Annotated in this window: 53 protein-coding genes, 1 tRNA gene and 5 pseudogenes (1 of these 59 only partly in view); 45 read left to right on the top strand and 14 right to left on the bottom strand. The window is 71.7% G+C overall.

Annotation, left to right across the window (positions count from 1 at the left end):
* Window positions 1–1179 (bottom strand): annotated as a pseudogene (locus AB0J80_RS34095) (hypothetical protein); the annotation flags it as partial.
* On the opposite strand from AB0J80_RS34095, the gene AB0J80_RS34100 reads away from it, so the two are divergent.
* Together AB0J80_RS34100 and AB0J80_RS34105 are read left to right on the top strand one after the other, a co-directional pair.
* Window positions 1084–2052 carry a Replicase polyprotein 1ab gene (locus AB0J80_RS34100; protein ID WP_364713526.1) on the top strand — a complete coding sequence of 323 codons (969 nt, stop codon included), beginning with the start codon at window positions 1084–1086 and terminating at the stop codon, window positions 2050–2052. The pseudogene AB0J80_RS34095 and the gene AB0J80_RS34100 overlap by 96 nt on opposite strands.
* On the top strand, window positions 2049–3032 hold the full coding sequence (locus tag AB0J80_RS34105) for an HAD-IIA family hydrolase (RefSeq protein ID WP_364713416.1): 984 nt from the start codon (window positions 2049–2051) through the stop codon (window positions 3030–3032). The genes AB0J80_RS34100 and AB0J80_RS34105 overlap by 4 nt, the downstream gene beginning before the upstream one ends.
* 8 nt (window positions 3033–3040) lie before the next feature.
* On the opposite strand, the gene AB0J80_RS34110 is transcribed toward AB0J80_RS34105, so the two are convergent.
* Window positions 3041–3376, bottom strand: a complete 336-nt coding sequence (locus tag AB0J80_RS34110; RefSeq protein ID WP_364713418.1) for an alkyl sulfatase C-terminal domain-containing protein — start codon at window positions 3374–3376, stop codon at window positions 3041–3043.
* Window positions 3377–3506: 130 nt separating this feature from the next.
* Here AB0J80_RS34110 and AB0J80_RS34115 point away from each other — a divergent pair.
* From AB0J80_RS34115 to AB0J80_RS34215, 21 genes and pseudogenes are all read left to right on the top strand, one after another.
* Window positions 3507–3926: pseudogene (locus AB0J80_RS34115) on the top strand (hypothetical protein); the annotation flags it as partial.
* 491 nt (window positions 3927–4417) lie between these two features.
* Window positions 4418–4717: a hypothetical protein gene (locus AB0J80_RS34120; protein ID WP_364713420.1), complete on the top strand. Its 300-nt coding sequence runs from the start codon at window positions 4418–4420 to the stop codon at window positions 4715–4717.
* 31 nt (window positions 4718–4748) lie between these two features.
* Window positions 4749–5609, top strand: coding sequence for a TlyA family RNA methyltransferase (locus AB0J80_RS34125; protein WP_364713422.1), 861 nt, complete (start codon window positions 4749–4751; stop codon window positions 5607–5609).
* Window positions 5606–6493 carry an NAD kinase gene (locus tag AB0J80_RS34130; RefSeq protein ID WP_364713424.1) on the top strand — a complete coding sequence of 296 codons (888 nt, stop codon included), beginning with the start codon at window positions 5606–5608 and terminating at the stop codon, window positions 6491–6493. The genes AB0J80_RS34125 and AB0J80_RS34130 overlap by 4 nt, the downstream gene beginning before the upstream one ends.
* 52 nt (window positions 6494–6545) lie before the next feature.
* A complete protein-coding gene (gene recN, locus AB0J80_RS34135; RefSeq protein ID WP_364713426.1) occupies window positions 6546–8291 on the top strand; it encodes a DNA repair protein RecN in 1746 nt (581 codons plus the stop codon).
* An 89-nt stretch (window positions 8292–8380) separates the two neighbouring features.
* Complete coding sequence (steA, locus tag AB0J80_RS34140; RefSeq protein ID WP_364713428.1) at window positions 8381–9559, top strand: putative cytokinetic ring protein SteA; 1179 nt, start codon at window positions 8381–8383, stop codon at window positions 9557–9559.
* A gap of 15 nt (window positions 9560–9574) precedes the next feature.
* Window positions 9575–10498, top strand: coding sequence for a copper transporter (locus tag AB0J80_RS34145; protein ID WP_364713430.1), 924 nt, complete (start codon window positions 9575–9577; stop codon window positions 10496–10498).
* A gap of 107 nt (window positions 10499–10605) precedes the next feature.
* Window positions 10606–11469, top strand: coding sequence for a hypothetical protein (locus tag AB0J80_RS34150; protein WP_364713432.1), 864 nt, complete (start codon window positions 10606–10608; stop codon window positions 11467–11469).
* Window positions 11466–13040, top strand: a complete 1575-nt coding sequence (locus tag AB0J80_RS34155) for a lipid II flippase MurJ (RefSeq protein ID WP_364713434.1) — start codon at window positions 11466–11468, stop codon at window positions 13038–13040. Before AB0J80_RS34150 ends, AB0J80_RS34155 begins: the two co-directional genes overlap by 4 nt.
* Entirely contained in the window at window positions 13037–14167 is a 1131-nt protein-coding gene (locus tag AB0J80_RS34160; RefSeq protein ID WP_364713436.1) for a glycosyltransferase family 4 protein, read from the top strand. Before AB0J80_RS34155 ends, AB0J80_RS34160 begins: the two co-directional genes overlap by 4 nt.
* Window positions 14168–14181: 14 nt before the next feature.
* Window positions 14182–16458 carry a hypothetical protein gene (locus AB0J80_RS34165; RefSeq protein ID WP_364713438.1) on the top strand — a complete coding sequence of 759 codons (2277 nt, stop codon included), beginning with the start codon at window positions 14182–14184 and terminating at the stop codon, window positions 16456–16458.
* Window positions 16459–16589: 131 nt separating this feature from the next.
* On the top strand, window positions 16590–18311 hold the full coding sequence (locus AB0J80_RS34170; protein ID WP_364713440.1) for a CTP synthase: 1722 nt from the start codon (window positions 16590–16592) through the stop codon (window positions 18309–18311).
* 55 nt (window positions 18312–18366) lie between these two features.
* Window positions 18367–18966 (top strand): NUDIX hydrolase, encoded by a 600-nt coding sequence (locus tag AB0J80_RS34175; protein ID WP_364713442.1) that lies wholly within the window; start codon window positions 18367–18369, stop codon window positions 18964–18966.
* 85 nt (window positions 18967–19051) lie between these two features.
* Window positions 19052–19363: a hypothetical protein gene (locus AB0J80_RS34180; protein WP_364713444.1), complete on the top strand. Its 312-nt coding sequence runs from the start codon at window positions 19052–19054 to the stop codon at window positions 19361–19363.
* A 34-nt stretch (window positions 19364–19397) separates the two neighbouring features.
* Window positions 19398–20279 (top strand): LLM class flavin-dependent oxidoreductase, encoded by an 882-nt coding sequence (locus AB0J80_RS34185; RefSeq protein ID WP_364713446.1) that lies wholly within the window; start codon window positions 19398–19400, stop codon window positions 20277–20279.
* Between the two features lie 148 nt (window positions 20280–20427).
* Entirely contained in the window at window positions 20428–21543 is a 1116-nt protein-coding gene (gene ald, locus AB0J80_RS34190) for an alanine dehydrogenase (protein WP_364713448.1), read from the top strand.
* Window positions 21544–21577: 34 nt separating this feature from the next.
* The gene (gene xerD / locus AB0J80_RS34195) at window positions 21578–22486 is read left to right on the top strand and encodes a site-specific tyrosine recombinase XerD (protein ID WP_364713450.1); all 909 of its coding nucleotides are present in this window, start codon (window positions 21578–21580) and stop codon (window positions 22484–22486) included.
* A gap of 99 nt (window positions 22487–22585) precedes the next feature.
* Window positions 22586–23518, top strand: a complete 933-nt coding sequence (locus AB0J80_RS34200) for an AAA family ATPase (protein WP_071806245.1) — start codon at window positions 22586–22588, stop codon at window positions 23516–23518.
* Window position 23519: 1 nt separating this feature from the next.
* Window positions 23520–24188 (top strand): hypothetical protein, encoded by a 669-nt coding sequence (locus AB0J80_RS34205; RefSeq protein ID WP_364713452.1) that lies wholly within the window; start codon window positions 23520–23522, stop codon window positions 24186–24188.
* Between the two features lie 226 nt (window positions 24189–24414).
* Window positions 24415–24759, top strand: a complete 345-nt coding sequence (locus AB0J80_RS34210; RefSeq protein WP_364713454.1) for a PadR family transcriptional regulator — start codon at window positions 24415–24417, stop codon at window positions 24757–24759.
* Window positions 24756–25757 carry a hypothetical protein gene (locus tag AB0J80_RS34215; protein WP_364713456.1) on the top strand — a complete coding sequence of 334 codons (1002 nt, stop codon included), beginning with the start codon at window positions 24756–24758 and terminating at the stop codon, window positions 25755–25757. The genes AB0J80_RS34210 and AB0J80_RS34215 overlap by 4 nt, the downstream gene beginning before the upstream one ends.
* On the opposite strand, the gene AB0J80_RS34220 is transcribed toward AB0J80_RS34215, so the two are convergent.
* Complete coding sequence (locus AB0J80_RS34220; protein WP_364713458.1) at window positions 25735–26463, bottom strand: class I SAM-dependent methyltransferase; 729 nt, start codon at window positions 26461–26463, stop codon at window positions 25735–25737. The genes AB0J80_RS34215 and AB0J80_RS34220 overlap by 23 nt on opposite strands.
* 2 nt (window positions 26464–26465) lie before the next feature.
* Window positions 26466–27317 (bottom strand): DUF72 domain-containing protein, encoded by an 852-nt coding sequence (locus AB0J80_RS34225; RefSeq protein ID WP_364713460.1) that lies wholly within the window; start codon window positions 27315–27317, stop codon window positions 26466–26468.
* Window positions 27318–27367: 50 nt separating this feature from the next.
* On the opposite strand from AB0J80_RS34225, the gene AB0J80_RS34230 reads away from it, so the two are divergent.
* On the top strand, window positions 27368–27745 hold the full coding sequence (locus AB0J80_RS34230) for a VOC family protein (RefSeq protein WP_364713462.1): 378 nt from the start codon (window positions 27368–27370) through the stop codon (window positions 27743–27745).
* On the opposite strand, the gene AB0J80_RS34235 is transcribed toward AB0J80_RS34230, so the two are convergent.
* Window positions 27740–28645 carry an arginase family protein gene (locus AB0J80_RS34235; RefSeq protein WP_364713464.1) on the bottom strand — a complete coding sequence of 302 codons (906 nt, stop codon included), beginning with the start codon at window positions 28643–28645 and terminating at the stop codon, window positions 27740–27742. The two genes, AB0J80_RS34230 and AB0J80_RS34235, sit on opposite strands and share 6 nt — an antisense overlap.
* A gap of 259 nt (window positions 28646–28904) precedes the next feature.
* Between AB0J80_RS34235 and AB0J80_RS34240 the strand changes: the two genes are divergently transcribed.
* From AB0J80_RS34240 to AB0J80_RS34250, 3 genes are all read left to right on the top strand, one after another.
* Complete coding sequence (locus AB0J80_RS34240) at window positions 28905–29900, top strand: segregation/condensation protein A (RefSeq protein ID WP_364713527.1); 996 nt, start codon at window positions 28905–28907, stop codon at window positions 29898–29900.
* A gap of 395 nt (window positions 29901–30295) precedes the next feature.
* Window positions 30296–31291, top strand: a complete 996-nt coding sequence (gene scpB, locus AB0J80_RS34245; RefSeq protein ID WP_364713529.1) for an SMC-Scp complex subunit ScpB — start codon at window positions 30296–30298, stop codon at window positions 31289–31291.
* The gene (locus tag AB0J80_RS34250; RefSeq protein WP_364713466.1) at window positions 31278–32018 is read left to right on the top strand and encodes a pseudouridine synthase; all 741 of its coding nucleotides are present in this window, start codon (window positions 31278–31280) and stop codon (window positions 32016–32018) included. The genes scpB and AB0J80_RS34250 overlap by 14 nt, the downstream gene beginning before the upstream one ends.
* Here AB0J80_RS34250 and AB0J80_RS34255 read toward each other — a convergent pair.
* From AB0J80_RS34255 to AB0J80_RS34265, 3 genes are all read right to left on the bottom strand, one after another.
* Complete coding sequence (locus AB0J80_RS34255) at window positions 31999–33003, bottom strand: EamA family transporter (protein WP_364713468.1); 1005 nt, start codon at window positions 33001–33003, stop codon at window positions 31999–32001. The genes AB0J80_RS34250 and AB0J80_RS34255 overlap by 20 nt on opposite strands.
* A 131-nt stretch (window positions 33004–33134) precedes the next feature.
* Complete coding sequence (locus AB0J80_RS34260) at window positions 33135–33584, bottom strand: DUF4279 domain-containing protein (protein WP_364713470.1); 450 nt, start codon at window positions 33582–33584, stop codon at window positions 33135–33137.
* 2 nt (window positions 33585–33586) lie between these two features.
* Complete coding sequence (locus AB0J80_RS34265; RefSeq protein WP_364713472.1) at window positions 33587–34360, bottom strand: maleylpyruvate isomerase family mycothiol-dependent enzyme; 774 nt, start codon at window positions 34358–34360, stop codon at window positions 33587–33589.
* Window positions 34361–34446: 86 nt separating this feature from the next.
* On the opposite strand from AB0J80_RS34265, the gene AB0J80_RS34270 reads away from it, so the two are divergent.
* A complete protein-coding gene (locus AB0J80_RS34270; RefSeq protein ID WP_364713474.1) occupies window positions 34447–35187 on the top strand; it encodes an alpha/beta hydrolase in 741 nt (246 codons plus the stop codon).
* A 4-nt stretch (window positions 35188–35191) separates the two neighbouring features.
* On the opposite strand, the gene AB0J80_RS34275 is transcribed toward AB0J80_RS34270, so the two are convergent.
* On the bottom strand, window positions 35192–35869 hold the full coding sequence (locus AB0J80_RS34275; protein ID WP_364713476.1) for a TetR/AcrR family transcriptional regulator: 678 nt from the start codon (window positions 35867–35869) through the stop codon (window positions 35192–35194).
* 84 nt (window positions 35870–35953) lie between these two features.
* Between AB0J80_RS34275 and AB0J80_RS34280 the strand changes: the two genes are divergently transcribed.
* From AB0J80_RS34280 to AB0J80_RS34295, 4 genes are all read left to right on the top strand, one after another.
* Complete coding sequence (locus tag AB0J80_RS34280; RefSeq protein WP_364713478.1) at window positions 35954–36619, top strand: DUF4386 family protein; 666 nt, start codon at window positions 35954–35956, stop codon at window positions 36617–36619.
* A 264-nt stretch (window positions 36620–36883) separates the two neighbouring features.
* Window positions 36884–37564, top strand: coding sequence for a (d)CMP kinase (cmk, locus tag AB0J80_RS34285; protein WP_364713480.1), 681 nt, complete (start codon window positions 36884–36886; stop codon window positions 37562–37564).
* Window positions 37565–37599: 35 nt separating this feature from the next.
* Window positions 37600–38982, top strand: a complete 1383-nt coding sequence (gene der / locus AB0J80_RS34290; RefSeq protein WP_364713530.1) for a ribosome biogenesis GTPase Der — start codon at window positions 37600–37602, stop codon at window positions 38980–38982.
* Window positions 38983–39068: 86 nt separating this feature from the next.
* A tRNA-Pro gene (locus AB0J80_RS34295) sits at window positions 39069–39142 on the top strand.
* A gap of 214 nt (window positions 39143–39356) precedes the next feature.
* Here AB0J80_RS34295 and AB0J80_RS34300 read toward each other — a convergent pair.
* Window positions 39357–39652: pseudogene (locus AB0J80_RS34300) on the bottom strand (oxidoreductase); the annotation flags it as partial.
* 245 nt (window positions 39653–39897) lie between these two features.
* Here AB0J80_RS34300 and AB0J80_RS34305 point away from each other — a divergent pair.
* A pseudogene (locus AB0J80_RS34305) lies at window positions 39898–40017 on the top strand (transposase family protein); the annotation flags it as partial.
* A 445-nt stretch (window positions 40018–40462) separates the two neighbouring features.
* On the opposite strand, the gene AB0J80_RS34310 reads toward AB0J80_RS34305, so the two are convergent.
* Window positions 40463–40684, bottom strand: a complete 222-nt coding sequence (locus AB0J80_RS34310) for a hypothetical protein (protein ID WP_364713532.1) — start codon at window positions 40682–40684, stop codon at window positions 40463–40465.
* 578 nt (window positions 40685–41262) lie between these two features.
* On the opposite strand from AB0J80_RS34310, the gene AB0J80_RS34315 reads away from it, so the two are divergent.
* From AB0J80_RS34315 to AB0J80_RS34335, 5 genes and pseudogenes are all read left to right on the top strand, one after another.
* Window positions 41263–42240, top strand: coding sequence for an AraC family transcriptional regulator (locus tag AB0J80_RS34315; RefSeq protein ID WP_364713482.1), 978 nt, complete (start codon window positions 41263–41265; stop codon window positions 42238–42240).
* Window positions 42241–42254: 14 nt separating this feature from the next.
* Window positions 42255–43220 carry a helix-turn-helix transcriptional regulator gene (locus AB0J80_RS34320; RefSeq protein WP_364713484.1) on the top strand — a complete coding sequence of 322 codons (966 nt, stop codon included), beginning with the start codon at window positions 42255–42257 and terminating at the stop codon, window positions 43218–43220.
* A gap of 436 nt (window positions 43221–43656) precedes the next feature.
* Window positions 43657–44817 (top strand): glutathione-independent formaldehyde dehydrogenase, encoded by a 1161-nt coding sequence (locus AB0J80_RS34325; RefSeq protein WP_364713486.1) that lies wholly within the window; start codon window positions 43657–43659, stop codon window positions 44815–44817.
* Window position 44818: 1 nt separating this feature from the next.
* A pseudogene (locus tag AB0J80_RS34330) lies at window positions 44819–45286 on the top strand (type 1 glutamine amidotransferase domain-containing protein); the annotation flags it as partial.
* Between the two features lie 103 nt (window positions 45287–45389).
* A complete protein-coding gene (locus AB0J80_RS34335; RefSeq protein ID WP_364713488.1) occupies window positions 45390–46613 on the top strand; it encodes a zinc-binding dehydrogenase in 1224 nt (407 codons plus the stop codon).
* Window positions 46614–46663: 50 nt separating this feature from the next.
* Here AB0J80_RS34335 and AB0J80_RS34340 read toward each other — a convergent pair whose 3' ends face one another.
* Window positions 46664–47689 carry a helix-turn-helix transcriptional regulator gene (locus AB0J80_RS34340; RefSeq protein ID WP_364713490.1) on the bottom strand — a complete coding sequence of 342 codons (1026 nt, stop codon included), beginning with the start codon at window positions 47687–47689 and terminating at the stop codon, window positions 46664–46666.
* 228 nt (window positions 47690–47917) lie between these two features.
* On the opposite strand from AB0J80_RS34340, the gene AB0J80_RS34345 reads away from it, so the two are divergent.
* Window positions 47918–48913 carry an SRPBCC family protein gene (locus AB0J80_RS34345; protein ID WP_364713492.1) on the top strand — a complete coding sequence of 332 codons (996 nt, stop codon included), beginning with the start codon at window positions 47918–47920 and terminating at the stop codon, window positions 48911–48913.
* Window positions 48910–50085, top strand: coding sequence for a zinc-dependent alcohol dehydrogenase (locus AB0J80_RS34350; RefSeq protein ID WP_364713494.1), 1176 nt, complete (start codon window positions 48910–48912; stop codon window positions 50083–50085). Before AB0J80_RS34345 ends, AB0J80_RS34350 begins: the two co-directional genes overlap by 4 nt.
* A 123-nt stretch (window positions 50086–50208) precedes the next feature.
* Here AB0J80_RS34350 and AB0J80_RS34355 read toward each other — a convergent pair whose 3' ends face one another.
* Both AB0J80_RS34355 and AB0J80_RS34360 read right to left on the bottom strand, forming a co-directional pair.
* Complete coding sequence (locus AB0J80_RS34355) at window positions 50209–51318, bottom strand: hypothetical protein (protein WP_364713495.1); 1110 nt, start codon at window positions 51316–51318, stop codon at window positions 50209–50211.
* 145 nt (window positions 51319–51463) lie between these two features.
* Window positions 51464–52444, bottom strand: coding sequence for an AraC family transcriptional regulator (locus AB0J80_RS34360; protein ID WP_364713497.1), 981 nt, complete (start codon window positions 52442–52444; stop codon window positions 51464–51466).
* A gap of 492 nt (window positions 52445–52936) precedes the next feature.
* On the opposite strand from AB0J80_RS34360, the gene AB0J80_RS34365 reads away from it, so the two are divergent.
* The 5 genes from AB0J80_RS34365 to AB0J80_RS34385 form a co-directional block, all read left to right on the top strand.
* Window positions 52937–53668 carry a helix-turn-helix domain-containing protein gene (locus AB0J80_RS34365; protein WP_364713499.1) on the top strand — a complete coding sequence of 244 codons (732 nt, stop codon included), beginning with the start codon at window positions 52937–52939 and terminating at the stop codon, window positions 53666–53668.
* A 132-nt stretch (window positions 53669–53800) separates the two neighbouring features.
* Window positions 53801–54634, top strand: a complete 834-nt coding sequence (locus AB0J80_RS34370) for a sugar phosphate isomerase/epimerase (protein WP_364713501.1) — start codon at window positions 53801–53803, stop codon at window positions 54632–54634.
* On the top strand, window positions 54631–55776 hold the full coding sequence (locus tag AB0J80_RS34375; protein ID WP_364713503.1) for a substrate-binding domain-containing protein: 1146 nt from the start codon (window positions 54631–54633) through the stop codon (window positions 55774–55776). The genes AB0J80_RS34370 and AB0J80_RS34375 overlap by 4 nt, the downstream gene beginning before the upstream one ends.
* Window positions 55777–55782: 6 nt before the next feature.
* On the top strand, window positions 55783–57288 hold the full coding sequence (locus AB0J80_RS34380; protein ID WP_364713505.1) for a sugar ABC transporter ATP-binding protein: 1506 nt from the start codon (window positions 55783–55785) through the stop codon (window positions 57286–57288).
* Window positions 57289–57291: 3 nt separating this feature from the next.
* Window positions 57292–57357 carry the 5' end (the start) of an ABC transporter permease gene (locus tag AB0J80_RS34385; protein ID WP_364713507.1) on the top strand. 927 nt of this gene lie beyond the right edge of the window, so only the first 66 of its 993 coding nucleotides appear in the window; it begins with the start codon at window positions 57292–57294; its stop codon lies beyond the right edge, outside the window.

Here is a 57357-nt window from a genome sequence, read left to right on the forward strand (position 1 = left end):
GGTTTCCGTGGCGGGGACCGTGACCGTGGTGGTTACCAGGGTGGCGGCGATCGTGGTGGTTTCCGTGGCGGGGACCGTGACCGTGGTGGTTACCAGGGTGGCGGCGATCGTGGTGGTTTCCGTGGCGGGGACCGTGACCGTGGTGGTTACCAAGGCGGCGGCTCCCGTGGTGGTTACCAGGGTGGCGGGGACCGTGGTGGTTTCCGTGGTGGAGATCGTGACCGTGGTGGTTACCAGGGTGGCGGCGATCGTGGTGGTTTCCGCGGTGGGGACCGTGACCGTGGTGGTTACCAGGGTGGCGGCGATCGTGGTGGTTTCCGCGGTGGGGACCGTGACCGTGGTGGTTACCAGGGTGGCGGCGATCGCGGTGGTTTCCGCGGCGGGGACCGTGACCGTGGCGGCTACCAGAGCGATCGTGGCGGGTATCGCGGAGACCGGGGTGAGGGCGGCCAGCGGAGCAGCTTCCAGGGCGGTTCCGGCGGCTTCCGTGGTGACCGGCCCGGCAATCGCACGGGTGGTTTCCGGGGCGACAGGGATCGGCCCTACGGCGATCGGCCTCAGGGGGACCGGCCTCAGGGCGACCGCGGACCGCGCGATGGTGGCTTCCGGCGTGACGACCGTGGCTTCCGCGATGACCGGGGTCCTCGCGAGGGCGGTGGGTTCCGGCAGGACCGGGGTCCTCGTGACGGCGGTGGGTTCCGGCAGGACCGGGGTCCTCGCGAGGGCGGTGGGTTCCGGCAGGACCGGGGTCCTCGCGAGGGCGGTGGGTTCCGGCAGGACCGGGGTCCTCGTGACGGCGGTGGGTTCCGCAGCGACCAGGGCTCTCGTGACGGCGGTGGGTTCCGGCAGGACCGGGGTCCTCGCGACGGCGGTGGGTTCCGGCAGGACCGGGGTCCTCGTGAGGGTGGCGGGTTCCGTGAGGACCGGGGGCCGCGGGAGGATCGCGGGTTCCGGGAGGATCGGGGACCGCGGGAGGACCGGGGGTCGCAGGACCGGCGGGACGCGCTGCCCGCGTTCCAGGCGCCCGAGATTCCTGAGGACATCGTCGCCGGCGACCTCGACAAGGAGGTTCGTGCCGAGCTGCTGAGCCTGTCGCGGGATACCGCGGACCGGGTCGCCCGGCATCTGGTCGCGGCGGGGACGATCATCGACGAGGATTCCGAGCTGGCGTTGCAGCACGCGATCGCGGCTCGGCGGCTGGCGTCGCGGATCGCCGTGGTGCGGGAGGCCGTGGGGCTGGCCGCGTACGCCGCCGGCGACTGGACGACGGCTATCGCCGAGCTGCGGACGTACCATCGGATGACGGGCCGGCAGACGCACCTGGCCGAGCTGGCCGACTGTGAGCGGGCCCTGGGGCGCCCGGAACGGGCGATCGATCTGTTCCGGGGGGCCGACCGGGAGGCGCTCGACAAGGCCGGCGCAATCGAGTTGCTGATCGTTGCCGCCGGTGCGCGGGGTGACCTCGGGCAGCACGATGCGGCCGTGGCCATGCTGCAGGTCAAGGAGCTCACCACCGACGACGATGCCGACTGGGCGGCGCGGCTTCGGTACGCGTACGCCGACGCTCTGCTCGCCGCGGGCCGGCGGGAGGAGGCGCGGGAGTGGTTCTCGCGGGCCGCTGCCGCCGACGAGGACGACCTGACCGACGCGGCCGAGCGGCTGCTCGAGCTCGACGGCGTCACGATCGAGGGCGACGACGAGGACGAGGACGCGACGGGTGCGGAGGCCGACGACGAAAGTGAGTCGGGTGACCACGGCGAGGCGTTCCTCGACGACGACGCGGACGGCGGCCGGCATGACGACCGGGACGACGAGACCGACGAGGGCGACGGCTACGCCGACGATCACCAGGACGACGAGTATCAGGACGACGACCGGGACGACGTCGATGAGGACGACGATCGGCACGACGTCGACGAGGACGACGACCGGGACGATGAGGATGTCGACGCGTCCGATGACGAGAAAGCCGGCGGTGACGAGTTCAGCGCCGGGCTGGGAGACGGTGCGGACGGCGATCGCGAGCCGCGGGTGACGGGCGGCCCGGCGTGAGCGGTGCTCTGGTCGACGCGTACGACCTTGTCATCTTCGACCTCGACGGCGTCGTCTATCTGATCGACAAGCCGATCGCCGGTGCGGCCGAGGCCGTCGAGCGGTTGCGGGCCGCCGGGACGTCGGTGGCGTACGCGACGAACAATGCGTCGCGGCGCGCGGGTGACGTGGCGGCGCTGCTCACCGGCATGGGTGTTCCGGCCGCCGCCGACGAGGTGCTGACCTCCGCCGGTGCCGCGGCCGCCATGCTCGCCGGTCGCCTGCCCGCCGGGGCCCCGGTGCTGGTCGTGGGGGCGGAGGCGTTGCGGGCCGAGGTTCGCGACGCCGGCCTCACGCCCGTCGAGCGCCTCGACGACGAGCCGGCGGCGGTGGTGCAGGGGTACGGGCCCGAGGTGGGGTGGAAGATCCTCGCCGAGGCCTCGCTCGCGGTACGGGCGGGTGCGCTGTGGATGGCCACGAACACCGACCGGACGCTGCCCAGCCCGCGGGGGCCGCTACCCGGTAACGGCTCGCTCGTGTCGGTGCTGCGGACGGCGCTGAACCGGGAGCCGGACGTGGTGGTCGGCAAGCCGGCTCCGGCGCTCTTCGAGACGGCGGCGACGAAGTCCGGTTCGCAGCGTCCACTGGTCGTCGGCGACCGGCTCGACACCGACATCGAAGGTGCGGTCGGTGCCGGCATGGACAGCCTTCTGGTTCTCACCGGGGTGAGCGGGCCCGCGGACCTTCTCGCCGCCCCGCCGTCGCGGCGGCCGACGTACGTGGCCGCGGACCTGTCGGGGCTCTTCGGTGGGGCGGAGGACGCCCGGGTGGCCGACGGTACGGACGAGGCCGGTGGATGGCGGCTGGCCGACGGGCAGCTCAGCGGCGCCGGTGCTGCCGTCGACGCGCTGCGACTGCTCACCGGCTTCGTGTGGAACGGTGGCAAGCCGCAAGCCGGCTCGGACGAGGCTGCGAAGCTTCTCGAAGAGTGGCTGGGCTGACGTACTCGTCAGAGGAGCTTGCGGAGCTTGAGCAGGTCGAAGGGGTTCGCCTTGACCGACACCTGGCGGGCGGCGATGGCTCGGGTGACGTCGAGCCGGCCGGTCACCAGGGCGACCAGGTCGTCGCTGGTGGCGGTGAGGGCGATCTTCGCCTTGGGGTCGTCGCCGTCGGCGATGTCCACGAGGCGGCCGCCGGTGAGGCGGCCGTGGAAGGCGGTGCCGAGGTCGGGGACCCGGCAGGCGAGGGTGCGGTCCAGGTCCAGCTTGCCGCGGGTCTCCGCGTTCGCGTCCAGCCGGGCCGCTAACCCGTGCAACGCCTGACGGCACTCGTCCACGCTGGCCACTACGGCACTCCTTCCGCGACCCGTCCCAACACACCCGGCGACGTTCCGCACGGTACCCGACGGGCGGGCCGGGTATGCCCGGTAGCGTGACACCAGCACGATCGTGGCGCGAGCGCGAGGGGAGAGGCTCATGCAGGACGCATGGCGGGCGTATCTGGAGATGGCGCTCGGGTTGACGGAGGCACCGCGGAAGAAGGCGCAGAAGGTCGCCGGTGAGCTGCTGAGCAAGGGCGGCGCCACCGCCGGCCAGCTGCAGGGCCTGGTCGAGGACCTGATGTCGACGGGCATGGCCAACCGCGAGGCGCTGACCAACCTGGTGCGCTACGAGGTGGATCGCGCGCTCGGGCTGGTGGGTCTGGCCACCGCTGACGAGGTCTCCGACCTGACCGCGCGGGTTCGTGACCTGGAGAAGCAGCTGCGGGCCGCGGAGGCCCGGGCCGCCACGGGCGGCGAGCCGGCCGCAGACCTGACCATCGCCGAACCCGGCCCCGCGACGGTCGTGCCGCCGGCGAAGAAGGCCGTAGTCAAGAAGGCACTGGCGAAGAAGGCCGTCAAGCCGGCCACCCCGAACGCGATGCCGGCGGCCGCGACGACGGCGACCCCGGCGCGGGCCGCGAAGAAGGTCACGCCGGCGACGACCGGGCCCGCCAAGACGGCTCCGGGGAAGGCCGTGCCGGCCAAGGCCACCAAGGCGGCCAAGGCCGCGCGCAAGTCGACCGGCTCCGCCGCCGGGACCGTCGCGCCGGCTGGTTCCGCCACGACGCCCGCCACGCCGGCCGGGTCTGCGGCGACGACCGCCACGCCGGCCGGCACAGCGGCGGCGCCTACCGCGCCGGTGAAGGCGGCCGCGGCGGAAACCGTGCTGCCGGCGACTGCGAAGAAGGCTCCGGCCAAGAAGGCCGTCGCCAAGAAGGCTCCGGCCGGCGCGGCTCCCGCCAGGAAGGCGGCGAAGAAGACGGCCGCCAGGAAGACCACCCCCGCGAAGAGTGCGCCGGCCGATGACGCGGCCGGTGCGGACGGTTCGACGCCGGAGGTCACCTCGTGACGTACCCCAACCAGCAACCGCCGCGTCCGGGCCCGCCGCCCGGTGGGTTCCGGCCCGGCCCCCCGCCCGGTGGGTTCCGGCCGGGACCGCCGCCCGGGCAGCAGGCCGCGCAGCCGCCGCGGATCGAGGTGACGCCCGGCCTGCTCGACGGCTCCGAGAAGACCGGTCACCCGGCGGTCGACGCCGTGCTGCAGTCGCTGGCGAACGCCGCGGCGCTGGCCCCTGCGGACCAGATCGCCGAGTACGAGGCCGCGCACCAGGTGCTCCAGGAGACCCTGGCGAGCATCGACCGTTGATGAGCCGTACGCCTGAGAAGGTCGTGTCCTGATGGCCCGCCGCGCGCGTCTGGACGCCGAGCTGGTCCGTCGCAAGCTGGCCCGGTCCCGGGATCAGGCCGCCGCGCTCGTCGCGGCCGGCCGGGTCCAGGTCCGGGGCAGCGTGGCGGCCAAGGTCGCCACCATGATCGACCCTGCGGACCCGGTGGTGGTCACCGGCGAGGATCCCGCCGACGAGTACGTCTCGCGCGGCAGTCACAAGCTGAACGGGGCGCTCCGCGCGTTTCCCGAGCTGCTGGTGAGGGGCCGGCGCTGCCTCGACGCGGGCGCCTCCACGGGCGGCTTCACCGACGTGCTGCTGCGCGAGGGCGCCGCTCACGTGTACGCGGTGGATGTCGGCTACGGCCAGCTCGCGTGGCCCCTGCGCAACGACGCTCGCGTGACGGTGATGGAACGCACCAATGTGCGGACCCTGACGCCGGAGATGCTGGGCGGGGCGGTGGCGCTGACCGTGGCGGACCTGTCGTTCATCTCGCTGCGGCTGGTGCTGCCCGCGCTGAGCGCCTGCACCGCCGTGGACGGCGATTTGGCGCTCATGGTGAAACCTCAGTTCGAGGTCGGCAAGGAGCGGGTCGGGTCCGGCGGGGTCGTGCGTGATCCGGCGTTGCGCGCCGAGGCGGTCCTCGACGTCGCGGCCGCCGCCGCCGAGCAGGGGCTCGGGGTCGTGTCGGTGGCGGCGAGCCCGCTGCCGGGTCCCAGTGGCAACGTGGAGTTCTTCGTGTGGTTCCGTCGCGGGGCGTCACCCGTCGACGCCGAACGGGTGCACGCCGTGGTCGCCGCCGGGCCGTCCGGCGCGGTAGCCTCCGGCGGGCCGGCACCGACGCCGGATTCGTCCCCCTTGGAGGAAACATGACGCGGTCCGCGCTGCTGGTGACCCACACCGGCCGGCGGCAGAGCACGCAGCACGCGCAGGCCGTCGCCCGGGACCTCGTCGCCGCCGGTTTCGAGGTGCGGGTGATCGCCGAGGAGGTCGACGACCTGGAGCTGCCGCCCGGGGTCACCCCGGTGCACGGGCTCTCGGCCGCGGAGGGCGTGGAGATCGTCTTCGCGCTCGGCGGGGACGGCACGTTCCTGCGCGCCGCCGAGCTGGCCCGGCCGGCGAAGGCGCCGCTGCTGGGCATCAACCTGGGCAAGGTGGGCTTCCTCGCCGAGGCCGAACTGCAGAACATCGACCAGACCGTGCGGGACATCGTCGACGGTGACTACACCGTGGACGAACGCCTCACCCTGGACGTGCGCGCCGAGTACGACGGCCGGCTCATCGCCGACTCGTGGGCGCTCAACGAGGTCAGCGTCGAGAAGGGGCAGCGGGCGCAGATGCTCGAGCTGCTCGTCGACGTCGACGGGCGGCCGCTGTCGCGCTACGGCTGCGACGGGGTGGTGTGTGCCACGCCGACGGGCTCCACCGCGTACGCGTTCTCCGCCGGCGGGCCCGTGGTGTGGCCCGAGGTGGAGGCGCTGCTGCTCGTGCCGATCAGCGCGCACGCGTTGTTCAGCAAGCCGATCGTCACGGCGCCGACGTCGACCTTCGTGCTGACCGTGGACCCGTACACATCTTTCGCCGTGCTGTGCTGCGACGGGCGCCGGACGTGGGATCTGCCGCCGGGTGCGCAGGTGACGGTCGAGCGCGGTCAGCTGCCGGTCCGGATCGTACGGCTGAAGCCGACGCCGTTCACCGACACTCTCGTGGCGAAGTTCGCCCTGCCGGTGGAAGGCTGGCGCGGTAATCGACGCTGATGAGCGTGGGGTCGGTGGGCAATTGTCGGTGGGCACCGATACTGTTCGCCCTGTGCTGGAGGAACTGCGGATCACCGGGCTGGGCGTCATCGACGACACGACGCTGCGGCTGACCACGGGCATGAACGCCATCACCGGTGAGACCGGCGCGGGCAAGACGATGGTGGTGACCGGGCTCGGTCTGCTCTTCGGCGGCCGGGCCGACGCCGGGCGGGTGCGCGCCGATCCCGGCCGGGCGGTGGTCGAGGGGCGGCTGCGCCTCGGCGGGCCGCTGGCCGACGCGGTGCAGACGCGCATCACCGACGCCGGCGCCGAGGTCGACGACGACGGGTCGGTGCTGCTCAGCCGCACGGTCACGATCGAGGGCCGGTCGCGGGCGCACGTCGGCGGGCGCAGCATGCCGGTGGCGATGCTCAGCGAGGTCGGCGAGCAGGTCGTCGCGGTGCACGGGCAGTCCGACCAGCTGCGCCTGCTGCGCCCGGCCGAGCAGCGCGCCGCGCTGGACCGCTATGCCGGCCCGGAGCACGAGAAGCTGCTGGAGACCTACCGCCAGGCGTGGACGCAGTGGCGGGGCGTGGTCGACGACCTGGCCGACCGCCGGCGCAACGCCCGGGAGCGCAGCCAGGAGGCGGACCTGCTCAAGCTCGGCCTGGACGAGATCAGCCGGGTGGACCCGCAGCCGGGCGAGGACGACGAGCTGCGTACCGAGGTGCAGCGGCTGGAGCACGCCGAGGGGCTGCGCACCGCGGCGGCGCTGGCGGCGCAGGCGCTGGCCGGCGGGGTGGAGGCGGCCGAGGAGACACCGGACGCCACCCAGCTGCTCGGGACGGCCCGGCGCACGCTCGAGGCGCAGGCCGGTGTGGACCCGGCGCTGGGCGAGCTCGCGGCCCGGGTGGAGGAGGCGGCCACGCTGGTGGGCGACGTCTCCGCCGAGCTCTCGGCGTACCTGGACCAGCTCGACGCCGACCCGGCCCGGCTCGAGGCGATCTACGAGCGGCGGGCCGCGCTGCGGGCGCTCACCCGCAAGTATGCGGACGACATCGACGGCGTGATCGCCTGGGCCGAGCACGCCCGCACCCGGCTCGCCGCCCTGGACACCTCCGACGAGCTGCTCGAGGAGCTGGACAAGGAGCGGCTGCGCCTCGCCGGGCAGGTCGCTGAGCTGGCCGGGCGGCTCACCGCGGCCCGCGCCGACGCCGCCGGGCGCTTCGCGGAGCAGGTCAGCGTCGAGCTGGCCGGCCTCGCCATGCCGCACGCGCGGGTGGAGATCGCGGTGCTGCCGCGCAGTGCCGGGCGTGACGAGCCGGTGATCGACGGGCTCGCGGCCGGTCCGGACGGCGCGGACGAGATCGAGCTGCGCCTGATCGCGCACCCGGGGGCGCCGGCGTTGCCGTTGCAGAAGGGCGCCTCGGGCGGTGAGCTGTCGCGCGTCATGCTGGCGATCGAGGTGGTCTTCGCCGGGGCGGGCGGCCCGCCGACGCTGGTCTTCGACGAGGTCGACGCGGGCGTGGGCGGTCAGGCGGCGGTCGAGATCGGGCGGCGGCTGGCCCGGCTGGCGCGTACCCATCAGGTTCTGGTGGTGACCCACCTGCCGCAGGTGGCGGCCTTCGCCGACCGGCATCTGGTGGTCGCGAAGGACACCGGCGGGGCGATCACCACCAGCGGCGTGAAGATCGTCGAGGAGACCGAGCGGGCCCGGGAGCTGGCCCGGATGCTGGCCGGCCTGCCCGACTCCGATCTGGGTATCGCCCACGCGGAGGAGCTGCTCGCGGTGGCCGATCGGGAGAAGCGCGGGTGAGACTTGGTGGGTGAAATGCCCCCTTTTCGGGGGTGACCTTGTGCATGTCGCGTGCGAACCGCTCGATCAGGCGTGTCAGGATGGCCGGGATGCGACTTCCCACCTTGCGCCGGACCCGGAGCGTCGAACCCGGGGCTGTTGCCGGCACCGCTCGTCTCGACCGCCGGACCAAGCGCCTGGTCGGGCGGCTACGTCCCGGTGACATCGCGGTCATCGACCACGTCGACATCGACCGGGTGGCCGCCGACTCGCTGGTCGCGGTCGGGGTCGCCGCCGTGCTCAACGCCAAGCCGTCGATCTCCGGGCGCTATCCCAACCTCGGCCCCGAGGTGCTGGTCCAGGCCGGCATCGTGCTGATCGACAACCTCGGCGAGGAGGTCTTCGACCGGCTCAGCGAGGGCGACGTCGTCAGCCTCGACAACGACACGGTGCTGCGCGACGGCGAGCCGGTGGCCTCCGGCGTGAGGCAGGACGCCGAAACCGTCGCCACCGCCATGGCCGACGCCCGCGAGGGCCTGTCGGTGCAGCTCGAGGCGTTCGCGGCGAACACCATGGACTACCTCAAGCAGGAGCGCGAGCTGCTGCTCGACGGCGTCGGCGTGCCTGACGTCGAGACCCGCATCGCCGGGCGTCACGTGCTCATCGTGGTGCGCGGGTACGACTACAAGGCCGACCTGGACGTGCTGCGCCCGTACATCCGGGAGTTCAAGCCGGTGCTGATCGGGGTCGACGGCGGGGCCGACGCGCTGGTGGAGTCGGGCTACACCCCGGACATGATCATCGGGGACATGGACTCGGTCACCGACGACGTGCTGCGCTGCGGCGCCGAGGTGATCGTGCACGCGTATCCGGACGGGCGGGCGCCCGGACTGGCCCGGGTGCACGGGCTCGGGGTGCAGGCCACCACGTTCCCGGCGGCGGCCACCAGCGAGGACCTCGCCATGCTGCTCGCCGACGAGAAGGGTGCCTCGCTCATCGTCGCCGTCGGCACGCACGCCAACCTCGTCGAGTTCCTCGACAAGGGCCGCGGCGGCATGGCCTCGACCTTCCTCACCCGGCTCAAGGTCGGGGGCAAGCTGGTCGACGCCAAGGGCGTGAGCCGGCTCTACAAGCAGAACATCTCCGGGTCGGCGCTGCTGCTGCTCGTGCTGTCCGCGGTGGCGGCGATGGCCTCCGCCGTGGCGGTGTCGACCGTCGGTCAGGCGTACCTCGCCGTGGTGTCCGAGTGGTGGGACAACCTGGTCTTCCAATTGGGACAGCTCTTCTAGCAGAGGCCTTCAGCCGTGATCAACTTCCGGTACCACGTGGTGTCGCTCACCGCGGTCTTCCTCGCCCTCGCCATCGGGCTGGTGGTGGGCACCGCCGCGCTGAACGGGCCGGTGGTCGACACCCTCAAGGACCGCGTCGACGGGCTGAGCAAGGACAACAGCAACTACCGCGAGCAGGCCAACCAGTATCGCGACGAGCTCAACAAGAACCAGGACTTCGCCACCGAGCTGTCGCCGTCGCTGCTCAACGGCAAGCTCACCGGCCGCAAGCTGGTGGTCGTCGTACTGCCCAGCGGTCAGGAGTCCGCCAAGGGCGTGACCTCGATGCTGGAGGTCGCCGGCGCCACCATCACCGGGCAGGTCACGGTGCAGGAGAAGTTCCTGGACCCGGCGAACGGCATCGAGCTTCTCGGCCTGGCCGAGCGGGCTTCGCGCCCCACCGTGTCCGCCGAGGGCCTGCCGCTGAACAGCGACGGTGTCGAGACCTCCAGTGCCCTGCTGGCGCGGGCCCTGCTCGTGAAGACGCCCGCGGTGGCCGAGCAGGATCTGACGGCGGTGCTCACGGCGTACACGAAGACCGGTTATCTGCAGGTGTCCGACGACCTGGCGCCGGGCGCGGAGGCGACCGTGGTCGTCTCCGGTCTTCCGCCGGTCGACCGGGACGCGGGCCGCAAGAACCAGAACGCGGTGACCCTCACCACCCAGTTCGCCAACGCCAAGCCGGTGGTGGTCGCGGGTAACGGCATCGGTCAGGGCAACCTCGTCTCCGAGGTCCGCGGCGACCCCAAGCTCGCCCAGACGGTGTCCACGGTGGACAACGCCAGCACCGCCTTCGGTCAGCTCGCGACCGCCATGGTCACCGTCGAGAGGGTCGTGGACGGCAGGATCGGCCAGTACGGTCTGCAGGGCTCCTCGCTGGTGCCCAAGGTCGCCGGCTGATCCGGCACGCCCCCGGAGGACGGGTCCGCGCCCGGCGGGCGGCCAACCCCTAGACTCGGCGGTCGGCCGCCGTGGGCGCGGCCCGGGGGAGTCAGGAGAGCACACGCATGGCCAGCAGGGTGAAGTCGTCCGGTCTCGGCGCGCTCGTCGCCCGCGCGGCGCTGGCGTGGATCCGCCAGGACCCGCACTCCGGCGCCCTGCAGCGCACCAACTTCCACGGGCGCACGGTCAGCCTCGCCGGTGGTCCGGCCCTCGCCGCCGGGGCCACGCTCGGCGCCGCGGCGGGCGCGCCGGGAGCGGCCGCCACCGCCGCCGTGGTCGTGGCCGGTGCGACGTCCGGCGCGGTCGGTCTCTACGACGACATCGTCGGCAACCGGCCGGAGCAGAAGGCCGCCAAGGGTTTCCGCGGCCACGTGGGCGCCCTCCGGGAGGGACGGGTCACCAGCGGGCTCGTCAAGATCGCCGGGGTGGGCGCCGCCGGGCTCGCCGCCGCGGCCCTGCTCGCGCGGGATCCCGGGGTGCGTGCCCACCGGCGCCGCCCGGACGCGGGCGTGCTGCGCCGCACCACCGACGTGCTGCTCGGGGCCGGGGTCATCGCGGGCACGGCCAACCTGCTCAACCTGCTCGACCTGCGCCCCGGCCGGGCGATCAAGGCCGCCACGATCATCGGTACGCCGCTGGTCGCCGGCCGTGGCGGCGCCATGACCGCCGGCACGCTCGGCGCGAGCGCGGCGCTGCTGCCCGCCGACCTCGGCGAGGAGATCATGCTCGGTGACGCCGGGGCCAACGCCCTCGGCGCCCTGCTCGGCGTGGCGCTCGCCGCCAGGACCGGGCCTGCCGGACGCGCCCTGACCCTCGCCGTGCTCGCCGGGCTGACCGCCGCGAGCGAGAAGGTCAGCTTCACCAAGGTCATCCAGGACACGCCCGGGCTGCGGGAGCTGGACGCGCTCGGCCGCCGCCCGGCCCCGTGACGACGGCCCGCGCTCGCGCGGGGGTTGCCGGGGCCGCCGCCGTCATCACCGTCCTCACGCTCCTGTCCCGGATCGCCGGCTTCGGGCGCACCTTCGTCTTCCTGCGGACGGTCGGCCACGACGGGCTCGCCAACGTCTACAACGCCGCCAACACCGTCCCGAACATCGTCTTCGAGCTGGTGGCGGGCGGTGCCCTGGCCAGCCTGGTGGTGCCCCTGATCGCCGGCGCGGTCGAGGCCGGTGACCGCGAACGGGTCGGTGCCGTCGCCTCCGCCCTGCTCACGTGGGTGCTGACCCTGATGGTGCCGCTGGCGGTGCTGGTGGCACTGCTCGCCGGTCCGATCGCCGGGTTCTTCGACGTTCCCGAGGCGTCCCACGAGGTCGCGACCCGCATGCTGCGGGTTTTCGCGCCCCAGCTTCCGCTGTACGGCGTGGGCATCGTCCTGACCGGGGTGCTGCAGGCCCACCACCGCTTCGCGTGGCCGGTGATCGCGCCACTGCTGTCCAGTGTCACGGTGATGGCGTCGTACCTGAGCTATGCCCTGGTCGACGGTGCCCGCAGCGACATCGGCGGCCTCAGCGGCACCGGCGAGCTGGTCCTGGCCGGCGGCACCACCTTGGGCGTCGTGGTGCTGGCGCTGTGCCTGCTCATCCCGCTGCGGAGGCTGCGCCTGCGGCTGCGGCCGGCCTACCGCTTCCCCGGCGACGAGGGGCGGCTGGCGGTCCGGCTGGGCTGGGCCGGGACGGTCACCGTGGGCTCCCAGCAGATCCTCGTGCTGGTCGTGCTCAAGCTGGCCACCAAGGGACCGCTGACCGACTACCTCGCCGCGCAGACGGTCTTCCTGCTCCCGTGGGCGGTGCTGGCCGTGCCGCTGGCCACTGCCGTCTATCCGCGGCTGGCCGGCGCGGTCGCCCGGGGCGACGAGCAGGCCTACGCCGACGCGCTGGCGCGAACCGCGCGTTCGGTCGTGCTGCTCGCCTGTCTCGGTGCCGCGGCGCTGGGCGCGCTGGCGTGGCCCGCCGCGCACCTGGTCGGGACCCGCGCCGCCGCACCGGGCATCGTGGCGTTCGCTCCCGGCCTGCTGGGCTATGCGCTGTTCGCGCTGCTCTCGCGAGCTCTGTACGCCCGCGGCGCGACGGTCGCCGCCGCGGTCGCCACCGCCGCCGGCTGGGGGATCGCCGCGCTGTCCGCCGTCATCCTGTCCGCCGCACTCGACTCGCGGCACCAGGTCGCCGGCCTCGGCGCCGCGAACGCCATCGGTATGTCGGCCATCGGACTGCTGCTGGTGCTGGCGATTCGCCGCCACGCCGGTCCACAGGCGCTTACCGGACTGCCGCGGGCGGGCGCCGTGGGTATCGTGGCGGCGGTCGTGGCCGGCTTCGCCGGATGGGCCGTCGCGGAGGGCGTGCGGCACGCGCTCGGTGGCACCCCGGCAGAGTGGGTGAGCATTGTGCAGGGCATGCTGGGCGGGGTCGCGGTCGCGGTCGTTTTCGCCGCGGTGGCCTACCCGCTCGACCGCCGCGATCTCCGATCACTGGTCTCGAGGTTCACCAGGAGGCATCGCCCGTGACCGACGCAGCGCAGGCGGCACCGTGGCAGGGTTCGGTCGCGCTCGTGCTGGGCTCCAGCACCGGCGGGGTCGGCCGGCACGTCTCCTCGCTCGCACGCGGCCTGCTCGCCGCCGGCTGCCGGGTGCTGGTCTGCGGGCCCGCGGCGACCGACGAGCTGTTCGGCTTCACCGCCGCCGGTGCCGAGTTCGCCGCGGTGGAGATCCCCGCCAGCCCGGGTCCGCAGGACTCCAGCGCCATCCGCTCGCTGCGCCGCGCCCTCGCCCGGCATGAGCTCGACGTCGTGCATGCCCACGGCCTGCGGGCCGCGTTCGTCGCCGGCCTCTCCCGGCCGACCGCGCCGCTGGTGGTCACCTGGCACAACGCCGTCCTCGCCCGCGGCCTGCGCGGCAGCGCCTCCGCCCTGGTCGAACGGATCGTCGCCCGCTCGGCGACCCTCACGCTCGGGGCCTCGGAAGACCTGGTCGCGCGCGCGGAGTCGCTCGGCGCCCGCGAAGCCCGTCTCGGAGCCGTGGCCGCACCGGTCGGCGGGGCGCCGAAGCGCACCCGTGCCGCCGTACGGGCCGAGTTCCGCGTCGCCGCCGGCGTGCCGCTGATCCTCTCGGTCGGCCGGCTGCACCCGCAGAAGCGGTACGACGTGCTGCTCGAGGCCTCCGGCCGGTGGCGGGACCTGGACCCGGCGCCGGTGACCGTCGTCGCCGGCTCGGGACCCAGCTACATGCTGCTGGCCCAGCGCGCCTCGGAGCTGCACGCGAAGTTCTACCTGCTCGGGCACCGCACCGACGTGCCGGACCTGCTGGCCGGCGCCGACATCGCCGTGGTCACCAGCGACTGGGAGGCGCGGCAGCTGTTCGCGCAGGAGGCGTTGCGTGCGGGTGTACCGCTGATCGCCACGGCGGTGGGCGGGCTGCCCGGGCTGGTCGGCGACGCCGCGGTGCTCATCCCGCCGGGCGACGTGGACGCCTTGGACCGGGCTGTGCGCGAGTTGCTCGCCGACCCGGCCAGGCGCGCCGACCTGGCCGCGCGTGGCCCGCGCCGGGCCGCCACGTGGCCCACGGAAGAGGACACCGTCGCGGACGTGCTGGCGGCGTACGCGTCGGTGGCGTCCGTCCGGGCAGGCCAGGGGTGAGGTTGCCGGGGCGGTTGCGCGGTCGGTTGCTCGGTGCCGTCCGGCGCGGCCGGCGGCCGGACTCCGCGCCGCCGCTGCGGTCCCGGCGCGGCCGGGCCTGGGTGCCGTACCTGCTGGTCGTGCTGACCGCCGCGGCGAGCCTGGCCGGGCTCGCCGTGCGCCCGGCCACCGGGGTGCCGGGCGACACCGCCGACTACGTCATCCTCGCCGGATCGGCCGGGCTGCGCTGGGACGACCTCGACCCGCAGCGCACGCCGACGTTGTGGCAGGAGGCGACCCGCGGCTCCGTCGGCTGGCTGTCCGTCCGCTCGGCGCACCACGCGACGTGCCCCGCGGACGGCTGGCTCACCCTCGGTGCCGGCAACTACGCAGTGTGGAACCCTCAGCGGGTCAGCGGCCAGTGCCCGGCCCTGGCGCCCGTCGTGGAACAGCCCGACGGCATCGGCGCCAACCTGCCCGAGCTCGGCCGGGTAGTGCGCGCCAACGCCAGCAACGAACCGTACGGGGCGGTGCCGGGCGCGCTCGCCGAGTCGGTGCGCTGCACCGTCGCCGTGGGACCCGGCGCGGCCATCGCCGCGGCACGCCCGTTCGGCCGCGTCGACCGGTACGCCCCCACGCTGCCCGACGACCCGCAGGGCCTGTTCAGCCAGTGCGTCCTGAGCATGGTGGACCTCGGCACGATCACCGGTTCCGGGTCCGCGCGCCGGGACCGGGTGGCTCAGGCCGACGCCGCCCTGGCCCGGGTGCTGGCCGCCCGGCCGCAGCGCTCGCTGGTGATCGTCGCGGGCGTCTCCGACACCGACACGACGTCCCGGCTGCACCTGGCGATCGCCGAAGGCCCCGGCTGGCAGGGCGGCCGGCTGACCTCCGCCGGCACCGGCCGCGAGGGGTACCTGCAGCTGGTGGACCTCGCGCCGACGATCCTGACGGCGCTCGGGCGGCCCGCCCCGGAGAAGCTGTTCATCGGGCGTACGGCGACCATCGTCGCGGGACACCCGGCCTCTCCCGCGGACTCGATGCTGGGCGAGCACGACGCCAACAAGCGGGCCGGCGCGCAGCTGGGCATCGCCGGGTCGTTCTTCACCGGGCTGGGCGCGGTCCAGCTGGCGATCTTCCTGCTGGTGGTGCCGCTGATGATGCGCGCCCGGCGGCATGCCGGCCCCACCGGACCGGCGTCGGCGCCGCGGCTGCTGGTCCGGGCGGTCGAGGTGCTGCTCATCGCCGCGGCCCTGGCCATCCCGGCGGCGCTGGTGGCCGACGCGATCCCGTGGTGGCGCTCCGGGCGCCCGGGCATCGTCTTCGCGCTGATGGCGCTGGCGCTGACGGCGGTCGGCACGGCGGCGGTGCGGTTCGCGCCGCGGTGGCATCGCACCCTGTGGCCCATCGGGGTGGTCGCGGCGGTCGCCGTCGTGGTGGTCGGCGCGGACCTGCTCACCGGCGCACAGCTGCAGCTCAACGGCGTCGCCGGGTATTCGGCCATCGAGGGCTCCCGCTACTCGGGCGTGGGCAGCGTGGGGCTCGGCGTGTTCGTGGCGGGTGCGCTGGTCGTCGCCGGCTGCGCCGCGCAATGGGTACGCCGCCCGTGGCGTCCCGTGGTCGTCGTCCTCGTCGGCGGCTTCGCGGTGATCATGGTGGGCAGCCCGTACCTGGGCGCGGACCCGATCGGTGCGATCGCCGTCACGGCCGGGGTGTGCGTGGCCGCCGCGATCAGCACCGGCGGCTGGCTGACCTTCCCGCGCTTCGCCTGGGCGACGGTCGCCGGCCTGGCCGTCACGATCGGCTTCGCCGTGCTCGACCTGCGCCGCCCGGCCCTCGAGCAGGGCAGCGTGGGGCGGTTCCTGACGGCGCTGCTGGACGGTACGGCGGGGCCGGCCATCCAGCGGGCGGCGACGGCGAGCGGGCACGCCCTGGACAGCCCGCTGACGATCCTGGCCCTGGTGGGTGCGCTGGCCCTGGCGTTCAGCCAGTTCTCGCCGTGGGGCGGGCTCAACCGGGTCTTCGGCCTGCATCCGGCGCTGCGGGCGGCGCTGGCGGGCACCACGGTCACCGTGGTGCTGGCCGGGGTGCTCGGCGGCGCGGCGTTCGCGGTCGCCGGGGCGGGGGCCGCGGTCGCGGTTCCGTTGTTCGTACTGACGACGTTGCGGGTGCTGGAACACGCCGCCGACCGCACCCGCCCCGAGGGTGAGACCGACGGCCCCGGCGGACCCGGGCTGTCCCTGCGCCGGGAGGGCGGCGCAGGGGACGACGGGCCGGCGGACAAAAGCGGCGCCGAGGGCGTCATCGTCCGCTGACACGCGCGCCGAGCAGCCCGAACGTGCGCCGGTCCGGACAGGTGTTACTGTGAAATCCCGTGGATGGCGCGATCGTGAACAACGGTCCCGCCGGTCTGCAAGACCGAACTGACCGACCACGGGAGCAGGCCTTGGCACCAACAGTGCGCGAGACGCGGCACATCTTCGTCACCGGAGGCGTCGCCTCCTCGCTGGGCAAGGGCCTCACCGCCTCTAGCCTCGGCAACTTGCTGACCGCACGCGGACTGCGGGTCGTCATGCAGAAGCTGGACCCCTACCTCAACGTCGACCCGGGCACGATGAACCCGTTCCAGCACGGCGAGGTGTTCGTCACCGAGGACGGCGCCGAGACCGACCTGGACGTCGGCCACTATGAGCGCTTCCTCGACCGGGCGCTGACCGGCAAGGCGAACGTCACGACCGGCCAGGTCTACTCGGCCGTCATCGCCAAGGAGCGCCGCGGCGAGTATCTCGGCGACACCGTGCAGGTCATCCCGCACATCACCAACGAGATCAAGGAGCGCATCTTCGCGATGGCCGCTCCGGACGACTACGGCCGCATTCCGGACGTCGTCATCACCGAGGTCGGCGGCACGGTCGGTGACATGGAGTCGCTGCCGTTCCTCGAGGCGATCCGCCAGGTGCGCCACGAGATCGGCCGGGACCACGTCTTCTACCTGCACGTGTCGCTGGTGCCGTACCTGGCGCCGTCGGGCGAGCTGAAGACCAAGCCGACCCAGCACTCGGTCGCCACCTTGCGCAACATCGGTATCCAGCCCGACGCGCTGGTCTGCCGCAGCGACCGGGAGATCCCGGACAAGCTCAAGCACAAGCTCTCGCTCTACTGCGACGTCGACCGCGAGGCCGTGGTCGCCGCCCCGGACGCGCCGAGCATCTACGACATCCCCAAGGTGCTGCACCGGGAGGGGCTGGACGCGTACGTGGTGCGCCGGCTCGGCCTGTCGTTCCGCGACGTCGACTGGTCCACCTGGGACGACCTGCTGGAGCGGGTGCACCACCCGCGCCGCACGATCACGGTGGCGCTGGTCGGCAAGTACGTCGACCTGCCGGACGCGTACCTGTCGGTGAGCGAGGCGGTCCGCGCGGCCGGGTTCGCCAACACGGCCAAGGTGCAGCTGCGCTGGGTGCCGAGCGACGACTGCGACACCATGGCCGGCGCCGCCTCCGCCCTGAAGGGCGTCGACGGCATCGTCATCCCCGGCGGCTTCGGCATCCGCGGCATCGAGGGCAAGATCAACACTTCCCGGTACGCGCGGGAGAACGGCATCCCGATCCTCGGCCTCTGCCTGGGCCTGCAGTGCATGACGATCGACGCCGCCCGCCACCTGGCCGGCCTCGAGGGCGCCAACTCGCTGGAGTTCGACGAGCGCGCGCCGTACCCGGTGATCTCCACGATGGCCGACCAGGAGGACATCGTCGCGGGCAAGGGAGACCTGGGCGGCACCATGCGGCTGGGTGCGTACCCGGCGGCGCTGGCCGAGGGTTCGGTCGTGGCGGAGGCGTACGGCAGCACCGAGATCTCCGAGCGGCACCGGCACCGCTACGAGGTCAACAACGCCTATCGGGACAAGCTGGCCAAGGCCGGCCTCAAGTTCTCCGGGACGTCGCCGGACGGGCGGCTGGTCGAGTTCATCGAGCTGGACCGCGAGACGCACCCGTTCTTCGTGGCCACCCAGGCGCACCCGGAGCTGAAGAGCCGCCCGACCCGCGCGCACCCGCTGTTCGCCGCGTTCGTCAAGGCCGCTGTCGCCTACGCGGCCGCCGACGAGCTGCCGGTCGAGGTCGCCCCCTCGGTGGAGCCCGACAGCGACAAGACGGCGGTTGCGTCATGATCGACTGCACCGCAGCGAAGCAAGGGCCAGGAGAGCATGACATGGTGAGAGTGTCGTGACCGCCTTCCAGCACGAGACGAAGTCGCGTACCGAAAGGTACTCAGGGCCGATCTTCACCGTCTTCAGCGACGAGGTCACCATGTCCGGCGGCGGCACCGCCGTCCGCGACGTGGTGGTCAACAAGAACGCCGTCGGCGTGGTCGCCCTGGACGACGTCGGCCGGGTCGCGCTGATCAAGCAGTACCGGCACGCCGTCGGCAAGAAGCTGTGGGAGCTGCCGGCGGGCCTGCGCGACGTCGACGGCGAGGACCTGGCGGTCACCGCCGGGCGCGAGCTGGCCGAGGAGGCGGACATCATGGCCCGCCGCTTCGACCTGCTCGTCGACCTGCACACCTCACCGGGCTTCAGCGCCGAGACGATCAGGATCTTCCTCGCCCGCGAGCTGACGCCCGTGCCGGAGGACGAGCGCCACGCCCGCAAGGACGAGGAGGCCGACATCGAGATCCACTGGGTGGACCTCGACGAGGCGGTGGCGATGGTGCTGCGCGGCGAGATCACCAACGCCGCGGCGGTGGGCGGGCTGCTCAGCGCGGCCCGCGCACGCGACGACGGCTGGGCCACACTGCGCCCGGCCGACACCCCGCCCCTCGCCTGACGAGGCGTGGAGATCGTGTGAAGGTTCCGGGCGGATGCGGCCGGGCCGCCGGGATCCGGCCCCGGCGGCTGCCACGATGCCCGGCATGGATCTTCTCATCGCGATCGATGCCGTCCTCGTCCTCGCCACCGCGCTCGTGACGTTCGCCGTCGTGCGCCGCGATCTCGGTCGCGGCACGGCGGCGGCCGTCTCCGCCGCCGTCGGTGCGGTGGTGGGACTCAGCTGGTTCCTCGTCGTCTACCTCGCCGTCGCCGCCTACGTCGCGGCGCTTCTGGCGTACGTGGTGGCGCGGCGCCTGTGGTCCGTGCGCGCGGCGGCGCTGGGCGGCGTGGCGGCGTACGGGGTGGTGGCCCTGGCGTCGCTCGCGGCGTTCTGGGTTGCGTTGGACACCATGTGAGGCGGGGCCCGGCAGCGGGTGGCAGGGTGGCCGTATGCGCTTGTCGATCTGGCCCCACGCGGGCCAACCCTACGGCGGCATCCTCGAGGCGGCGCGGCACGCCGCGGACAGCGGCTGGGACGGCGTCTACATCGCCGACCACTTCATGCCCAACGCCGGCACGGGCCGCGCGCCGGACGCACCCACGCTGGAGTGCGGCTCGCTCGTCGCGGCCCTCGGCGCGGCCGTGCCCCGGGTGCGGATCGGCACCCTGGTCTACGGCATCACCTACCGTCACCCCGCCGTGCTGGCGAACATGGCCGCCACCGTCGACCACGTCACCGGCGGCAGGTTCACGCTCGGCGTCGGGGCCGGCTGGCAGGTCAACGAGCACGAGCAGTACGGCATCGAGCTGCCCCCGGTGAAGGCCCGGCTGGACCGCTTCACCGAGGCGCTGCAGGTGCTGCGCGGCCTGCTGCGCGAGCCGACGACCAGCCTGGACGGCGAGTACTACCGGCTCACCGAGGCGTACTGCGAGCCCAAGCCGGTGCAGGACCCGCTGCCCATCCTCATCGGCGGCAGCGGCGAGAAGCGCATGCTCGGCATCGTCGCCGAGTACGCGGACATGTGGAACGCCTGGGGCACGCCCGAGCTCATCGCCCACAAGTCGGCGGTTCTCGACCGGCACTGCGCCGAGCGCGGCCGCGAGCCCAAGGAGATCGCCCGCACCGCGCAGGCGCTGTTCGTGGTCGACGGCCCGCTGCCCGACCGCCACCCGATGCCCGTCCTCGGCGGTTCGGTCGGGAAGTTGACGGAGGCCGTGGAGGCGTACAGGCGGATCGGCCTCGACGAGCTCATCGTGCCCGACGGCCTGCTCGGCCAGGGTGCCGACCGGCTGCGGGCGATGGACGTCATCCGGGGAATCGTGACCGGCTGACAGGGCAGAGACGGCCATCCGTCCCCGCTTCTTGATCTTCGGGCGGCGGATCGGCAGTATCTTCCACTTGGTGGGACGGTAATCTGCGAAGCAGCCCGTCTCGGGTATGAGCCATCGACGTCTCTCCCGGAAAGGACGGTGTCGACTCGTGAAGGTCGGCATTCCGAGCGAAGTCAAGAACAACGAGTTCCGGGTGGCGATCACCCCGGCGGGTGTCTTCGAGTTCAGCCGCGCGGGCCACCAGGTCTACGTGCAGGCCGGCGCCGGTGCCGGCTCCTCGATCACCGACGCGGACTACGTCGCCGCGGGCGCCACGATCCTCGACACCCCCGACGACGTGTGGGGCACGGCCGACCTGGTGCTCAAGGTCAAGGAGCCGATCGCCGAGGAGTACGCCCGGATGCGCGAGGGGCAGGTGCTCTTCACCTACCTGCACCTGGCCGCCTCCAAGGAGTGCACCGACGCGCTCATCGACCGCAAGGTCACCGCCATCGCGTACGAGACGGTCGAGCTGCCGGACCGGTCGCTGCCGCTGCTCGCCCCGATGTCGGAGGTGGCGGGCCGGCTCGCGCCGCAGGTCGGCTCCTACCACCTGATGCGCTCCGGCGGCGGGCGCGGCGTGCTCATGGGCGGCGTCCCCGGCGTCTACCAGGCGAAGGTCGTCGTCATCGGCGCCGGCGTGTCCGGCATGAACGCCGCGGCGATCGCACTGGGCATGCAGGCCGAAGTGCTGGTGCTGGACAAGAACATCGCCCGGCTGCGGGCGGCCGACGCCGACTACCGGGGGCACCTGCAGACGATCGCGTCGAACGCGTACGAGATCGAGAAGGCCGTCATCGACGCCGACCTGGTGATCGGCGCGGTCCTGGTGCCCGGCGCGAAGGCGCCGAACCTGATCTCCAACGAGCTGGTCTCGCGGATGAAGCCGGGCAGCGTGCTCGTCGACATCGCCATCGACCAGGGCGGCTGCTTCGAGGACTCGCGGCCCACCACGCACGCCGACCCGGTCTACAAGGTCCACGAGTCGATGTTCTACTGCGTGGCCAACATGCCGGGCGCGGTGCCGCACACGAGCACGTACGCGCTGACCAACGTCACCCTCCCGTACGCGCTCGAGCTGGCCAACCGCGGCTGGCGCGACGCGATCCGGGCGGACCCGGCGCTGGCCCTGGGCCTGAACACGCACGCCGGGCACGTCACGTACGGCCCGGTCGCCGAGGCCCACGGCATGCAGGCGCTCACCCTCGCCGAGGCGCTCAGCTGAGCCTGCCCGCGGCGGAAAACCGAAGAAAAGACCGATGAAGGTGCTGCGACAGGCCGTGCAGACGTACCTCGACCACCTGACGGTCGAGCGCGGCCTGTCGCGCAACACCCTGGAGTCGTACCGGCGGGACCTGGAGCGCTATCTGGAGTCGCTGACCGCGGCCGGGATCACCGATCTCGCCGCGGTCACCCCGGCGGATGTGACCCGCCACCTGGGCGAGCTGCGGGAGGCGGCCCTGTCGGCGGCGTCGGCCGCGCGGGCCGTCAGTGCCGTGCGGGGCCTGCACCGCTTCGCCGCGCGAGAGGGCCTCGCCCCGCAGGACGTCAGCCGCGACGTCAAGCCGCCGGCGCCGCCCAAGCGCCTGCCCAAGGCCCTCGACGTCGACCAGGTGACCCGGCTGCTGGACACGGTCAGCGGCGACGAGCCGCTCGCCCTGCGCGACCGCGCCCTGCTGGAGTTCCTCTACGGCACCGGCGCCCGGATCTCCGAGGCGGTAGGGCTGGACGTCGACGACCTCGACGACACCGTCGTGACCCTGCACGGCAAGGGCGGGCGGACCCGGTTGGTGCCGCTCGGCTCGTACGCCGGTGCCGCGCTGGACGCGTACCTCGTCCGGGCGCGCCCGGGACTGGCAGCCGCCGGCAAGGGCACGCCGAAGGTGTTCCTCAACGCGCGCGGGGGAGCGCTGTCGCGGCAGAGCGCCTGGACGATCCTGCACCGGGCGGCCGGCGCGGCGGGGCTGCCGGTCGACGGGCCGCACGCCGTGTCACCGCACACGCTGCGGCACTCGTACGCGACCCACCTGCTCGACGGCGGCGCGGACGTACGCGTCGTCCAGGAGCTGCTCGGACACGCCTCGGTGACCACCACGCAGGTGTACACGCTGGTGACAGTGGACCGGTTGCGCGAGGTCTACGCGACCGCACACCCCCGCGCTCGTTAGGCGTTGCGCACCAGTGGACGACACGCCGAACGGGTGACCCCGGATCGACGGCTTGCGTGGCGTACAGTCGGGCAGCGGGCGAGAGGGGGCGAGCGGGACATGGCGGGAAACGACGAGCGTGCGGAGGCTTGGACCTCGGCGCTGCGTGAGCAGCAGAGCTCCCTCGACCTGGGCGCCGACCTCGGTCCGGCCGACCCCACGGCATACACGATGCGCCGCCCGATCCCCGAGCCGATGCCGACCGACCGGCACGGCCCTGCGCGGATCATCGCCCTCGCCAACCAGAAGGGCGGCGTCGGCAAGACCACGACGACGATCAACCTGGGCGCGGCGCTCGCCGAGTACGGCCGCAAGGTCCTGCTCGTCGACTTCGACCCCCAGGGCGCCTGCTCGGTCGGCCTGGGCGTCAACCCGCACAACCTCGACCTCAGCGTCTACAACCTGCTCATGCAGGACGACGTCACCGCCGAGGACGTGATCATCAAGTCGGACGTGGCCGGCCTGCACCTGCTGCCCGCCAACATCGACCTGTCCGCGGCCGAGATCCAGCTGGTCAACGAGGTCGCCCGCGAGATGGCGCTCGCCCGGGTGCTGCGCAGCGTGCGCAAGGAATACGACTTCATCCTCATCGACTGCCAGCCGTCGCTGGGCCTGCTCGCGATCAACGCGCTGACCATCGCCCACGGCGTGCTCATCCCGCTGGAGTGCGAGTTCTTCAGCCTCCGCGGCGTGGCGCTGCTGCTCGACACCATCGACAAGGTCCGCGAGCGCCTCAACTTCGACCTCGAGCTCGAAGGCATCCTCGCGACCATGTACGACAGCCGCACCACCCACTGCCGCCAGGTGCTGCAGCGCGTCGTGGAGGCGTTCGGCGACAAGGTCTACCAGACGGTCATCACCAAGACGGTGAAGTTCCCGGAGTCCACGGTGGCCGGCGCGCCGATCACCACCCTGGACCCGGCCTCCTCGGGCGCCCGCAACTACCGGCAGCTCGCCCGCGAGGTCATCGCCGCGAAGGCGGAACGAGGCTAGCTTGCTCTTCGCCCTCGGCGAGCCGGTCGCGTTCGTCGCGCTGGTCGTCGCCTTCCTGCTCGCGCTCCTGCTGCGCGCCGTCGCGATCCGGCTCACCGCCCGTACCCTGGGCCTGGTCGACCGCCGGGAACCGCTCAGCCCGCGCCCCCGCGAGGACATCGACCCGTTCGGCGCGGTCGCCGCCGCGGTCGGCGGCATGGGCTGGGGCAAGGTCGTCAGCGTCGACGAGGTCTCCCGCTGGCGCGGCCGGGGCCGCGCCGCGATGGTCTTCCTCTCCGGTCCGCTGCTCTGCATCGTCGTGGCCCAGCTCTTCTTCGCCGGGTACGCCCTGAGCAGGCCCGACGACCTCCTGAGCTGGGTCTACCCGTCCATGCTGCTGCGCGGCCTCCCGCTGCCACTGGTCGAGCAGGTGCTGCTCTGCTTCGGCACCACCCTGCTGACCTTCGGCCTGCTGGCGCTCATCCCCATCCCGCCGCTCGACGGCTTCGGCGCCCTGTGGTCGGCGCAGAAACAGCCGGGCCCGGGGATGCAGTGGATGCGGCTGTGGTTCGAGGACAAGAACATAGGCGTCCTGATCCTGTTGCTCTGCTGCTTCTTCCCGCTGGAGCGACCGCTGCTGCTGATCATCCTCGACGTGCTCGGGGTGCTCTTCCTGCGCCTGTGGGGCTGACAGCCGCCCATCAGAGGTCCGGGAGCGACCGCGCATCGCCCGCCGCCTGGCCGGCTCCGCCCGCCGCCTGCCCGGCCTGCGCGTCGCCGCCGGCCCCGCCCAGCTGCCCGTGGTCCGACGGTGTCATGCGCCGGACCCCGGTCGGTGTTCTTGCGTACCTCGACGAAGCGGACCTCGAGATGCACTCCCTGGAGCATATACCTGCCATCGGTATATGCTCCGCCTCATGACCGAGGGACCCCTGCGTGAGCCGACGTTCCTGGTGCTCACCGCGCTCGCCGAGACGCCGCAGCACGGCTACGCCGTGATCGAGGACGTCGCGCGGATGACCGACGGCCGGGTCCGGCTGCGCGCCGGCACCCTCTACGCGGCCCTCGACCGGTTGCGCAACGAAGGGCTCATCGAGGTCGACCGCGAGGAGGTCGTGCAGTCGCGGTTGCGTCGGTACTACCGGCTGAGCGGCCTCGGCGAACAGCGGCTCGCCGCCGAGACCAGTCGCTTGCGTCAGCAGGCCACGCTCGCCGAGAGCCGGCTGAGCGCCCGCCGCCACTTCGGAGGCGCTCCCGCATGACGTCGTTGGAGACCCGTTACCGCCGGCTGCTCGGGGCGTACCCGGCGGATCACCGGCGCGTCTACGCCGAGGAGATGCTCGGTGTGCTCCTCGCCGGTGCGCGGCCCGGCCAGCGCTGTCCCGACCTCGGTGAGGCCGCGGACCTGCTGTGCTCCGGCATGCGCGCCCGGGCGGGCCGCAGCTGGTTCGCGCTGCGTTCCTCAGGCTGGCGTGACGCGGCCGCGGTGGCCGCCCTGGTCGGTGCCGCTCTGCTCGCGGCGTCCGCCGGCCGCCGGCTCCTCGACGCCCTGGTGCTCTCGCAGGACCCTGATCTGCCCGCCGGCGACCTCGTGGCGCGGACGGCGGTCTGGCTGCTGGTGTTTTTCGCCGTCGCCACGGGACTGCGCCGCTCGGCGGTGGTCCTGGGCGTCGGCGGCCTCCTCGTCGAGGCCGGGGCGATCGTGGCGGGAATGCCGGGCGAGCCGCTGCGCCCGATCCGCATGTCGTGGGCGCCGATGCTGGCCGCTCTGGTCGTGACGATGCTGGTGCTGGCCCGGCGTGGCCGGCCGGCGGCCCGGGTCCTGGGCATCCGGGGCACCTGGCTGACCCTGGCGCCCGCCGCGGTGGCGCTCTGGGGCTGGGTGATCATGCTCAGCTCACCCGTGCGCGCACTGGTCGGCAGGGCCGGCGTCGTGCAGATCCTCGGCCTGGTCACCGTCCGCGACATGGTGCTCGTGACCGCGGCCGCCCTCGTGGCCGCAGGTCTCTGGTGCACCGGGACCGGTGTGCGGGGCCGCCTCGTCGTGCTGCTCGTCCCGCTCGCGGCCGTTCCCCTGGCGCAGGAGCTGTATGAGTTCGTGGTGGGCATGCGCTACGAGCCGGACGTGACCGTCGGGCTCGTGGTGGCGGACATCCTGGTCGTCGCCGGACTCCCGCTGCTCGCGGCGGCCCTGGCAGCGACCGTGCACCACGGACAGCAGACGTTCACGATCTCGGTCAGGCGGCGCGCTGGGCGATGAACACGTCCTCACGCCCGGGCCGGTCCGGCGCCTCCCGCACCTGGAGGACCCGGAAACCCGCGGCGGCCAGGCTCGCCTCGACCTCTTCACGCTCGCGGAACCGCAGCGTCGAATCGGAGACGAGCACCGCGCCGTCGCTGAGGAACCGGTAGGTGAACCGGAAGGAGACCAGCGGCAGGTCGACCGCGGTGAGCGTGAACCGCTGCTCGACCAGCCCCGCGCCGGGGACGTCGCGGGTGACCGTACCCGTGTCGGCGGCCCACTCCTCCCAGGCCCGGAACGAGGGCCGCCGGGTCTCGAAGACGACATGCCCGCGGCTGCGCAGCGCGCCCCGAACGCCGCGCAGCGCCTCGTCCCAGTCGCGGTCGGTGAGGAACACCTGCGCGATGTTGCCGATCATCATGGCGACATCGGCGCGGCACTGCGGAGTCTTCGCGGCGCCGCCGAGATGCCACTCGACCGCCGCGGCGCCGTCCTTCGACCGGGCCACCGCCAGCGACGCGGCCGCCGGGTCCACCCCGACGACGGTACGCCCCGAGCCCGCGAGCACCAGCGCCAGAGAACCGGTCCCGCACCCGATGTCCACCACCCGCCGCGCACCGAGCTCATCGGCGATGCTCAGGTATGCGGGCAGGTCGTCACGAGGCCCGTCGAGAGCGTCGTAGACCGCGGCGAGCCGGGGATCGGCGAAGATCGCGTCGGGCATGCTCAGAACAGGGTCTCGGGACCGACCGGCGCCGGCTGGGGAAGCGGCTCCAGCTCGGGCAGCCGGGCACGGACCGCGTCGTGGAAACGGCGGGCCAGCTCGGGTGCCTCGGCATTGTCGGGAGTGTGGATGAACACCGTGGGTGAGCGGCCCTCCCGCAGCCACTCGGTGACCGCGTCGACCCAGTGCCGCCAGCCCTCCACGGTCTGCTCGGTGGCGTCCCGGCCGATGTAGCGCACGATCGGCCGATCGGTCAGCGCGAGAGTCCGCAGAGGCATGCGCGGCTTCCTCGTCCAGGCGTCGCGCTCCATGTCGCTGGTGGGCGGGCTGCGGAACAGCGCGGTCGTGTCGAACGGCACCCACTCGGCTGCCACGGTCCCGAGAACCTCCTCGAGTTGGGCTGTGGCCGCGGCGTCGTCGAAGAAGCCGGGATGACGCACCTCGACTGCGTACCGATGCGACCGGGGCGCGCGGGCGAGGAACTCCGCGAGCGACGGTGTGTCGGCGGGAGAGAAGGAGCCGGGCAGCTGAATCCACAACGCATGCAGGCGCGAGCCGAGCGGCTCGACGGCATCCAGGAAGATTCGCAGCTCCTCGTCGTTCCCCGCGAGCCGGCGTTCGTGGGTGATGCGCTTCGGCAGCTTGATCACGAAGCGGAAGTCCGGATCGGTCTGAGCCGCCCAGGTCGCCACGGTCTCGCGCGTCGGGGTGGCGTAGAAGGTGGTGTTGCCCTCGACCGCGTTGCACCAGCGCGCATAGGCCCGCAGCCGTTCCTGGGGCGGAAGGGGGTGCGGCACGAAACGCCCCTGCCAGGACTTCAGATTCCACTGCGCACACCCGACGTGCAGACGCACGGGTCCTCCCCCAGATCTCTTCCGCCAGCTCGTCCATGTATACGAGATGCATGACCTGTCGCATCGACACCATCACCATCGACGCGCTCGACCCCCGCCCGATCGCGGAGTTCTGGGCGGCACTGCTCGGCTGGCACATCGTGACCGAGGATGCCGACATCATCAGCATCGGCCCGGGCGGTGGAGCGCGGCCGATGATCGACGTCGTCAAGGTGCCCGAGCGCAAGAGCGTGAAGAACCGCCTGCACCTCGACCTGCGCGCCGACGGCACCACGGCCGAGCAGGAGGTCGCGCGAGCCCTGGCGCTGGGCGGCCGCCGGGTCGACGTGGGCCAGCCCGCCGACGTGACGTGGACCGTGCTGGCCGATCCGGAGGGCAACGAGTTCTGCATCCTGTCGCGGTCGGTGCAGGGCGTGGCCGGCTCATAGCCCGTGCTCCTCTCCGGGGCGTACTGCGTCCACCAGCGTGTCGGCCAGGGACGCGGCGTAGCGTCCGTCCGGGTCCAGGTCCGGGTCGTAGATGGTCAGCTGCAGGCCTACGCACGACGGATGCGTGACCAATGGCCGGAGCAGCGCCGTGAGATCCGGGTAGTCCAGGCCCCCCGGGTCGGGTGCGTCGGCGGCCGGCATCACCTCCGGATCGAGGACGTCGGCGTCGAGGTGGACGAAGAAGCCGTCGAGGGCGCCCAGACGCTGCGCGGTGCGGGCGCCGATCGCCGCGGCTCCCGCGGCGAGGATCTCCGGGGTCGTGTGGACGCTCATGCCGAGCGCGCGCACCTCGGCGAGGTCACCGTCGTAGTCGCGCACGCCGAGGACCTCGAGATCCTCCACCCGCACGTACGGCGACAGGCCGTCGATGTCCGCGATGTCCGGCTGACCGCGGCCGGTCACGATCGCCGTACCCTCGCCGGCCGAGGCGCCGACGTGGTCGCTGTTGCCGGTGTGCCGGAAGTCGATCGAGCCGTCGAGGTAGGCGAGCCCGTAGCGGCCCCGGCGGCGTAGCGCGAGCGCGGGGCCGAACAGGATCGAACAGTCGCCGCCGAGCAGGACCAGGAACTCGTGCTGATCTATGACGGTCGTCACCCGGTCGGCGAGGCGCCGCGTGTAGGCGGCCAGGGACTCGGCGTTGAGGACACCATCGCCCGGCTTCCAGCCGCGGACGTCGTAGCGCGGCGGCACGACGACCCCGGCGTCGCGGGCGCCCAGGCGGTCGAGCAGGCGCTGGTCACGCAGGGCGCCCGCGAGCTTGCAACAGCCCGGGACCAGGCCTTCGGCCGGTGGTCGCAAGCCCAGGTTGGACGGTGCATCGAGGACGGCGGTCGGTCGCATGTCATGACCGTAGGGACGGGGTACGACAGAAAAGTTGATCTCTGTGCGTGCGCTGTCAGTTACTCCTTGTGGTTCGTGGCGTTTGACCCAGGAGAGGCTGTTCGCGAAGGTTGTGGGGGTTGCACGAGTGAGCCGGGAGCAGCTTGTCGGACCGGTGGTCTACGGTCAGCACGTGCCTGAAGAGCCCGTTCCCTCCGCGCCCGGCGAGCTGGGCGGTGCCGGTCCGGCGTCGACCGGTTCCGTCGCCGACCCGCCGGCGGTGACGGCTGCCGCGGAGGCGTCACCCACCGGGGTTGCCGAGCCCGGGGCTGCGACGGCCGACGAGGCCGCGGCCGACAGTGGCAAGTTCACGGTGCGGCTCACCAACTTCACCGGGCCGTTCGACCTGTTGCTGCAGCTCATCGGCAAGCACAAGCTCGACGTGACCGAGGTGGCGCTGCACCAGGTGACGGACGACTTCATCGCGTACATCCGCGCGATGGGCGACGACTGGGACCTCGGCGAGGCCAGCGAGTTCCTCCTGGTCGCGGCCACCCTGCTCGATCTCAAGGCGGCCCGGCTCCTGCCCGCCGCCGAGGTCGAGGACGAGGAGGACCTCGCCCTGCTCGAGGCCCGCGACCTGCTCTTCGCGCGTCTCCTGCAGTACAAGGCCTTCAAGGAAGCCGCCGCCCACCTCGCCGAGCTGGAAGGCACGGGGGCGCGGCGCTGGCCGCGCGCGGTCTCGCTGGAACCACGGTACGCCGAAGCGCTGCCCGAACTGGTCCTCGGCGTCGGCCCGGAGCGGCTGTTCAAGCTGGCGCTCAAGCAGTTCACGCCGAAGCCGGGGCCGCCGCAGGTCTCGATCGCGCACATCCACCAGGTGCGCGTCAGCGTCCGCGAACACGCCAACCTGATCCGTGAGCGGCTGCGGCGGGCCGGATCGACGACGTTCAGCCTGCTGGTCGCCGACTGCGAGAACACCCTCGAGGTGGTGGCCCGGTTCCTGGCGCTGCTGGAGCTGTACAGGGAAGGGTTGGTCGACTTCGAGCAGCCGTTGTCGCTGGACGAGCTGACGATCAGGTGGATCGGCGGGGACGACGGCGGCGGCGACTTCGACATCGACGACTACGAGGGATCCCCGCCCGAGCCGGACACCGCAGCGACCGAGCCCGGTGCCGAGGACGGCGACCCGGCAGGGGATGACGACGCGCAGGACATCGACGGTCCGGAGGCGGAAGCCGGGCCGGAGGCTTCATCGGAAGAGGACAAGGCATGACGGACGAGCGCCCCGAATCCCTCGCCGCGCAGGCGGCCTCCTGGGTTCCGCCGTGGGAACGCGCTCCGCGTCCGCCGGACCCGGCCTATGCGGCAGCCCACCGCGCGCCGGCCGACGACGAAGAGCTGTCGGACGGTGACGACGACCTCGGTGCCGCGTTCGACGAGGCGGAGGCCCGGAGCGCCGTCGACGACGCCGTCGCGGCCGGGGTGACCGGCTCGCAGGAGGCAGAACCGTCCGATGCGGCGAGGGCGGAGGTGGGGGGCCCGGCCGACGCACAGCTGTCCGACCCGGCCGACGCGCAGCTGTCGGCCTCAGCGTCGGCCGGGAACTCTGATGCCGCCGAGGATGTCGGCGCGGGAGACGGCGGCGAGTCGGCCGGCGAGAGCAGTGAGGTGCCGCCGGAGCTGCCGCCCGTTCCCGGCGAGGTGGAAGGCCCGGCGACCGTCGACGCGCCGCAGGAGCTGCCCGGGGAGGATGAGCTCGACCCGACCGACATCGGGCTCGGTCCTGAGCTGCCGGTGCCCGACGCCATCGAGGAGGCGTCGGAGAACGAGATCGGTTCGTCGCCGCTCGTGGACGCGCCGCTGCCCGAGGACGGCGACGACGCCGGGGATGTGTTCGACCACGCCGCGGACGATGACCTCACGGATGACGCCGAGGCGGATCTGCCCGTGGTGGAGGAGGTGCCGGGGCCGGACGTGAACGACGGTGCCGCGGCTGAGGGTGAGGCCGGGGCCGGCGGCTCAGGCATTCCTGCTCAGGGCCGTCGCGGCCGGGCGGGGGGTGCTGCGTCTGCGGAGTCGTCCGCCCGTACCGAAGAAGAAGTAGAGCTCAAGCCCCTCGACGACGGTGAGTTGCGCGCGGCGCTGGAGGCGATCCTGCTCGTCGTCGACGAGCCGGTCGCCGAGATGCAGCTCGCGCAGATCGTGGAGCAGCCCACCGAGCGGGTCGCGGCGATGCTCGAGGACATCTCCGCGCGCTACACGGCGGCCGGGCACGGGTTCGACCTGCGGCGGGCCGCGGGCGGGTGGCGGCTCTACACGCGCCCGGAGTACGCGCCGTACGTGGAGCGGTTCGTGCTCGACGGGCAGTCCGTGCGGCTGACGCAGGCCGCGCTGGAGACGCTGGCGGTGGTCGCCTACAAGCAGCCGGTGACGCGGTCGCGCATCTCGGCCATCCGCGGTGTCAACTGCGATGGTGTGATGCGTACCCTTGTCACGCGCGGCCTCATCGAGGAATGCGGCACCGAGGGCGAGACCGGGGCGTTCCTGTATCGGACCACGGCGTTGTTCCTCGAGAAGCTCGGCCTCAACTCGGTGGACCAGTTGCCGCCGCTGGCCCCGTTCCTGCCCGACGACGTGGAAGAAGTGCTCGATGCCTCAGGCTGATCCGGACAGTTCCGTACGGCTGCAGAAAGTTCTGGCAACCGCCGGAGTCGGATCCCGGCGTGCCTGCGAAGACTTGATCTTCCGCCGCCGCGTCACCGTCAACGGCCGGGTGGCCAAGCTGGGCGACAAGGTCGACCCGGCCACCGCGGAGATCCACGTCGACGGACAGCGGGTGGTCACCGACACCAAACTCGTCTACCTGGCGATGAACAAGCCCCGCGGCGTGGTCTCCAGCATGGACGACGAGAAGGGCCGCAACGAGCTCGCCGACTTCCTCGGCACCTTCGAGCAACGGATCTTTCACGTGGGCCGCCTGGACGCGGACAGCGAAGGCCTGCTGCTGCTCACCAACGACGGGGCGCTCGCGCACAAGCTGATGCATCCCTCGTACGGGGTCTCGAAGACGTACCTGGCCGAGGTGGCCGGCCCGCTGCCCCGCAACGTGGGCCGGCGACTGCTGGCGGGCATCGAGCTGGAGGACGGGCCGGCGAAGGTCGACGCGTTCAAGCTCGTCGACGCGGTGGGCAAGACCGCGCAGGTCGAGCTGACGCTGCACGAGGGGCGCAAGCACATCGTGCGGCGGATGATGGACGAGGTGGGGCACCCGGTGTCGCGGCTGATCCGCACGGCGGTCGGGCCGATCCGGCTCGGCGACATGCGGCCCGGCGGGTTCCGCCACCTGTCGAACGCCGAGGTCGGAGCCCTCTTCAAGGCCGTCGGGGAGTAGCACGCCGCGCGGTGGTCAGGAGCAGCCCGACGGCGAGAAGGGCGGCTCCCGCCGCGAGACGGCCGGTGACGGGTTCGCCGAGGCGGGCCACCGCCAGCACCGCCGCGGTCAGCGGTTCGGCCAGCGCCAGCGTCGTGGCGGCGGCCGGTGCCGTGCTCGCCATCCCGCGGATCCACACCAGGTACGGCGTGACGGTCGCCACCACCGACAGGTAGACGACCACCGTCGCGCCGCCCGGCGAGAGACACCACGCGACCGCGTCCACGCCGCCGAAGGGTGCGAGCGCCACCGCGGCGCCCACGAAGAACACCGCCAGCAACGGTACGGCGGGCACTCCCGCGTCCAGCGCCCGGCGGCTGCACCACGTGTAGGACGCGAACGACATCCCCGCGGCCAGACCCGTCACGGCTCCTGCGGTCGTCACCACCCCGGGGGTGAGGAGAACCGCCAGGCCGGCCACGGCAACGGTAGTGGCGAGCAGCCATCGGGTGCTCGTCCGCTGGCCGGTCAGCACGCCGAGGACGCCGGCGAACAACGGTGCCGAACCCATCGCGACCAAGGTGCCCGCCGACACGCCGCTCAGGTGCATCGCCGTCAGGAAGCTCGCCTGGTAGACGGCCATCGAGGCCGCGCCGAGCAGCAGGAACCGGCGCGCCGGACGATTCTTGTGTGCGGCCGGCCGGGGCCGCGGCACCCGCCGGTGATCCGTGCCGTGCACGCCCGGTCGCAGCAGCAACCGGGGCAGGTCCCGGCCGTGCGTGACAGCCGCGATCACCAGCAGGATCAGCCCGGCGAGGCCGCTGCGGGCCGTCGCCAGACCGAGCGGACTTCCCGCGTACGGGCTGAGCGCCTGCGCGGTGCCCACCGTGCCCCACAGCACTGCGCCGGCCACGACCAGCAGCCCGCCGGGCGTTCGGCGGCGCGCGGGCCGCGGCGTGCCGGATGCGGACGTGCGGGGGAGCGGGGCGGAGCTCGTGACAGGCATGACGACTGTCTTAGGCAAGGTTGCGGTGCGATTCAACGCGCCCCCGCCGGGACTCCACCGTGTGCCGGGGGAACTACCGGGTCGGTCGACCGCGAACGTGTTGCGGATCGTGGGTCCGGCCGGTCCGTGGCTCAGGCCTCGTCAGGGCCGGGAGTCATGTCGTACTCGTCGACGTCGAGGACTGCTCCGGTGGTCTGCAGGAAGTCGAGGATCTCGCGGTCGAGATGCCAGCCCAGGGTGGCGGGAGTTTCGGCCGCGGCACGGTCGTCGAAGGTGCGCACGACTTCCAGAACCGCGGCCGGCCCGGGCTCCTCGTCGTCCAAGCGGCCGGCGAGGGCGGCGATCGCCGCGGTGTGCGGCGCGAGTCGATGCACGATGCGGGCGATCTGCTCGTCGACATGCAGCCCCGGCTCTCGGCAGACGATCTTCCAACGGTGAAGGGCGGGGACGGCGCCGGGCTCGGCGATGCGGCTGCCGCGGACGGTGGTCTCGTCGGGTTCGAGTCCGAGGACGGCCGCCATCTCCGCCGCCGACGTGTGGCTGCTGGACAGGGCGAAATAGGCGTACTGGCTGACGCGCACGGTCAGAACTTACTGTTCGTCCACCAGTGCGCGAACAGGTCCGGGTCGCCGGTGATCTCGACGTCCGCCGTTTCGGCCGACAGGCGCCGGTTGAGCAGGAGCAGCAGGTGCACGGCGGGTCCGCGTACCGTGACGTCCGCCTGACGGTGGCCGTGCTGCCAGGTGATGCCGGCGGGGCTGCGAGTGACCGACCATTCGCCGCTCGCTCCGAGCTCCGGGTCCGTGGCGACGAACTGCAGCGCCTCGCCGGAACCCGCCAAGCCGGCGAAACCGCTCGGCACGCCGATGTTCGGCATGGAGAGGATCGCGGCGGTGTCCAGTACGTCGGACACGCCGTCAACCGCAAGATCGGCCGCCAGGCTTCCCTCGATGCCCAGGGCCAGTTCGGCGTCGAAGCGATGCACGACCTCGTCGTGGAACATCCGCCGGAGCCAGAAGCCCGCGGTGCGATCCCTCTGCCACGTCCACACCGGCTGCTCCGGCCCTGCGGCGCGTACCGCGTCGGCGAGCATCCGCGCGCCCTCGGTCAGCCATGCGCTTCGCTCATCCGGGTCGCCGGGCACCACGACCTCCTGCATGGGGATCGGTTCCAGCAGGCGCAGCCGGATGATCTCGGCCGCCCACCGGTGTCCCCGGCCGACGTGCCCCACCAGCTGCTCCATCGTCCAGCCTGGGCAGGTGGGGATCGGACGCCGGCTGTCCGTGTCGTGCGCCAGCGTCGCCAATCGGGCCGTTTCGGTTTCGAACTCCGCGAAGTAGCGGTCGAACTCGAGCATGGATGTCGCACACCTCGCATCGATGGGGATGTCCATGATCTCCGATGGGATCAAGCGGCTGCCGTTCCGGATGGCAGAATCGCTCTGTGGACGGTGATCTCCGGGTGCGAACCGGCGGCGACGGGGATCCGGTGCTGCTCCTGCTTCACGGGCTGGGCGCTACCTGCGACGTGTGGACCGGGTGGGAGCCCCTGCTGACGAGCCGGTGGCCGGGTCGGTGGGTGGCGCCGGACCTGCCCGGGCACGGCGGATCCGCACCGCTGCCCGAGTACACCTTCGCTGCCTTGGCCGCCGGGGTGCGTCCGCTCGTCGAGACGTCCGGCCGGACGGTCGTGCTGGGGCACTCGCTCGGCGGAGTGGTCGCGCTGGAGCTGGCCGGCGCCGGCGTGCCTGTGGCCGCGGTCGTCGGGATCGGGATCAAGGTTTCCTGGACCGGCGAGGAGCTGGACCGGGCGCGGGCGCTCGCCGGGCGACCGGTGACGTGGTTCTCGTCTCGAGACGAGGCCGGCGCTCGGTATCTGCGGGTGTCCGGGCTCGCCGGGCTGGTCGACGCCGATGATCCGGCGGTGGACGCTGGACTGTCCGAGCAGGACGGACGGTGGCGGCTCGCGCTGGACGGGAAGGCTTTCGGGGTGGGAGAGCCTGACGTGGCCGGGCTCGTGGCGCGCTGCCCGGCGGCGGTCACCATGGCGCGCGGTGAGCACGATCCGATGAACACCGATGAGCAGCTCGGGCGGTTCGGCGTACCGGTGATCACGCTGGCGGGGCTGGGGCACAACGCTCACGTCGAGAGCCCCGAGCGGTGCATGGAGCTGCTCCGCGTGTAGGCCCTCACGGTTGCAGGCCGTCGAGGAGGCGGTCGAGCCCCCAGGCGAACTGCTCGGTGGTGATGTAGCGGGCCATGGTGCCGGCGCTGGCCGCGGTGCGCGGGTACTCGGCCGCGGAAACCGCGTCGAACCCGGCCTGGCGGGAGGCGACGCGCTCGTCCTCCGGCGGTGCCGGCCGGGTCGGGTCCACCTCGGCGGCCTCGAGGGCCACGAAGCCGAGCAGATACACGATGACGAGATAGCTGGCCCGGGCGGCGTCGTCCTGATCGAGTCCCGCCTCGGCGAGGACGTCCAGCAGCCGTTCCCCGAGCGCCAGTGCCTGCGGACCGTCCATCGGCGCGCCTAGGACGAGCCCGGCGGCGCCCGGGTGCCGCAGCAGGCCCGCGCGCAGCTCGAGCGCGAGGTCGTGGATGCGTTGGCGCCAGGGTCGCTCGGTCGCCGCCAGGGCGGCGACGGCGTGCTCCCCGATGAGGCGGTCGACGACGGCGCGCAGGACGGCGGCCTTGTCCGGAAAGTACGTGTAGAGCGCGTTGGGAGCGACTCCGAGCTCGGTAGCGATGCCCCGCATCGACATGGCGTCCGGTCCTTTGTCGTCGAGCAGGCGGAGCGCCGCGTCGACGATGACCTGGACGGAGAGGATCCCCCGGGGTCCGGGCTTGCTTGTCGGAGCGTTCTGCCGCATCCCTGCCTCCTCCTTGACAACGGTCTGTACACCGTTCAGTCTGAACAGCGTACAAACTGAACGGTGTACAGAGACGAGGATGTCATGGCGTTGATCGATCGGGAAGCGCGACGCGGCCGGGCGTTGACCGGGTTGCTGCTCATCGCGGGCGCTCTGGTGGCCAACGTGGCGTTCGCCGCGCTGGGCGTGGTGTTCGACTACCCGGACGTGCTGCAGCATCCGGCCGGGGAGATACTGGCACGGTTCCACTCGGACGCCCTGCTCATCGGCGGGTTGTTCCTGCTGCTGGCCGTCGGCGCGGGACTGCTGGCGCCGATCGCGGTGCGGCTGTCGCGGCTCGCCGGTCCCGGCCGGGTGGCCCGGGCGGCGGCGGTGGTCGGCGTGGCAGCCGCCGCGGTCCAGGTCGTCGGACTGCTGCGGTGGCCGTTGGTCGTTCCGTTCCTGGCCGGCTCGGCCGGCGCGGTGGAGACGTTCGAGACCTTGCACACGGTGCTGGGCAAGGTGGTCGGGGAGTCCGTCGGCTACACGCTGACCGCAGCCTGGACCGTGTTGATCGTTGTCGCGACGCGCCGGGCGGGGTTGATCGGCCGGGGCTCCGCGGTGCTCGGTTTCCTCAGCGCCCCGATGATCCTTGCCGGACTGCTGGTGCCGCTCGGCGTGCCCGGCGCGGATCTGACCAACTTCGTCGGGTACGTCGTGTGGAGCCTCTGGCTGGTCGTCTCGGGTGTCGGCCTCATCCGTGGCCGGTGACGCCGGGTGTGTGCGTCGGGTCGTGGTGGGAGCCGGTGGCACGAGGGCGCCGCGGTGTGGCGTTCGCCATCGCGCGGCCTCTGACGCATGATGGCCGTCGTCTGCGGTCGGGCCGGGCCTGGCGGCGTACTTTCCTGCCGGAGACCTGCGTGAGGAATACGCCCAGCGCAACCCGGCTTGTGTTCTCGGGCGACGGCGCCCGAGAACGTGTCAGAGGCACCGGGCACAATAGGAAAGGTTCGTCCCCCGACGTTGGAGGTAACGGTGGCGCAAGCAGTACGGCCCGAGCGGTGTGTAGTGGCCGTCGACGGTCCCTCCGGATCGGGTAAATCCACCGTTTCCCGGCGTCTCGCCACGGCGATCGACGGCATCTATCTGGACACCGGCGCGATGTACAGGGCGGTCACCTGGGCCGTGCTGCAGGCCGGCGTCGACCTCGCCGACACCGACTCGGTCATCAAGATCGCGCAGGAGACCGACCTGTCGATCGGCACGGACCCGCTCGCGCCGCACTTCGAGGCCAACGGCGTCGACGTCGACGCGGCCATCCGCGGTCCCGAGGTCACCGGCGCGGTCTCGGCCGTCGCCGCGATCCCGCAGGTACGCGCCATGCTCGTGCAGTTGCAGCAGGACATCATCTCGGGCGCCCCGCGCATCGTCGTGGAGGGCCGCGACATCGCGTCGGTCGTGGCGCCGGACGCCGACCTCAAGGTCTACCTGACCGCGTCCGCCGCCGCGCGCGCCCAGCGCCGCAGCGCGGAGGACGCCACCGACGTAGCCGCGACCGAGGCCGACCTGGCCCGCCGCGACAAGCTCGACTCGAGCCGGGCCGTCGACCCGCTCAAGCAGGCCGACGACGCGACCGAGCTCGACACCACGGGCCTGGGGATCGACGACGTCGTGGCCAGGCTCCTCGACATGCTCAACAGCAAGGTGAGTTCGTGACTGACTTCCCCGTCGATCTCTCCGAGTTCGACGAAGTGACCTTCTCCGACGGTTCCTCCGAAGGCGAGGAACCGGCGGGCCCGCAGCCGATCGTCGCCGTCGTCGGGCGGCCCAACGTCGGCAAGTCGACCCTGGTCAACCGCATCATCGGCCGCCGCCAGGCAGTCGTCGAGGACGTCCCCGGCGTCACCCGCGACCGCGTCCCCTACGACGCCAACTGGAACGGCCGCCGCTTCACCGTCGTCGACACCGGCGGCTGGGAACCGGATGCCAAGGACCGCGCCGCCGCCATCGCCGCCCAGGCGGAGATCGCCGTCCAGACCGCCGACGTGGTCGTGTTCGTGGTCGACGCCACCATCGGCTCCACCGACATGGACGAGAAGGCCGTCCGCATGCTGCGCCGCAGCGCCAAGCCGGTCATCCTGGTGGCCAACAAGGCCGACAACCAGGCCATCGAGCTCGAGGCGACGTCCCTGTGGGGCCTGGGCCTCGGCGAACCGCACCCGGTCTCCGCCCTGCACGGCCGCGGCTCCGGCGACCTGCTCGACGCCATCCTGTCCGCGATGCCGCCCGCGCCCCCCATCATCGAGGGCGGCCCCCGCGGTCCCCGCCGGGTGGCGCTGGTCGGGCGACCCAACGTCGGCAAGTCCTCCCTGCTCAACCGCCTCGCCCGCGAAGAACGCGCCGTCGTCGACTCCGTCGCCGGCACCACGGTCGACCCGGTCGACAGCCTCGTCGAGATGGACGGCGAAGTCTGGCAGTTCGTCGACACCGCCGGCCTGCGCAAACGAGTGAACCAAGCCTCAGGCACCGAGTACTACGCCTCCCTGCGCACCGCCGGCGCCGTCGAAGCCGCCGAGGTAGCCGTGGTCCTCCTCGACGCCGGCGAGACCATCAGCGAACAGGACCAGCGAGTCCTCTCCCAGGTCGTCGAGGCCGGCCGCGCCCTGGTGATCGCCTTCAACAAATGGGACCTCGTCGACGCCGACCGCCGCTTCTACCTCGACAAAGAAATCGACCGCGAACTGAAGCGCATCCCCTGGGCCATCCGCGTCAACATCTCCGCCAAGACCGGCCGCGCAGTCGACAAGCTCGCCCCAGCAATCCGCCGCGCCCTGGCCAGCTGGGAACAGCGCATCCCGACCGGTGCCCTCAACCAGTGGCTGACCGCCCTTACCCAGGCAACACCACACCCCGTCCGCGGCGGCCGCGCCCCGCGGGTCCTGTTCGCCACCCAGGCGGGAGTCGCGCCACCGCGGTTCGTGCTGTTCACCACCGGCCCGCTGGACGCCGGCTACCAGCGTTTCGTGGAGCGCAAGCTGCGCGAGGAGTTCGGCTTCGAAGGCAGCCCCGTCGAGGTATCGGTACGGCCACGCAAGAAGCTCGGCCCGGGCGGGCGAGGCAAGGCACACGGATGACGCCCCGGCATGCCGGTGTGAAACCGGTTGAAGGGCTGGGGTAGGGTAGTCACGTTGCCGCGCACTGGGGTTCCGGGGCGTGGCATCGGGCTGTAGCGCAGCTTGGTAGCGCACTTGACTGGGGGTCAAGGGGTCGCAGGTTCAAATCCTGTCAGCCCGACCGAAACAAGGCCCTGACCAGCAAAAATGCGGGTCAGGGCCTTGTTGTCTATCTATGAGTATTTGAACCGCCCCTCGAAAACTCCCCACTTACCCGGTCGACGACCAGGTTCGTTTCCCTGATCAACGTTCCGTGTGGATCGTCGTCGGTCTCGTGGCCTGCCAACCGCGCCGCGGTGAGCAGCTGCTGCCAGATGGTGGCGGCGTTCACGCCATGCGCGGTAGATCAGGGTGGCCGCGCCGCGGGGGTAGGGCAGGTCGTGGAGGAGGGCCAGCAGCGGCGTGATGCCGATGCCGCAGGCCAGCATCACCGCCGGGCCGCCGCGGTAGGAGTCGCCGGTCAGCGCCCGTACGGGCCTTCGAACAACACCTGGGTGCCCGGGGTGAGGGCGGCGACGCGGGCGCTGCCGTCACCGAGGTTCTTCACGGTGATGCGCAGCAGGTCACCGGTCGGCGCCGCGGACAGTGAGTAAGGGTGGGCGCGGCTCCACCCCGGCCCGTCGAGGAACCTGTGGGGCTCGTAAAGCCAGTTCGGCTACGCTGCCTGCGAATGTTCGTTGATCAATCCGCCTAAGGGATGTCTCGTAACCCGGCGGCAGTCCACCTCGGACCGTGGGTGATCATCGATGGATGCAGGTGTTCTCAGCCACCCGCCAGGAGTTGATCCACCCGTTCACCGGGCCGAGCCGGCACAGTTCCGCTGGCTGGTACGCCTGGTCGCCCGACGCGGCGGTGACACCATCGCCGACGGCCGCCCGGGCCAGGCCCTGGGCCCTCGACCTGCCCGACCGGGTACTGCTGGTAGCCGTGTACTGGCGCACCAACCTGACCATGCGCCAACTCGGACCCCCATTCGGCATCTCGCACTCCCGCAGTCCACCGCGTCATCGACACCGGGCGACATGGTCAGGCCGAGGAGGTCGACCGGTCACCGATGCAGCGGACCCCGCAGCCGAGGAGGCCATCGCGGCGCATACCTCGTTGGGGAGTACTCCGTCGGGCTCGACCTGGTGTTCGAAGCGTGCGAGGAACGCGCGGGTGCCGGCGGCGGTGCGCGCCGTTCGGTCCGGTGTGGCCGCACAGGAGGCGTGTGCGGCGATGCGGACCCGTCGACGGACGAGAGCGGCGGCAAACACGGTAAGCAGCGACAGGGCGCAGCCGATGACCTGCCACGCCTCGTACGGTCCGCTGCTGACCTGGGTGGTCGGATCCACCTGGTCCTGCGAGTCCCAGCCCATCCAGGCGAACCACAGGGCTGCACTGAGCACAGCCACGATCAGCGTGCCGGTGATCTGGCGGCGTGACGCGACGGGCGGGGGCGTCACAACGACCCGTTCACGGCTCGGCCGGGGACGGCGATCGCCGATCTGTTCGACCGTCGCGCCATCGCCGCGACGCCGTTGATGACCGCAGCGTTGATCAATGCCCCCACGGCGGCGCACACCGCGAGCGACAGCCACCACGGGCCGCCGATCGTGTCGATCATTGGCAGCGTCAGCATCACTCCTGGCAAGGCCAAGGGCAACACCACGAGTTCAGGCATGTGGTACGTGGGTCCTAATTGCGCTATCGATCGATTCCGACACCAACAGGTAGCTGGTACGGCGCCCACCGAGATCTGCGGGCCGGGGACCGCTCCCACGGCGACACCGTGGTCGCGATCGCCCGCCGGTGGGGGTTCACCGCCCCGGGCCGGTTCGCCGCCGAGTACCGCACCCTCTACGGCCGGGCCCCAGCCATACCCTGCACACGTGACAGGACACGACCGCGTATGGACCCACCGCCGACCACGACGCTCGCGATCAGCGACACGGAGGCCTTCGACAAGTTCTTCGCGGACGCCTACGGCACCGTACACCTTTGGCCGCAGCAAACATCAGCGGCTGCGCTACCGAGGCACGGACACCGGCCCGTTCACCCTCGACCCGCCGGCCGCTGCACCCCGGGTGGCCGATGAGCCCGTCATGCGGCACGCCCGCCAGGGCGGGTAACCCGGTGGAGGGAATCCCTCGGCGTCGAATTTCTTCTATGTTCGTTCGGCGGGTAGGACTGCGTGACGCGCAGAGTTCGGCCTGGCGTCTGAGCGTGGTGGCGGGACGTGACACCTGGAGGGAGGTGGCTGTGGGGTTGACGGATGTCCCGGTGCGGGTGCGGCGGGCCGAGGTGGAGACGACGGACGTCGCTGTGGCCGAGGAGTTGATTAGTCGCGGCTATGCCGAGTACCGGCCGCGTCTGGTGCGGCATCCGGCTGATTTCGTTTTCCGGGCACGGTCGGCGTCTGCCGGCGGCTGGAGCATCGACCGGGTGCGGAACTGGTCGGCCCTGGAGGCGACGATCGATGAGCGCCCTGACGTCGTGGTGTTGGTCGTCACCGGTGGCTGGTACGCCGTCCGGGACGGACGCGACGATCGCCCGGTGGCGCCCGGCACCGGAGTGCTGCTGCCGATCGGCGTGCCGGTGTCCATCACCTGGGACCGGGTCGATGAGCAGATGGTTCGCTTCCCGATCGCGGCGGTGACCCGGGTGGCACGCCGGATGGGCGTCGAGCCGGCGGAGTTCCGTTTCGATGCGATCATGCCGGTGTCGGCCGCCGGGAACCGGCTGTGGTTGGACACGGTCAGTTACCTCGTGGAAGCCTTCGACGGCCCAGAACCGGCCATCGCCCAGCCGCTACTGCGCGAGAGCGTGCTGGAGTCCGTTGCCGCGGCGGCGCTCGCGGTCTTTCCCAACCCCACGATGAGCCTCAGCTACGCCGGCGGGCCCGGCCGGGTCACTCCGGCGGCGGTGCGGCGGGCGGCGGCCTACCTGGACGCGCACGCCGCCGAGCCAGTCACGCTCGACGACGCCGCCGCCGCGGCCGGTATCAGTGTGCGGGGCCTGCACGCGGGTTTCGCCCGGCACCTCGATATCAGCCCGATGGGCTATCTGAAGCGGGTGCGGATGGACGGCGCCCACCGTGACCTGCGCGACGGTGATTGCTCCCGTGGTGACACGGTCGCCGCGATCGCCCGCCGGTGGGGCTTCGCCGACCCGGGCCGTTTCGCCCGGGCATACCGCGAAGCCTTCGGCCAGCTGCCCGGCCGCACGCTGCGCGCCTGAAGGAGGACACCAGGGTGGTGAATACGGCCGGCCCCTGCACCGAGACGTTCGAGTCCACCGACCCGGACGCCATCGAGCAGTTCTTCATCGACGCCTACGGCACCCGGGTACGGATCCGCAGTGATGGACGGTGCCGCCTGCTGCGCCACCGGCGCACCGATGCCGGGACGTTCGCGGTCGAAATCGTCGAGCATTCAGCCAATCGCGTCCTCACGGTGGAACCGCTGCCCACCCTCGCGATCACCCAGACGTCGAGCGCCCGGATCGCGCGGAGCTGCCGCCGCGTCGAGAACCGGTACGACGTCGGTGAGCTCTTCCTCATGTCTCATCTCGGCGAGCCGTACACCTGCCGCTGGTCGCCCGGCGAGGTCGCCCACTGCCTCCTCGACCCGGCGCTGCTCGCCCGGGTCGCCGCCACCGCACCGAGCCGACGCCCCGGACCGATCAGATTCACCAGCCTCGACCCGATCTCACCGGCGGCCGCCGCGCACTGGTCGGCGACCCAGTCATACATCGCGCGCCTGCTCGCCAACCCGGACGCGGCCACGCCGCTGGTCCTCGCCGCCGCGTCGCAGCTGCTGGCGGCCGCGACGCTGGCCACCTTCCCGAACACGGCACTGGCCGACCCCACGGCCGGGGACCGCCGAGACGCGTCCCCGGCGACCGTGCGCCGGGCGGTCGCCTACATCGACAGCCACGCCGCGCAGGACATCGCCGTCGCCGACATCGCCGCCGCCGCCAACGTCACCGTCCGGGCGGTGCAACTGGCCTTCCGCCGCCACCTCGACACCACACCCACGGCCTACCTGCGCCGGGTGCGCCTCGAGCAGGTCCACCGCGCCCTGATCGACGCCGACCCCACCACCACGACCGTGTCGGCCCTCGCCGCTCGCTGGGGCTTCGCCAACCACAGCCGGTTCACCGCCACCTATCGCAGCACCTACGGCGTTGCGCCCAGCACCACCCTGCGCGGGGCCTGAACACGTTGCGGCTGCTGAACCTGCCGCATCTGCCGGGCATCGTGCTCCATCTCCCCGACCCGAATGACGACGGCGACGACGGTGTGTACTACCTGCGCTGATCACCGGGCCGCAAACGCGTGACCCGCTGTTCCAGCTGGGCCTCCACGCAGCCTTCCGATTCGCGGTGTGCCACGGTGATGGTCCGGGCCAACCCTCCAAGGGATCTCGACGCGCGGAAAACCAAGCCGACTTCTACGGCATCGGCGTGGCCGTTGCCGTGCGGACGACGAGAATTACCGGAGCCGGTGTCCAGGTCGAGCCACCGCCGCTGCCGGATCGAGCCGCACGTCGCTGTTGGCATTTCTGCCAATACCGATCCCGGTGATCCGTCGCATGTAATGAAGACTCCGGCCCAAGCCGGAGCAATGGGACGCATCTGCGACGAGGAGGCATCGTGAAGGCAGTCGTCTACGAGGGGCCGCGGCAGGTCAGCGTCAAGGACGTGCCGGACGCACGGATCGAGCGACCGACCGACGTCCTGGTGCGGATCACGTCGGCGAACATCTGCGGTTCGGATCTGCACATGTACGAGGGCCGAACCGACTTCGAGCCCGGCCGCTGGTTCGGGCACGAGAACCTGGGTCGGGTGGCCGAGGTCGGCGACGGGGTCGACAAGGTCCGGGTGGGTGACTGGGTCGTCCTGCCGTTCAACATCGCCTGCGGGCACTGCAAGAACTGCGAGCGTCAGCTCACGAACTACTGCCTGACCGCGCAGCCGGAGCCGAACATGGCCGGCGCCGCGTACGGCTTCGCCGACATGGGCCCGTACGGCGGGGGACAGGCCGAGCTGCTGCGCGTGCCCTGGGGTGACTTCAACTGCCTGCGGCTAGGGGAGGACGCCGAGCAGCGCCAGACCGACTACGTGATGCTCGCCGACATCTTCCCGACCGGCTACCACGCCACCGAGATGGCCGGCGTACAGCCCGGCGACCAGACGGTCATCTACGGCGCCGGCCCGGTCGGGCTGATGGCCGCCCTCTCCGCGACCATCCGCGGGGCGAGCAAGGTGATGGTGGTCGACCGGCACCCCGACCGGCTGAAACTGGCCGAGTCGATCGGCGCGATCGCCATCGACGACTCGAAGGTCGATCCGGTGCAGGCCGTTCTCGACGAGACGATGGGGCTGGGCGCGGACAACGGCTGCGAGTGCGTCGGCTACCAGGCGCACGAGCCCGACGGCAAGGAGCAGGCCAACCTGACGATGAACCGGTTGGTCGCCTCGGTGCGGTTCACGGGGAAGATCGGCAACGTCGGCGTCTTCGTGCCCCAGGACCCCGGGGCCAACGACGAGCTGGCAAAGCAGGGCAAGCTCGCCTTCGACTACGGCATGTTCTGGTTCAAGGGCCAGCACATCGGCAGCGGGCAGGCGCCGGTCAAGAAGTACAACCGGCAGCTGCGCGACCTGATCGCCGCCGGCAAGGCCGAGCCGTCCTTCATCGTCAGCCACGAGCTGCCCCTCGACCGTGCGCCGGAGGCCTACGAGCACTTCGACAAGCGGGACGACGGCTGGACGAAGGTCGTCCTGCACCCGGCGACGGCGGGTACGGGTGCGTGACATGGCCGGGGAGCTGAACGGACGCCGAGTCGCCATCCTCGCGGCCGACGGGGTGGAGCGGGTCGAGTTGGAGCAGCCGCGTCAGGCGCTGGAGGGCGCCGGCGCCCGCACCGTGGTCGTCTCCATCACCAGCGGCGAGATCCAGGCGCGCGACCACGACCTCGAGGACGCCGGCACCTTCGCGGTGGACCAGCTGATCGGCGCCGCCTCGGTTGACGACTACGAGGCGCTCCTGTTGCCGGGCGGGACGGTGAATCCGGACAAGCTGCGGATGGAACCCGCCGCGGTGCAGTTCGTCCGGGACTTCGTCCGGTCCGGCAAGCCGGTCGCATCCATCTGCCACGGCCCGTGGAACTTCGTCGAGGCCGACGTCGCGCGGGGCCGCCGGCTGACCTCGTGGCCGAGCGTCCGCACCGACCTGCGCAACGCCGGGGCCGAGGTGGTCGACGAGCCGGTGGTCACCGACGGCAACATCACGACGAGCCGGTCGCCCGACGACCTGCCGGCATTCTGCGAGCGCATCGTGCAGGGGTCGCCAGGGCCCCGCAGTCCACCGGCGCGAGAGGCCGAGCATGACCTCCTCGATCGGCGGTGCGGCGTCGCACGCCGTGCGCGCCGCCGGGAGCGCCGTCCGCCACGTGCGGGCGGCGGTCAGCCCGTCGGCAGCCCGCCCGGCCGGCGCCGGTCAGCCGGCGTCCGGGTGGCTCGTCGTGACCGTGGTCGCCGAGCCGTCCGACATCGACACCGCCGAGCTGCCCGCGCCCCTGGCCGAGTTCGGCGACCGGATCGAGGCCCGGGTCCGCGCGGCCCCCGGCGGCAAGCGCACCGAGCTGGCGGCCCGGCTGCGCGACCGGCTGCGGTTGGGCACCGCGCTCGGCCGGCTGACCGGCAACGACCCGCGGGCCGATCTGCGATCCGCGCTGCGCCGGGCCAAACAGCTCAAAGAGGTGGGCGAGGTGCTGGCGGTGCCAGGCTATCGGCGGCTGCTACGGCTACTCCCACGCGCTGGGCGGCTGGGCGGCTGGGCGGGCAGCCACGCTCCTTACATCCGGGTTCCGTACGCCGATCAGGGGGCCTTCGCGATCCCTGACGGTGTCTCCGACGAGCGGGCGCTGTTCGCCTCCGACGCCGCCCCTACCGGCTGGACCGGGGCCCACCAGGCCGGAGTCGGGCCGGGCGACGTCGTCGCGGTGTGGGGCGCCGGCGGCGTGGGGCAGATGGCCGCCCGCGCGGCCATGCTCATGGGCGCCGAGCGGGTTGTCGTCATCGACCGGTACGACAACCGGCTGCAGCAGGTCCGCACGTACATCGGGGCGGAGACCCTCGACTACGAGAAGGTGGACAATCCCGCCGAGCTGCGCGAGATGACAGGTGGCCGAGGACCGGACGTCTGCATCGAGGCGGTGGGCATGGAAGCGCACACCCCGGGTCCGCAGTACCTCTACGACCAGGTGAAGCAGCAGATGCGGCTGCAGACCGACCGCCCCGCGGCGGTGCGCGAGGCGATCTACGCCTGCCGCAAGGGCGGGACCGTTATTACCCTCGAAGTCTTCGCCGGTCTGGTCGACAAGTTTCCCCTCGGCGCAGTGATGAACAAGGCGCTGACCCTGCGCGGCGCCCAGCAGCGCGGGCACCGCTACATCCCCGAGATCCTCGGGCACATGAGCCGGGACGAGGTGAAGACGGAGCATCTCGCCACCCACGTCATGCCGCTCGGCGACGGTCCGAAGGGCTACCGGATGTTCAAGAACAAGGAGGACGGGTGCGTCCGAGCCGTGTTCCGTCCCCATGCCTGAGTGGCACCCAGGGGGCTGGGCTGTCGATGCCGACCGCCTCCCTTACGGCATCAGCGTGCCTTTATGAGACGGTACGGGATGTACAGACCACCGCGCATCGCGAGCACGGCGGCGGCCGTACGGGTCGGCGCGCGCAGCTTCCCCCGGATGTGTTCGAGGTGCGCGGCGGCGGTCCGTGCGGTGATCGACAGCCGGGCTGCGATGCCTTGATTGGCGTACCCCTCGATCACCAGGCCGAGGACGACCAGTTCCCGGAGCGTCAGACCCCAGAGGTCCCCGGGGGGAGAGATGACGACGAGCCCGACGAGGCCGTCGCACGTTCCCGGTGGACAGGCGAGCCCGGTGACCCGGGCGTAGCGCTGGTGACCCTCGTCCTCCGGAAACGGGTAGAGGAACGTCGTGTGCCGCACCTGATCGGTCAGACCGTCGACCGCTGTGGTCACGAGGTCGGGACATGCGGTGAGCAAGGGATCGCAGGGCATCCCGGGCAGTGGCGCGACGGTGCCCCGGCGGTCGACGGTGACGGCGGCGGTGGCGCCGCGGACCAGCCGCGTCAGCCCGGTCAACGAGTTCATCGGGTCCAGGACGGCGGTGATGGCGTGCGCGACCACCTCTATCGCGTCCCGGCCCTCGGCAGTCGGCTGATCGGGTGTGTCGGTGTGCAGTACGAGTGCGCCCAGGTGGCGGCCATCCGCAGTGACGAGCGGAGTTGCGAACGCTTCCCGGAAACCAGCCGGCCACCAGTGCACGGACCAGCACGGCAGCTCCGCCGCGCCCGGAACGTCCTGCAAGCGCACCGGCCGGCGTCGCCGGAGCAGACCGGTCGTCTTCCGCTGGTCGGTCAGCTCCTCCGATCCCATGTACGCCCGGCCGTCCGGGTCGTGGCCGGCGGACGCGACCGTGGTGTAGCGACGGTGATCCTCATCGAGGGTGCCGAGCCATCCGGCAGCGAACGGAACAAGCCGCCTCATCGGATCCCACACGAAGTCCAGATCTTGTGCTGGGTCGCCGCCGGCCGGGTTCATCCGGTTGATGTCTGCCGCCAACTCCAGCGCCACGCTCAGCACCTGGGTCACAGCGCCTCCTCGCGGCCGGACAGAAGTCGGTGCGGCGTACCCCCGAAAACGGTGGCGAACCCTCGCCTGTGAACTGCCAGGACCTGAGTGGAAAGGTGCAATCTCCATGCAACGCTCGATCAGTGGGTTAGGGGGCGTCCCGGCGGGTATGCCCGCTGGCATCCGCCGCGCCTCACTTCGCCCTGCCCGGGGACGCATGCCCGGATCGATCGGACACGGAGGTCATCCGTGACACTGGCGACCCGGGAGACGAGAAGGGCCGAGCTGCACGAGGTGCAGCGGCGAGGTCGCGGGCTCGGCTGGATGAGCCTGGGTCTCGGCGTGGCACAGGTGGCGGCGCCCGACACGGTGCGCCGGCTCAGTGGCGTGGACGAGTCCCCGACCTCCCGGCGGCTGGTGCCGGTCGTCGGGGCGCAGGAGCTGGTACACGCGGCTGGACTCCTGGCCGGCCGGCGAAAAGGCGTCTGGGCGTGGACCCGGGTCGTGGGCGACGCGATGGATCTGACGTCGCTCGGCATGGCCATCGCCCATCGTGGCGGGCGGCGCCGGCGGCGGCTGATCGCAGTCACCGGTGTCATCGCCGGAATCACCGCGTTGGACCTGCTGACCGCCGTGCAAGCCACCCGGGCAGCGAGGATCGGCTCCGTACCCACGGTGCGGGGCGCACGCAAAGGAGGATCCATGGATTTGACCGCTACGACAACCATCCGCAAACCCGCGTCGGAGGTGTACGCGTTCTGGCGCGATCTGGAGAATCTGCCGACGTTCATGGCGCATCTCGAACACGTCCGCGCGACCGGTGACCGGACGAGCCACTGGGCGGCCGCCGCCCCGTTCGGCAAGAACGTCGAGTGGGACGCGGAGATCGTCGACGAGGTGCCCGACCAGAAGATCGCGTGGCGTTCGACGGGCAACGCCGACGTGCCGAACGCCGGTACGGTCCTGTTCGCGTCCGCCCCGGACGGGGTGAGCACTGAGGTGCACGTCGTCCTGGTGTACGAGATTCCGGGCGGCACGGTCGGCAAGGCGGTCGCAAAGTATTTCGGTGAGGAACCGCACCAGCAGCTCGACGACGACCTGCGCCGGCTCAAGCAGGTGCTCGAGACCGGCGAGGTGGTCCGCTCCGACGGCGCCCCGTGGGGCAAGCGGGCCCGCAAGGAGTTCCCGCAGCGCCCGGCGCAGCCGCTGTCGGACGCCGAGCTCGAGAAGGGAGCGGACGCGTGAGGGCGAACACCTGGGCGGGCCGCAACTCCGTCGAGGTCCGTGACGTGCCGGACCCGAGGATCCTCAACAAGCGCGACGCCATCGTACGGATCACCTCGACCGCGATCTGCGGCTCGGACCTGCACCTGGTCGACGGGTATGTGCCGACGATGCAGGACGGCGACGTCATGGGTCACGAGTTCATGGGGGAGGTGATCGAGGTCGGCTCGGGCGTCGATCCGGATCGGTTGCGCGTGGGGGACCGGGTCGTCGTGCCGTTCCCGATCGCCTGCGGAGCGTGCGCGGCGTGCGCGGCCGAGCTGTACTCGTGCTGCGAGAACTCCAACCCCAACGCCGGGATCGCGGAGAAGATGTTCGGTCACCCGGTTGCCGGGATCTTCGGCTATTCGCATCTGACCGGCGGCTTCGCGGGTGGACAGGCGCAGTACGCGCGGGTGCCGTTCGCCGACGTCGGCCCGCTGAAGATCGAGTCCGATCTGACCGACGAGCAGGTGCTGTTCCTCTCCGACATTCTGCCCACGGGCTACATGGGCGCCGAGATGTGCGACATCCAGCCGAGCGACGTGGTGGCGGTGTGGGGTGCCGGCCCGGTCGGCCAGTTCGCCATGGACAGCGCCCGGGTGCTCGGCGCCGCGAAGGTCATCGCCATCGACAAGGAGCCGTACCGGCTGCAGATGGCCGAACAGGCGGGCTACACGCCGGTGAACTTCGAGGAGGTCGACGTGCGTTCCCGGCTGTTGGAGCTGACCGGCGGGCGGGGACCGGACAAGTGCATCGACGCGGTCGGTCTGGAGGCCACCCACGGCAGCGCGCACGTCGCCGCGTACGACCGGATCAAGCAGGCCGTACGGTCGGAGACCGAGCGCCCGCACGCGCTGCGTCAGGCGATCCTGTCGTGTCGCAGCGGCGGCGTGGTCTCGGTCATCGGCGTGTACGGCGGTTTCCTCGACAAGTTCCCGGCCGGCGCCTGGATGAACCGGTCGTTGACCCTGCGCACGGGCCAGTGTCACGTCCAGCGGTACATGCGGCCGCTGCTCAAACGCATCGAACGGGGCGAGATCGACCCCACTCGCATCATCACGCATCGGCTGTCACTCGAGGAGGCCCCGCACGGCTTCGACATCTTCAAGAACAAGCAGGACAACTGCGAGAAGATCGTTCTCAAGCCCTGACCAGCGCGGCTGCGCGGGACGTCCTCGAGCAGTAGCGCGGGCAGCCGTACCGTGAAAAGCCCGACGTGGGCGAGTCCCTCCGTGTCACGGGTGAGCAGATAGCTCACCTGCATCACGGGGGGACTAGGCGTCCTTCTCGTCCCGCCAGCCGCCGGGTTCGGGATGGTAGCCGTAAGCGGCGGCTCGGACCGTGTCCTCGTCCTCCAGCCCCGAGCCGATCGCGCCGCCGACGGTGGCCAGCGAGCTGATGATCCAGGCGAGCGTCAAGTAGTCGGTGGTATCAACCGGCCGCTGCAGACTCTGTTCCAGCACGGATGTGTCGATCAGCAGCGCCGCGGCGAGCACCGTTGCGGCGAACAGCACAAGGTAGGACAGCGCGGTGGCCAGGGTGAGGGTGAGCACCGTGCCCAGGTTGAACAGCCGGGCCAGCTCAGCCGGCGTCTCCCGGTCCGGTTTTTCCCAGAGGTCGTGCGCGACGATCAGCCAGACCACCAGCGCGGTCAGTCCGAGCAGCATGATCACGGTAAGGCGGAGTCCGCCGAGCGCATCGCCCATCTGCCAGATGGTGTTCGTGGTGAGCGCGAACGCTGCCGTGCCGAACGCGCCGACCAGCAGCTTGGACAGGCCCAGCAGGGCGCGCCCCGGGCGGTTGGCCCGGACCATTCCGGTCAGCAGCCGCACCCGGCCGATCAGCCGCGAGGCGACGTAGCTCGGTTCCCCGGCGTCAGCCTCGCCGACCATCCGGCGGATGGCGGTAACCCGGCTTGCCAGCTCGGCCGGTGCCCAGCCGACCGGCGGGATCCGCTCGTCGGAAGCGTCGGTGAGGAGCCGACTCACGAGATCCGGAACGGCTGCGCGGACCCCTTGCAGCTGGCGCAGTCCCAGCGCGGGCAGGGAGACCATCGCGACTCGGCGCCGGGCGGAGGACTGCGCGACCAGCGGTAGCCGCTCGGTGTGCAGCGGCAGGTCGGTCAGGCAGATCGCGACGTCCCACCGCGCGTCGGCCCGCCGTTCGGCGAGATCGTCGAGCAGTGCCTCAACGCCACCGTGACGGCGCGGCGCCACGTCACCCCAGCCTTGCTGGACGGTCCACCGCACGTCCGCGTCCACCCGCTCGGCGAGCTGATCGGCCAGCTCGGCGGTGACCCGCGCAGCCACCGTGGCGGGGTAGTCCGGCGGCGTCGCCACCAGTCCGACGACGATCTCCGGCCGGCGCTGCTCACTGTGGATCATCGGCGCTCCTCGCCGGTAGCCGGGCAAAGCCTCGCCGGCTTACCCGGATACCGGCCAGACATGCCTGGTGTATCCCGGCATGCGCCTCGACTGTCAGACCGCTCGACAACCGGCGAGCTCTGCGATCGCGGCGAAAGGCAGTTTGCTACCGGCTACGATGCGCCTGCCGTCGCAAAGTCTCGCGGGGAGGAACCCCGTAGCGGGCGCGGTATTCCGCGGCGAACCGTCCCAGGTGTGTGAAGCCGTAGCGATAGGCGGTCTCTGTCACAGTGTGGAGCGCCGGGTCGGATTGACGCAGGTGCTCGTGGACGCGGGCGAGGCGTACGTGCCGCAGGTAGGTCATCGGCGACATCCCGACGAACCGTTGGAAGCTCTGCTGCAGGCTTCGAATGCTGACGCCGGCGATGGCGGCGAGATCGGCGACAGTGAATGGCCTGGCAGGCTCCGCCTGCATGGCCTCCACGACACGCCGGATCGCGACAGGAGCCGCCGTTGCCGGGCTCGGACGCTCCAGCCGGTCGCGGTACGGGTGATCCGCGGCGCTCAGCAGTCCCGCCACCAGGGCTTCTCGTAGGCGTGCCCCGACCACCGGGTGGTGGATAAGCCCTTGTGGCTGTTCGGCGTCGGCGGTCATCAACCGAACCAGCCGCAGCCAACTCGCGCCCGGCCCGCTGGTGACGTCGATGGTCGGCGCGAGCGTCACCGGGGAGCGGACCGGAGCGTCGAGCAGCCGGGCGAGTTCGTCCTCCAAAGCGGCGCGGTCGATCTTCACGGCCAGCAAGCGGCAGTCGCCGTCCCACTTCTCAAGGTGGGTGTCACCGACGGGCTGGAAGACCGCCGCAGTCCTCGTCGTGGCCTGAAGTGGCGCATTGCCCCCTTGCCGCCAGACCAGCGACCCCGCCATCGGCAGATCGACGTGATATGCGCCGAGCTCTCCGAAATGAATCTTCACGTCCGTGCCGAATTGCAGATCGCCGAGGGTGACGGCCCCCGACGGGGAGACATCGAAACGACTCTGCCAGCTACGCTTCCACGAAAGCACATCCACGTAACTCGAATAGAAATATCTGCCCAGGAAAGCACGGGACTCGTCCACGTCACCAGAGGCATGGGTCACGACGGGCACCGTCCGAGCATGACACCTGAACCACCTCGTCGGCCACCGCGGTTGCGGCGGCGCCCTCTCGACCCGTCCCGGCCCTGGAGTGATGTCGCCGACGCGGTGGCGTTGTAGCGGACCGCCGTCCCACACGCGGACGACAACCAGACGTGCAGATCCAAAGGCGTGAAGGTCCGCTGCCGACATCAACAACGGCGGTCTGCGCCGGCTCCTGAGACGCGATCGACCGATGCGGCACCAGCCGGGTGGCCACCGTAGGAGCCCGCCCCGATCCCATGCCTAATTCGTGGTGCGAGGGGTACCCACCGTCCGTACCGAGGTCGAGCCGTTGTTGGGGTGTCCACGTCGCCTGCGCGACAGCGGCGCGAACGCCGGGATGCGCCGCGGCCTGCCCGTCCTCCATGCTCCGCTCGAAATTCGACTATTCGGAACATCGATCTGTTCCTTCGAGCAGAAGGAGGCCCTGTGGCGGGCAACAGCCGGGAGCGGGGTCAGTCTGTGGCTAGTCGGTTGCTGCGGGTGCTGGACGCGTTCAGCGTCGCACGACCTGAACTCAGCCTCGCCGACATCAGCCGGACGACGGGCCTGCCTCCGGCCACTCTGTATCGACTGCTGCGCGAGCTGACCGATCACGGCGCGATCCAACGCACCTCCACCGGGCGGTACGCCGTCGGCCTGAGGCTGTGGGAGATCGGCAGTCTGGCCCCCGCGGTGTCCCGGCTGGACGAGGTTGCCATCCCGTACATGGCGGACCTCTACGAGGCCACGCACGGGACCCTGCATCTCGCCGTGCCCCTGGGCACCGAGGCGCTGTGCGTCGCAGCGATCAGCGGTCACCCGCCTGTCCAGCCGGCGTTGCCGACGGGTGCACGCGTGCCGTTGGAGTCGCCGGGTGTCGGGCGCGTCCTGCTGGCCTACGCCCCGCCCGACGTGCTTGCCGAGGTGTTCGCGGGCGGCGGGTCGCCGTACCGGATCAGGCAGGAGCTGGTCGAGATCCGCCGCCGCGGGGTGGCCGTGACCAGCGCCGGAAGCCGGCCGTTCTCGGCGGCCGCCCCCCTCGTCGGCCCGCAGGGCGCGGTGCTGGCGGCCGTGTCCGTGGCGGTGCGTACCTTCAGCGACTCACCCCTGCTGATCCGCCTGGTCCGCAACGCGGCGCTCGGCATCTCCCGCGAACTCGGCACATCGACCGACGTGGCGGTGCGCTCCGCAGCGTCCGGGTCACGGCGGTGACGCTGGGTCTAAGTCAATCTTCCACTCAGTGAGGATCGGGGTGGAAAGCGGCGGCATCCAGCGACGACAGTCGATCTCAGCCGGAGCGCCGATCCGCCCTGAGCGGTGGCGCGTCAGGAGGTGGCGGCTCGCATGCGACTGGGATACCACTCGATCACCTGGGGCGGCGTCGTCGGGGACGCGACCGGCGTGACCAGCGTCAAGGATCTGTACTACCGGGCCAACGGCTCGATGGAGCAGGCGATACGCGACATCGCCGCGTGCGGCTATGCGGGCATCGAGATGTTCGACGGCAACGTGGCCGCGTACGCCGACCGGCCGGGGGAGCTGCGGGAGTTGCTCGGCACGGCCGGGATCGAGCTGGTCAGCGTGTACACCGGCGCGAACTTCATCTACGCCGACGCGCTGCCCGACGAGCTGTACCGCATCGAGCGGGCGGCGGAGCTGGCCGCGACGTTCGGCGCGCAGCGCCTGGTGATCGGCGGGGGAGCGCGGCGTGCCACGGGGATCGAACCCGGGGACTACGACCGGCTCGGCGTGGCGCTGGACCGGGTCGCCGCGATCGCGGAGAGCAACGGCCTGAGCGCCGGCTACCACCCGCACCTCACCACGATCGTGGAGGGCCCGGACGAGCTGGACCAGCTGATGGCGCGTACCCGGATCGGCTTCTGCCCCGATACCGCGCACCTGGCCGCGGGCGGTGGCGACCCCGCCGCGCTCATCCGCCGCTACCCGGACCGCATCACCCACGTCCACCTCAAGGATCTGCGGCCCGATCCGGTGGAGTTCCTGCCGCTCGGCGCCGGCGTCCTCGACTTCCCGGACATCCTGCGCGCGGTGCGGGAAGCGGGCTACGACAGCTGGCTGATCGTCGAGCTCGACGCGTACGCGGGTGACCCGCGCGAGGCCGCCGAGATCAGCAAGGCCTACCTGGACAAGCTGCTCGACACCGAGGGGCAGGCATGAAGCGTTGCGTCGCGGCCGCCGCCGCGCTCGTTCTGGTCACCGCGGGGTGCACGTACCCCGGTGCCGACGCGAGGAAGGAAGCCCCGGGCGTGTCCCGGGTCGCCGAGACCCGCCTGATGGAGCTCAAGGGCCAGGTGCTCAGCAACGGGCCGCACGGCGAGAAGCCGACGCCGGCCACCGCGGCCGAGCTCACGCCGGCGGAGATCGACCAGGTAAAGGCGAAGCACGCCACCGCCGCGATCGTCATGCACTACGCCGGCAACGACTGGGCCATCGCCCAGATCGCCGGCCTCAAGCACGAGTTCGCCAATCTCGGCATCCAGGTGCTCGCCGTGACCGACGCCAACTTCAAGCCGGACCAGCAGGTCTCCAACCTCGAGACGGTGCTCAGCCAGAAGCCGGACATCATCGTCTCGATCCCCACCGACCCGGTCGCCACCGCCGACGCCTACAAGAAGGCGGCGGCCACCGGCGCCCGGCTGGTGTTCATGGACAACGTGCCGAACGGCATGACCGCCGGGAAGGACTACGTCTCGATGGTGTCCGCCGACAACTACGGCAACGGCGTCGTCTCGGCCCACTTGATGGCGAAGGCGCTGGGCGGCAGGGGCGAGATCGGCGTGATTTACCACGAGGCCGACTTCTTCGTCACCAAGCAGCGCTGGCAGGGCTTCACCGCCACGATCAAGAAGGACTACCCCGACATACGGGTCGTCGAGGAGAAGGGCATCGCCGGGCCGGACTTCGCCGGAGACGCGCAGAGCGTCGCGAACGCCTTCCTCAGCCGGCACCCGAAGCTCGACGGCATTTGGGCGGTGTGGGATGTGCCCGCCGAAGGGGTGATGGCCGCGGCACGGTCGTACGGCCGGTACGACCTGGCCGTCGCCACCGAGGACCTCGGCAGGAACGTCGCCATCGCCCTGGCCAAGAACCAGATCGTGGTAGGCCTCGGTGCGCAGGTGCCGTTCGACCAGGGCATCACGGAGGCCCGCCTAGGGGCCGGCGCGCTGATCGGCAAGACCCAACCCCCGTACGTGGCGCTGAGCGCCCTGCCGGTCGACCACACGAACGTGCTGGAGGCGTGGAAGCAGGTCTACCACTCCGATCCGCCCGAGTTCCTGCTCGACTCGTACAAGAGGTGAGTTGACATGGACGACCGGCAACTCGCCGTGCAGATGCGCGGAATCTACAAGGGCTTCTACGGCGTGCCGGTGCTGACCGACGTCGACTTCGAGGTGCGGCGCGGGGAGGTGCATGCGCTCGCGGGCGGCAACGGAGCGGGCAAGTCGACCCTGATGAAAATGCTCCAGGGCGTGTACCCGCTGGACCAGGGCGAGATCTTCGTCGACGGCCGACCCGTACGTTTCTCCTCCATCCACGACGCCCGGGCGGCCGGTATCGGCATGGTCTTCCAGGAGTTCAGCCTGGTTCCCACCTTGACGGTGGCGCAGAACATCTACCTGACCACCGAGCCGCGCGGCGCGGGCGGGCTGATCGACGACCGGGAAGCCAGTCGCCGCGCCCGGGCGGTCTTCCGGGACATGGCCGTCGACATCGACCCCGACGCGCGGGTCGGCAGCCTGAGCACGGCGTACTGGCAGCTCACCGAGATCGCCAAGGCGCTCGCCCAGGACGCCCGCGTGCTGATCATGGACGAGCCCACGGCGAGCCTGGCCAAGCACGAGACCGAGGCGCTGTTCGAACTGGTGGAGCGACTGAAGGCGCGCGACATCGCGGTCATCTACATCTCGCACCGGATGGACGAGGTGTACCGGATCGCCGACCGGATCACGATCCTGCGCGACGGGCGCCGCCTGTTCACGAAGGAGCTGACCGAGGTCACGCCCGCGGAGATCGTCGAGGGCATCGTCGGCAAGAAGATGGAGGGCGAGCTCGAATACCAGGAACGGCCGGGCCCGGCCGACACCCGCCCGTTGCTTCAGGCCCGGGACCTGCGCTCCGGGCGCCGGGTGCGCGGGGTGTCCTTCGAGCTGTACGCCGGCGAGATCGTCGGCCTCGCCGGGCTGATGGGCAGCGGCCGCACCGAGCTGGCCCGGTGCCTGTTCGGCATCGACAAGCTGGACGGCGGCGAGCTGCTCGTGCGGGGTCGGCCCGTCGACGTGTCGAACCCCCGCGCGGCGATGGCCGCCAAGCTCGCCCTCATCCCGGAGGACCGCCGGGAGCAGGGCCTGGTACTCGAGCACTCGGTCATCGACAACCTGCTGCTGCCGCTGCTCGGCCGGGTACGGCGGGGTCCGCTGATCGACGATCGTGGCGGTCGCACGCTGGCCCGCCAGCTCATCGACCGGTTCGCGGTCAAGGTGGCCCACCCGGAGCGTCCGGTCCGGCTGCTGTCCGGCGGCAACCAGCAGAAGGTCGTCATCGCCAAATGGCTCGGCACCGAACCCGACATCCTGATCATGGACGAGCCCACCGCGGGCGTCGACATCGGCACGAAGAGCGAAATCCTCGACATGATCCGTGGCCTCGCCGACGCCGGGAAAGGCGTCATCGTCATCTCGTCGGAGCTGCCCGAGCTGCTCGCGGTCAGCGACCGCGTGCTCGTCCTGCGCGACGGCAGCGTCCAACAGGAGCTCGCCCGACGCGACATCCCCGACGAGGAAGCCCTTCAGCTCGCGGTACAGGGAGTGTGAGCCATGGCCACGACCACCACCACGCCGTCGGGAAAAGACACCGAACCGGGTCGCGGCTCGGTGCGGGAA

This window comes from Actinoplanes sp. NPDC049548, assembly GCF_040676695.1.
GTDB lineage: Bacteria > Actinomycetota > Actinomycetes > Mycobacteriales > Micromonosporaceae > Actinoplanes.

What these genes read in the sequence shown, in the direction of transcription:
- AB0J80_RS34125 (WP_364713422.1), top strand. Translation starts at nt 4,749, where the DNA reads ATGGCCCGCCGCGCGCGTCTGGACGCCGAGCTGGTCCGTCGCAAGCTG.
- AB0J80_RS34130 (WP_364713424.1), top strand. Translation starts at nt 5,606, where the DNA reads ATGACGCGGTCCGCGCTGCTGGTGACCCACACCGGCCGGCGGCAGAGC.
- steA (WP_364713428.1), top strand. Translation starts at nt 8,381, where the DNA reads ATGCGACTTCCCACCTTGCGCCGGACCCGGAGCGTCGAACCCGGGGCT.
- AB0J80_RS34150 (WP_364713432.1), top strand. Translation starts at nt 10,606, where the DNA reads ATGGCCAGCAGGGTGAAGTCGTCCGGTCTCGGCGCGCTCGTCGCCCGC.
- AB0J80_RS34180 (WP_364713444.1), top strand. Translation starts at nt 19,052, where the DNA reads ATGGATCTTCTCATCGCGATCGATGCCGTCCTCGTCCTCGCCACCGCG.
- AB0J80_RS34185 (WP_364713446.1), top strand. Translation starts at nt 19,398, where the DNA reads ATGCGCTTGTCGATCTGGCCCCACGCGGGCCAACCCTACGGCGGCATC.
- xerD (WP_364713450.1), top strand. Translation starts at nt 21,578, where the DNA reads ATGAAGGTGCTGCGACAGGCCGTGCAGACGTACCTCGACCACCTGACG.
- AB0J80_RS34200 (WP_071806245.1), top strand. Translation starts at nt 22,586, where the DNA reads ATGGCGGGAAACGACGAGCGTGCGGAGGCTTGGACCTCGGCGCTGCGT.
- AB0J80_RS34210 (WP_364713454.1), top strand. Translation starts at nt 24,415, where the DNA reads ATGACCGAGGGACCCCTGCGTGAGCCGACGTTCCTGGTGCTCACCGCG.
- AB0J80_RS34215 (WP_364713456.1), top strand. Translation starts at nt 24,756, where the DNA reads ATGACGTCGTTGGAGACCCGTTACCGCCGGCTGCTCGGGGCGTACCCG.
- AB0J80_RS34220 (WP_364713458.1), bottom strand. Translation starts at nt 26,463, where the DNA reads ATGCCCGACGCGATCTTCGCCGATCCCCGGCTCGCCGCGGTCTACGAC.
- AB0J80_RS34230 (WP_364713462.1), top strand. Translation starts at nt 27,368, where the DNA reads ATGACCTGTCGCATCGACACCATCACCATCGACGCGCTCGACCCCCGC.
- AB0J80_RS34235 (WP_364713464.1), bottom strand. Translation starts at nt 28,645, where the DNA reads ATGCGACCGACCGCCGTCCTCGATGCACCGTCCAACCTGGGCTTGCGA.
- AB0J80_RS34250 (WP_364713466.1), top strand. Translation starts at nt 31,278, where the DNA reads ATGCCTCAGGCTGATCCGGACAGTTCCGTACGGCTGCAGAAAGTTCTG.
- AB0J80_RS34255 (WP_364713468.1), bottom strand. Translation starts at nt 33,003, where the DNA reads ATGCCTGTCACGAGCTCCGCCCCGCTCCCCCGCACGTCCGCATCCGGC.
- AB0J80_RS34265 (WP_364713472.1), bottom strand. Translation starts at nt 34,360, where the DNA reads ATGCTCGAGTTCGACCGCTACTTCGCGGAGTTCGAAACCGAAACGGCC.
- AB0J80_RS34275 (WP_364713476.1), bottom strand. Translation starts at nt 35,869, where the DNA reads ATGCGGCAGAACGCTCCGACAAGCAAGCCCGGACCCCGGGGGATCCTC.
- AB0J80_RS34280 (WP_364713478.1), top strand. Translation starts at nt 35,954, where the DNA reads ATGGCGTTGATCGATCGGGAAGCGCGACGCGGCCGGGCGTTGACCGGG.
- AB0J80_RS34310 (WP_364713532.1), bottom strand. Translation starts at nt 40,684, where the DNA reads ATGCCTGAACTCGTGGTGTTGCCCTTGGCCTTGCCAGGAGTGATGCTG.
- AB0J80_RS34335 (WP_364713488.1), top strand. Translation starts at nt 45,390, where the DNA reads ATGACCTCCTCGATCGGCGGTGCGGCGTCGCACGCCGTGCGCGCCGCC.
- AB0J80_RS34355 (WP_364713495.1), bottom strand. Translation starts at nt 51,318, where the DNA reads ATGATCCACAGTGAGCAGCGCCGGCCGGAGATCGTCGTCGGACTGGTG.
- AB0J80_RS34370 (WP_364713501.1), top strand. Translation starts at nt 53,801, where the DNA reads ATGCGACTGGGATACCACTCGATCACCTGGGGCGGCGTCGTCGGGGAC.
- AB0J80_RS34375 (WP_364713503.1), top strand. Translation starts at nt 54,631, where the DNA reads ATGAAGCGTTGCGTCGCGGCCGCCGCCGCGCTCGTTCTGGTCACCGCG.
- AB0J80_RS34380 (WP_364713505.1), top strand. Translation starts at nt 55,783, where the DNA reads ATGGACGACCGGCAACTCGCCGTGCAGATGCGCGGAATCTACAAGGGC.